Here is a 57671-nt window from a genome sequence, read left to right as displayed (position 1 = left end):
AACCGTCCATGGCCGAGGCGTCGAAGGCGGGCAGGCCCGCCAGGGCGCGCACGTCCGCGGCGAGGACCGCGCCCAGGGCGTCCGCGAGGGGGAGGTCGCGCGGGACGGGGCTCCTCCGCCCGCCCAGAAGCCCGGCGGCCTGCCGTGCCCGCGGCCACGGCAGGTGCGCGCCGTGTCCCCTCCCGCTCATACCGTCTCCCCTCGCCGCGCCGGTGTGCCCCCATTGTCCACCCGTCCGCCCCCCGGGCGCCTCGGACCGCTCCTCCCTGCGTCGATTTGCCGTATCCCGACTTTCCGCTAGAGTTCTTATCAGCAGCACGGCGGGCCCACGGGCCGCAGGCCGGGCAGCAAGCGGACGTGGCTCAGCTGGTAGAGCATCACCTTGCCAAGGTGAGGGTCGCGGGTTCGAATCCCGTCGTCCGCTCGGAGGAGACGCGAGGCGCCCAGGCGCTTCTCGTGTAACTCGGTGGAGTGGCCGAGAGGCGAGGCAGCGGCCTGCAAAGCCGTCTACACGGGTTCGAATCCCGTCTCCACCTCCATCGCTTCGCGCGGGCGGTTAGCTCAGTTGGTTAGAGCGCTACCTTGACACGGTAGAGGTCACAGGTTCGAATCCTGTATCGCCCACCACCTTTTCAGGCCAGAGCACACACTCTGGCCTGAGGCGTTTCTCGGGGCCTCCTCGCGCGGGAGGCAGCCGGGAGACCGCCTTCGAAGCGGGCTCCTCCAGGAGCCCGCTCTCGTCGTCTTCCGCCGTCGCGCTCTCGCCGGGGCGGCACCGCGGCGAAGAGCCGCCCCCGTTCCCGAACCGCACGGGCCGCCTCCGGGAGACGGGGGAGGAATCCGCGTACTCCCCATCCCGCGTTCATGTCCGCGCCCCTCGGTGTGTACCGCCCCTGGAGGGACCACCCGTCGTGGAGGATGTGCACGGCCCGAGCACCGGGCACACCGCTCGCCTCCCGGACGAGCCCTCACGCGAAGGGGTGCCCCGTGAACCTGTCCCGACCGAGGCCTTCGGGTCCTGTCCGCCCGGCGACCGTCCCCGTGGTCGCCGTACTGGTCGCGCCCCTGGCCCTGCTCGCGCCGCCGCCCCAGGTGGCGGCCGACGCCGTCCCGCCGGCGACCGGGATCACCGGGGCCGTGGAGGAGCGGATCGCCACCGGGGTGGACCTCGTGTCCGGCCCCGTCCCCGGCCCCGGGGGCGGCGGGGGACGGTTCGCCAGTCTCCTCACCGTCGACCTCACCGAGGAGATCGGGATCGAGTACGTCGACGGGGGCGGTCTCACCTCGCCCGCGACGGTCGCGGACATGGCGGCCGCCGCCGAGCCCCCGGAGGGTTCCACCCTCGTCGCCGCGGTCAACGGCGGCTACTTCGACATCGGCGCGACCCAGGCCCCCATGGGCGCCGGGATGCGCGACGGACGCGTGCTCACCTCGCCGGAGGCGGGGTTCGCCCACGCCGTGGTCATCGACGCCGACGGCACGGGCGGCGTGCGGCGGGTGGCCTTCGACGGGACCGTCTCCCTGCCCACCGGGGATCTCGACCTCGACGCCCTCAACGCCCCCACCGTCCCCGAGAACGGTGTCGGCCTGTACACGTCGGACTGGGGCGAGCACCCCCGCGAACACGTCGTGTACGAACCGGGGACCGGCCCCGGGGACACGGCCGCCGCCCCCGTCGCCGAGGCCGTCATCTCCGAGGGCACGGTCGAGCGGGTCAGCGACACCCCCGGCAGAGGCCCGATCGACGAGCACGACCAGGTCCTGGTGGCACGCGGCTCCGCGGCGGAGCGGATCGCCGCCCTGAGCGAGGGCGACCCGGTCGGCCTGGAACACACCCTCACCGCCGAAGGCACCGACCCCCGCGTCGTCCTGGGCGGGCGGCACGTGCTGGTCCGCGACGGCGAGCCCGTCCCCGTCGACGACGACTCCCGCGCGCCGCGTACCGCGATCGGCTTCTCCGAGGACGGTGGCGCCATGCACGTGGTGGCCGCGGACGGACGCAACCCCGCCACCGCCGGGTCCACGCTCGCGGAGGTCGCCGAACTGCTCGCCGCGTCCGGGGTCACCGAGGCGCTGGAGCTGGACGGCGGCGGATCCTCGACCCTGCTCGTCCGCGAACCCGGGGGTGCCCGTCCGGTGCTGCGCAACCGTGCCGGGGACCGGCTCCGGGAGGTCCCCGACGGCCTGGTGATCACGGCGCCCGAGGGGTCGGCCCAGGCCTCGGGCCTGTGGCTGCGGCCCGCGCTGGAACCCCGGCCCGAACACGGCTCTCCCACGCCGCCCCGGGAGGACCCCCGCCGTGTGTTCACCGGCATGCACCGTACCCTCGCCGCCACCGGGCACGACGAGGCCTTCGGGCCGTCCGGTCCCGGTGCGCCCGGTACCCCCGACGACCGCACCGACGAGCTCAGGCTGTCCGCACCCGCCGGGCACGGTGACGGCCCCCGGTTCGTCGCGGGAGGCCCCGGTCGGGTGACCGTCACGGGGCAGGCGGGTGCCGTCCGGGGCACCGTCGGCCTGGAGGTGCTGCCCGCCCCGGACGCGCTTCGTGCCACACCGGGACGCCTGGGGCTGGCCTCGTCCGAGGACACCGCCTCCTTCGTGCTCACCGGGGTCACCGAGGACGGGGAGCGGGCTCCCGTCGAACCGGTCGACGCCGAGGTCGGGGCCGTCCCCGACCTGGTCGAGGTCGTGGCCCACGACGACGGCCGCTTCGAGGTGCGGCCACGCGCCGCGAAAGGGACGGGCATCCTCGCGGTAACCGCCGGCGGAGTGAGCACCGAGGTCCCGTTCTCCGTCGGCGCGCGGACGGTCTCCGTGGCGGCCTTCGACGACGCGCAGGAGTGGACGGCACGGTCCGCACGCGGTGAGGCCCGGGCGCGCCCCGTGGCCGGGCGCGACGGACCCGGACTGGCGTTGGCGTACGACTTCACCCGCCACATCCGCACCCGGGCCGCCGCCGCCCACCCGCCCGGGCCGCTCGCCCTCGACCGCCAGGCCTTCGCGTTCACCGTGGGTGTGCGCGGCGACGGCAACGGTGCGCGCCTCATGCTCAGCCTCACCGACGACCACGGTGTCGGCCACTCCCTCAAGGGTCCCGCGGTCGACTGGGAGGGCTGGCGCGACGTGCGCCTCGAGGTGCCCGACGGTGTCGGACACCCGGTCACGGTCTCCCGTGTGTACCTGGTGGAGGACGACCCGGGCCGTGCCTACGCCGGCGAGGTGGTGCTCGACGGCCTCACCGCCGAGACCGCGACGGAGCCCTGCTCCGCCGGGTGAGCCCCGCCGGCGGAACGGGCGCGTTCGGGCACGGAGCCGACGGTCTCCTTCGAGGCCGCCCGCTTCCACGGCTCGGGTCCGGAACGGCGGCGGGGGCTCAGGAGGCTCCCCGCCGGCCGCCGGGGACACGGTCCGAAGGCTCGTCCCCGGCCGTTCCCCGGTCGTTTCAGGAAGGACGGTGTGTTCGGCTTCGGCACCCGACGTGCCCTGCTGAGCGTCTGCGTACGCTCCTGGCACTGGTGCGGAAGCCCCGTATGAGCAGCCCGTACGCACCGGTCAGGGTGGACGAGGGCCAGGCGTGGGGATGATCCGCGACCGCCTCGTGGGGTCGGCCACCGCGACGTCGGCCGCCAAGGGCGCACCGGAACCGACGATCAGCAGCGCCCAGGGCAGCAGACCGCCCTGACGACCGTGACGGGCATCGCTCAGCAGCGTCATGGAGGCGCCGACGATCATGCCGTCCACCGACGGCGGGAACAGGGCCGCCGCCGCTCCGGTCCGCCGTGGCGCAGGGCGGGTTCGGAGGTGTACTGACCTGAGAGGTCAGGAACGCGGGAGGCGGGAGGAGGAACACCGGCCCGGATGACCCCACCGCCGTCAGGCCGCCTGCTCTGCTTGGGCGCACCCGATCACGTGAGTACGAGGTCCCCGGGCGCGATCCCGTGTCACGGCAACGAGCGCGTGAGCCACACCACCTCGCCGCTGTCCTCCGTGGAGACGTGGTCCCGCTCGAACCCGAGCTTCTCAAGGACACGGAGGGACGGTGTGTTCCATGTGCCGACGGTCGACCAGAGCCTTCTCCGCCCGGTCGCCACAGCGGCGTCGAGCACCGCGCCGGCCGCCTCGGTGGCGTAGCCGCGCCCGTGCGCGCGCTGGAACAGCTCGTACGCGAGCTCGGGCTCCTCCACGGTGGAGCGGCCGATGACCAACCCGCAGTAGCCAATGAAGTCGCCTTCGTCGCGGCGCTGGATGGGCAGCAGGGCGATCCCCGTCGTCGCCGTCGCGGTGAGCTGCTTCGCGATGCCCGTCCGGATGTGCTCGACCGTGGGCGTGCCGCTGCCGCGTTCGGCGATGAGGGCGCGGAGCTCGGCGGCGTCCGACTCGGCCCACGGCCGCAGTACCAGCCGCTCGGTCTCAAGGTGGAACGGCATCGTCTCGTACGTAGGCATGCCCCCACTCTGCCCCACGGACCGCCACGAAGCACGGCTGGGGTAGTGGGCCCGTTCCTGAGCCGGGGTGCGGTGGAACCGTTCGGCCTCGCCGTTGGCCCGGGGCCGCCGAGGCCGGGCCCGGCGGGGGCCGGTGCCGGGTTCGCGGCGCGTGCGCCGCCGGGTGGCCTTGGCGTAGGCCCGAGCGTTGTCAGCCGGGGGATGGAGGTGTCGATGGGGCCGGGGTGGTCATGGGCGTCATGCTCCGCAGAGGTGGGGGAAGGGACCGCGGCCCCGGTGCCGTGCCCTGGGAGGTGGGGAGGCCGACGGCGAAGGCGACCGTGGTCCCGGCCGATGGTCAGGGGTGATCGTCGTGCCGCGGTCCTGGCAGGGCCGCCGTGTCGTTCAGGCGCGGTCGGACAGGGGCTCGGCGGGCGCCTCCTCCGCGGGCGGGGCGCCCGGCTCCGGCCGCGCGGCCCGCGGCAGCAGGGGCACCAGGAGCAGGGCGACCAGGAAGGCCCCCGCGTTGTACCAGAGGGTGGTCGCGGCGGCGTCGGAGAACGCCTGCCCGCGCGCCGCTCCCGTGGCGTCGCCGGTGGCGAGCCAGAAGAAGAGCATCCCCACCACGGCCACGCCCACGGCCGTGCCCAGCTGCATGACGGCGTTGGCCACGCCCGAACCCGCTCCCGCGCTGTCCTCACCGACGTCGGCCAGGACCACGCCGGCCAGGATGGGCACGCACATGCCCATGCCCAGGCCGGTGACGAGCACCGGCAGGGCGACCTGCCACCAGGTCGCCGCCGGGCCGATGGCGGACAGGACGCCGATCAGGGCGAGGACGCCGGCGAGCATGACCGCCAGGCCGATGCCGATGACCCGGCGCCCGTGGGTGGTGGCGTGGCGCTGGGCGACCCCGGACATCAGGGTGACGCCGACGGGCCAGCTGACGACGGCCACCGCGGTGAGCATGGGCGACCAGCCCTGGCCGAGCTGGAGATCGTAGGCCAGGACGAGGAAGAGCGACGCCAGGCCGGAGAAGAGCACGAACATGACGACGGACCCGGCCGTGAACGAGCGGTGGGCGAAGAGCGTCGGCGGCACCAGGGCGGAACCCGTGGTGCGGTCCCGGTGCCGCTGGTGCAGGGCGAACAGCAGCAGGAGGGGGACGGAGGCGGCGAGCGGGACGACCGTCCAGACGTCCCAGCCGCGTTCACGCCCCTGGATGAGCGGGAACATGAGTGCGAACATCGCCAGTCCGATGAGGACGATGCCGACCGGGTCGGGGCGGAGCGGGTCGGCCGCCCGGCTCTCGGGCATGAGCCACAGGGCGAGGGCGAGGGCGAGCACGCCGAGCGGGACGTTGACGTAGAAGATCGTCCGCCACCCCAGGCCGAACAGGTCCGCCTCGGTGAGGACCGCGCCCAGCAGCGGGCCGCTGACGTTGGCCAGGCTGAGCGTGATGCCGTAGAGGACGAAGGCCCTGGCCCGGTCGGCGTGGTCGAAGAGCACGACGATGATCGACATCACCTGGGGCACCATCAGGGCCGCGGTGGCGCCCTGGACGAGCCGCCCCGTGATGAGGACCTCGGCGGTCGGCGCCGCGCCGCACAGCACCGAGGCCAGGGTGAACCCGGCCATGCCGGTGACGAACATCCGCCTGCGGCCGAGGATGTCGCCCAACCGGCCGCCGGTGACGAGGGCCAGGGCGAAGGTCAGGGAGTAGCCCGCCAGGACCCACTGCGCCACCGCGTACTCGGCGCCGAGGCTGCTCTGCATCCGGGGCAGGACGATGTTGACGATCGTCGCGTCCGCGAGGTCCATGAACAGGGCGAGGAGGACCACCCCCAGGACGATCCACTTCCTGCGGGTCCGGTCCGGGGAGGGTGCGTGGACTTCCGGCATGGTGATCTCCGGTACGGGGATGTAGGGTCAGCGAAAGGACGCATGGAGAGATTCACCATAATAGTTTCTCTCTACTTCAGAGAGATTATGGGAGTGATGAGCACAGTGTCAACGCCCCAGGACGACGTCCGGGCCCTCTACGAGGAACTCCGTGTGGGAGCGTCCCTGGCGGTCCGGTTCCACTCGGCTCTCGCCGCACACGCCGGCGTCAACATCACCGACATCACCTGCCTCGGCGCCCTGGACAAGAACGGCCCGATGACCCCCGGCGAACTGGCCGAGCACACGGGACTGACCCGCGGCGGGGCCATCACCGCGGTCGTCGACCGCCTGGAGCGGGCGGGGTTCGTCCAGCGCCGCCGCGACTCGCGCGACCGCCGGAAGGTCATCGTGGAGCTGCTCCGCGACGGCGCGTACGCGCGGCTGGCCGAGGCCCTCGACTCACTGGGGCACGCCTACGCCGACGTCATCGGGGACCACACCGAGGAGGAGCGGGGCCTGCTCCTGGAGTTCAACCGGCGGGTCAACGCCAGGCTCCAGGAGCGGATCAGCGAACTCCAGGAGCGTGCGTGACCACGATGCTCCCCCGTGCGCGGACCCGCTGATCGGGCCTTGGGGAGGGCAGGGCCGGCCCTCCACGCGCGGGGCGGGACGGAACCGGGGCGAGCAGCCCGGACAGGAGGGGAGGCGCCTCCTCCACGGGCGGGGCGGTCGACGGGCCGAGGACGCCGCCGACCGCGGCAGGACGGTGGGGGACAGCGGTACCGGGGCTCCCGGGCCGGGGCTGTTCGCGAACACCCCGGAGGGCACTCGTCCCGGCCCGCCCCGGTAAGCGCGCCGGCCGGAACCCCTGAGGCGAAGCCGGTGACCACCACCCGCGGCTCCGGGGAGATCCGGGCGCAGCGCTTGCACCTGACACCGGTGCCAGTACCTACCGTGGCCCGCATGCACGGAAGACCAGTGAGCCGCAGGCCACCGCTCTGGCTGCTCGCCCTCCTCGCCACGGCGACCGACGAGTTCATCACCGCGGGGATCCTCCCCGCCGTCGCCTCGGACCTCGGGGTGTCCGTCGCCGCGGCCGGACCACTGGTCACGGTGAAGGTCGCTGAGGTACTACGAGCAGCAGGGGGCTCCTGCACTCGCGCAGGACCGGCAAGGACTGGCGCGAGTACGACGACGCCGCCGTCGCGCGGGTCCGCGCACTCCTCGACGCGGGCCTGACCCTCGCCGATCTGCGCCCCCGCCTCCTGTCTCGGGGAGGCTCTCGACCCGGAGTACCGCCACCGGGTCCTGGAGACCTACAACAGGCGCCTCACGGAGCCGGACCGCGGGATCTCCGACCTCTCCGGCCACCGCGAACGGCTCCCAGGGCGCATCGGAAACCGGTGGCCGGGCCCGTCTGCGGATCCGGTCCGGACGTCGTTTTGCCTTCCGCTGAGGTTGGTGCCACGGGGGCCGGGTAGGCGACCGGGGCCATCCGTACCAGCACAGAGACAGGAGACCGCCATGGCCGACATCAACCCCATCGAGCTGCAGAAGGCGCTCAAGGGAGCTGACTATCCCGCCGACCGCGACGACCTGGCGTCGCTGGCGAGGGACAACGGCGCGGACGGTGATCTGGTCGAGAGGATCTCGAACGCCAAGACGGAGCGGTTCGACGGTCCGGACGACGTGCAGAAGGCCGTGTTCGGCTGACGGACACCAGCGGCGTGGGCCGGGGGCGGACACCGTTCACGGGCCCGAGCCCGGAAGGGACCGCCCCGGATCGGGCTCGGGGGCACGTGCCGCCCCCGGCCCGGCCCCCTGCCCGTCCAGGTTCCGGCGGGCCGGGCCGCCGCCGTGCAGGCGCGTGTTCTCCTCCTGGAGTTCGATGATGCGGGCGACGCCGGTGAGGTTGACCCCCTGGTCGACGAGGTCGCTGATACGGCGCAGGAGCGCGATGTCGTTGTCGCTGTAGAGCCGGGTCCCCCCGTCGGTGCGGGCGGGTCTGAGCAGGCCGCGCTGCTCGTACAGCCGTAGTGACTGCGCCGAGATCCCGACGAGGTCGGCGGCCACGGAGATGGTGTAGAGAGCCCGGTCGGGGTCGGGGCGGGCGGCGCTCATCGGCGTGGTTCCTTCCCAGGACGGGGCAGCGTGCTGCCGAGGTGTTCCAGCGCGGCGCGCTGCCGGGGGGTCGGGCGCTGCGCTGGAACATCGATGGTGACGTCGAGGACCAGGGCGCCGGCGTCGCCCACGCGGGTGCGGGACGGTACACCCTGACCTGGAAGACGGATGATACTGCCCGGCGCGGTACCGGGTGCGACGGGCACGACGACCTCCCGGCCGTCCAGCGTGGTGATGGCGACCCGGGCGCCGAGGACGGCCTCCGCGTAGCTCAGCACGAGCGTGGTGCGCAGGTCCTCCCCCGACCTCCGGTAGAACGGGTGCTCCTCCACCAGCACGGTCACCACGAGGTCGCCGGGCGCGCCGCCGTGGGAGCCGGGCCGCCCGTGGCCGGGCACGCGCAGGCGGGAGCGGTGGGCGGTCCCGGCCGGGATGTCGACGTCCGTGGTGCGGCCGTCGTCGAGCGCGACGGTCACGGTGCCCCCGTAGACCGCCCGGGCCAGGTCCAGGCGGACCGGGATCGTGACGTCGGAGCCGCGGCGCGGCCGCTGTCCCCGCACCCGCACGGGGATCCGGACGCCCCCGCGGGACGGGGGGACGTGGCGGCCGGTGTCGTGTTCGACCCGTCGGCGGGGGTCCATGAGGGCCTCGTAGGCGTCGCGGACGCGGATGTAGGCGGCGTGGTCCCCGCCGGGGGAGTCCGGGTGGTGGCGCCGTGCCAGCGCGCGGAAGGCCCGGACGACCTGTTCCCTCGTGGCCCCGGCGCCCAGGCCCAGTACCGCGTGGGGGTCCTCCCGAGAGGGCATGTCTCCTCCTTCCCCCTTGGTGGTTTCCTCCTGCACTCAGAATGTTTGTTCTCCATCGGATGTGGTATAAAACTTGCGTCTGGTCGCATCAAGTTATCTCAGCGAGCAGGAGGTGTCATGATGCTGATGCGCACGGATCCGCTCCGTGAGTTCGACCGGATCGCCCAGCGCCTTCTCGACGGCTCCGTCCGCCCGGCCGCGATGCCGATGGACGCCTACCGCGACGACGGCTCCTTCGTGGTCCACTTCGATCTGCCCGGTGTGAGGGCCGACTCCATCGACCTGGAGATCGAGCGGAACGTGCTCACCGTCAGGGCCGAGCGCACCGGCGCGGCCGGGGAGGACCGGGAGACGGTCGTGGCCGAGCGGCCCTCGGGCCGCTTCTCCCGTCGGCTCTTCCTGGACGAGGCGCTGGACCTCGACAACATCACCGCGGATTACACCGACGGTGTCCTCACACTGCGCGTGCCTGTGGCCGAGCAGGCCCGGCCGCGCAAGATCAGCGTCGGCGGCGGCGAGGGCCGGGCCCGCCAGATCGACGCCTGATCCCGCCCCTTCCCGCAGGGGCCGGGGACGCGCCCCCCGGCCCCCGCCCCGCGCCGGGCCTCATCCGGACGTGCTCCCGCGGTCCTCCCCGTTCTTATCCGGACGTGCCCCCGCGGGCCTCCCCGTCCTTCTCGGCGCTCTCGTCGAACCTGGCGCGGCGCTCCCGCTCCCGCGCGCTGTAGGCGGCCTCGCGGACGGCCGCCTGGTCCTCGAAGCTGGAGCCGAGGGCCCCCGCCATGGTTCCCAGGGAGCTGGCCAGCCAGGCGATGGAGACGTAGCTGGCCAGCCCCGGGGGATGGCCGAGTGCCGCCTCCATGACGCTGCCGTCGATGACCACTAGGGCCTCCGTGAGCGTCACCCCGAGCAGCAGGGCGTACACGCACGCCACGCCGATCCCCACGGTGCAGACGGTGGAGACGTTGTACAGCACGGCCTCCTCCCGTTCCCGCCGCTCCTTGGGGCTCTCCCACAACCCGTTGTAGACGATGAGCCAGACCGTCATGGCCGACATCGCGAATACGCTGATCAGGGCCAGGCGCAAGGGGCTGAGGGCGTCGGCGATGGACCACATCGAGTTGTAGAACACGCCGAAGGAGCCCGTGGCGGCGGCCGCGGCGAACGCGCTGGAGAGGCTGGGCACGAGGCGCCACGGCCGGTTGCTGCGCACCATGCCCAGCAGCAGGCGCGCCCGTCCGCGCAGTCCGACCAGCACCAGGTGCTCGTCCATGTCGTACTCGGGTCCGACCGCGCGGACCGGGGAGACGAACTCGGTGATGCGGTGGCCCGGGCGCGCCGACTCCGGCCTCCTCGCCCGCCCGCGGCGCGGGTCCTCGGCGGTCAGCCGGTCGACGAGGTGCACGACCGCCTGCCACACGTGGGCGCGCATCCGTATCCACCCCGTGGCGGGAAGCGAGAGCATCGCCGACCTGTGCGTCTTGTTGAGGCTGAAGAGCAGCGGCTGGATCCCCACGCGCCGGGGCAGGTCCGTCAGGGCGACCACGTACTCCCAGTCCTCCTCCGCCAGCACGGTGCGGGCGATCGAGTTGAGGGGGATGTCGTCGCGCCCGTCGAGGGCGAGCGGTTCGACGCGCACGCCCACCCGCCACCGCACCGTGTCGTCGACCTGCTCGGAGAGCACGTCGGCCAGCTTGTCGGCCATCCGCTCCGCCATCTTGGCGGGCAGGCCGGGATCGGCGAGGAAGCCGACACGGATACCCCGGCCGTCCTCGGATCCGTCCTCCTCGTGCACCGCTACCACGTCCTGTTCCACCCGGTCGACCACGTCGCGGCGGGTGCGCCGGACGGCACGTCGCGTGCGGGCGCTCCCCACGCCCCCGTGTCCCTCCCGCGCCCGTCACCTCCCCGCACCGCCCGGAGCGGACCCCGGCCGCCCGAGCGCCCCGGACCGACGGCTAACGGCTACCCAGTACCGCCTTGTTGACACCGGGGGCCTCCGGCGCGTGAGAAGGGTCCCAATCCGCGCCCGGGCTTTGACCCCCAGGGGTGTAACAGTGTTTACTCACTAACGGGTGAACGAGCGTTCACCCCCTTTCTCCCCCCTTCACGCACCCAACCGACCAGCTCGAACGAGTGGGTCCGGAGTGCGCCCGCACACCTTCCGCGCCCCACTCGTGCGCGCCGTCCCTGGAGGCCGAATGCCGTCCGTCCTGCGCGTGCCCGCCTGGGCCACCACGGGAATCCTCACCCTCTGCGGTCTGATCGTCTCGCTGCAGCAGACACTCGTCATCCCCCTGATGCCGGACATGCCGCAGATCCTCGGAGTGTCCGCCGACGACGCCTCCTGGCTGGTCACCGCCACCCTCCTGGCCGGTGCCGTGTCCACGCCGATCGTCTCCCGTATGGCCGACATGTACGGCAAGCGCAGGATGCTGCTCGTCGCCCTCTCGGTCATGACCGCGGGCTCGCTCATCGCGGCGCTCGGCGGCGGCTTCCTCCCCCTGATCGCCGGCCGCGCCATGCAGGGGTTCGGCGCCTCCCTGATCCCCGTCGGGATCAGCATCATGCGCGACGAACTGCCCAGGGAGAAGCTCTCCGGAGGCATCTCCCTGATGAGCGCCACCCTCGGCATCGGTGCCGCCCTGGGGCTGCCGCTCTCCGGCGTGCTCTACGGCGCGTTCGGGTGGACCTCCCTGTTCTGGTCCACCGCGTTCGTGGGGGCGGTCCTCATCGTCGCCATCCGCCTGCTGATCAACGAGTCCCCGCAGCGCTCCCGCGGCCACTTCGACGTCGTCGGCGCGATCGTGCTCTCGGTCGTCCTCGTGGGCTTCCTGCTGGCACTGTCCAAGGGCTCCTCGTGGGGCTGGACCAGCGGCCGGGTCATCGGCCTGGCCGCGCTCTCCGCGGTCGCGCTCGCGGTCTGGGTCCCCCTCCAGCTGAGGGTCCGCGAGCCCATGGTGAACCTGCGTACGGCCTTTCGTCCCCCCATGCTGCTGACCAACGTGTCCTCGTACTTCGCCGGGTTCGCGATGTTCCTGAACGGCCTGGTCACCACCCAGGAGCTCCAGGTTCCCGAGGACACCGGGTACGGGCTGGCCCTGCCCGTGGTCACCGCCGGGCTGGCGATGGTGCCGAGCGGCCTGATGATGCTGTGCTTCTCGCCGGTCTCCGGCCGCATGCTCGACCGGTGGGGCGGAAAGCCGACCCTGATGACCGGTGCGACGGTCATGGGCCTGACCTACCTGTGGCGGGTGTTCAACTCCGACACCGTCCTGAACGTGGTGCTGGGCAACATGTTCGTCAGCATCGGCACCGCCATCGCCTTCGCCGCCATGCCCGCCCTGGTCATGGCGTCCGTGCCCCGCAGCGAGACCGCCTCGGCCAACGGGCTCAACACCCTGGTCCGCTCGCTGGGCACCTCCAGCGGCAGCGCGGTGGTCGCGCTGGTCTTCGCGTCCCTGACCGTGAGCGTGGGCGGGGCGGTGTTCCCCTCCGGCGAGGCCATGGAGCTGGTCCACTGGCTGGGTGTGGCGGTGTCCCTGGCCAGCGTGCTGGTGGGGGCGCTCATTCCGACCCGGGGGCAGCGGAGGGACGAGGAGTACGGGACCATCGTGACGGCGTCCGGGACCGGGAGCGCCAAGGAGTCCGTAGGGGTGAGGCCGTGACCAGACCCGACAGCCGCAGCACCATCATCGCCGCGGCGCGAGAGCTCTTCTCCGAGCACGGGTACAAGGGGGTGACCATCCGCGACATCGCCGCCGCCGCGGGGGTCTCCCCCGCCCTGGTGATCAAGCACTACCGCAGCAAGGCCGAGCTCTTCAACGAGATGGGGCCGCACGAGGTCCCGCTCGCCGAGCTGGACCTGCCCCGCTCCGTCATGGGCCGGGCCCTGGTGCAGAAGGTCCTCACCCGTCGGGAGCACGGTGTCCCCGACGCCTGGCTGGTCGCCGCCGCCCACGTCCGGGACTCGCCCGAGCCCGACCGCTCCCGCGAGGAGACGCGCGGAAAGCTCCTGGACGGCGTCGCCGGCCTGATCGGGGACACCACCCCCGAACGCCGCTACGCCAGTGCCATCTCCTGCCAGATGCTCGGCCTCGCCGAGGGCATCCGCGTCCTGGGCATGTTCCCCGAGGACGAGGTCTCCCGCGACGACCTGCTGGAGATGTACGCCCCGGTCGTCCAGCAGCAGGTCGACGCCTGCGCGCGGGCCTGCCCGGACCCGCGCTGAGGCGTGTCCGGCGGACACGCCCCGAGGACCTCCGCCCGGGGCCGGGGCCGGCGGCTCGGGCGCGGCCGCCCGGCCGGAGGCCGCGACCCCTCCCCCGGGTCTGGTAAGCCGGACGGTATGAACAACCGGAAGCAGCCCGAGAACCAGGACGGTGCCGAGCCGTCGAGCCCGGCGGACCCGTCCGAGGGGCTGGTCGCCCGGTGGATCTGGCCGTTCGTGACCGTGGTGGTCGTGGCCGGCGGAATGACCCTCGGCTACGCCCTCTTCACCTGAGCCGGCGCCGTCCGGCCGGGGCGGGAGCGGTGCGGCGCGCCGGCCCGCGAATCCCGGAGGCGGGCCGCGGGACGCGGTCCTCAGGCGCCGCCCAGGGAGACGCCGGGCAGACGGGTGGCGACCCACTGGTCGTCGGAGTCCTGGCGCAGCTCCAGGGGGCCGTGGTCCTCGTCGGGGTAGACCAGGGTGACCGTGATGATGGGGGTGTCGCCCTCCAGGTCGGTGCCCGCGGCCGCCTCACCGACCTCGATGCCCTCCCCGTGCCGGAGGGACTCGGCGTAGGGGGGGAAGGCCGCCGCGCAGTCGTCGGCTCCTTGCGCGTCCACCAGGGCCCTTCGGGCGGCCTCGTCCATCAGCGCGCAGCCCGCCTCGCCGTCGGCCGCCTGGAGGGAGGCCACGAACCCCTCGGCGGCACGCAGCGCCGAGGCCGAGGCGGCCCCGTCCCCCTCCGCGGCCTCCTGTCCGGCGTCCCCGTCCCGGGGCTCCTCCCCGGAGCAGGCCGTGAGGGCCAGCAGCAGGGCCAGCGGCAGTGTGAACAGCGGGGACCGTCTCATCGGAGCGCCTTTCGGGGGGTCGGGGGAAGGGGCGGCGTGTCCGCACCATTGTTACCGTATCCACCCGCTCCGTGACCAGCGGTGTCCGGGAACGCGTCCGGTGGACGGGGGAGGCCGGGGTTGTCCGCGCGGCCGGGCTCTGGTGATATGGGAACGCGGTTCCCCTCCCCCTGGGAGACCGAGCTTTCTGGCGCACAGAGCACGCGCGGGCGTGCCACGGGCGGCTCCGCCGTGCGTCCGCGCCGGAGGTGACATGACCTATCCCCTGCGGGAGAGCCCTCGGACGGACCCGTTCGCGCGCATCCCCCCGGAGCTGGGCGCCCGGCTGCGCCCGCTGGTGGCGCCGCTGGTCGAGGAGGCCCTGGAGGGAATCCGGCGCCGGGCCCGGGACCACTCCCCATCCCTGGAGCCCGCCGACGTCGAGGAGCTGCGCAGGGTGCTCGGCGTGGGAGTGCACGCGTTCCTGGACCGGGTGGAGAGCGGCGGCCGGTCCCCCGGGCACGTGGACGCGCTGGCCGCCGAGTTCCGGGCGTTCGGCGCCGGCGAGGCCCGCCACGGGCGCACCCTGGAGTGCCTGCACACGGGGCTGCGCACGGCGGCGGCCGTGGCGTGGCGGAGGCTGGCCGACGCCGACGCGCTCACCCGCGACCACATGGCGGTGCTGGGAGAGGCGGTCTTCGCGTTCCAGGAGGAGATCTCGACCGCCGCCGGAGAGGGGTACGCGCGGGTGCGCGGCGCGGGTGCGGACGCGCTGCGCCGCCGCCGGGCGCGGCTGCTGGAGGTGCTGCTGGCCGAGGCGGGCACCGAACAGGAGGCGCGGGCGGTACCGGCACTGGCCCGGGCGGCACGGTGGCGGACGCCCGAACGGGTGGCGGTGGCCCTGCTGTACCGGGAGGCGCCCGGCACGGTACCCGCGCTGCCGTCGGACGTGCTGGTGGACCCGGACCGGGCGGAGCCGTGCGCGCTGGTGCCCGATCCCGAGGGGCCGGGGCGGCTGCGGACGCTGGAGCGGTCGCTGCGCGGCGCGTGCGCGGTGCTGGGGCCGAGCGTGCCTGTGGACCGGGCACCGGAGTCGCTGGCGCGCGCCCGCGACCTGGCCGATCTGGTGCGTACCGGCGCCGTGCCTGGCGGGGGCGTGGTCCGCTGGAGCGACCACCTGCCCGCGCTGCTGCTGACGCGGGACACCGGCCTGGTCGCGGAGATGGCGCGGTCCCGGCTGGCGCCGCTGACACGGCTGCGCCCGCCGCAGCGGGAGCGGATGGCCGAGACGCTGCTGTCCTGGCTGGAGTCGGGCCTGAACGCCAACGAGGCGGCGGAGCGGCTGCGCATCCACCCGCAGACGGTGCGCTACCGGATGCGCCGGCTGGAGGAGTTGTTCGGCGCGCGGCTGCGCGACCCCGGTGAGCGCTTCGAACTGGAACTGGTGCTGCGGGCGCGCCTCCTCCTGGGGCCCCTGGAGGAGGACGGGGCGGGGTGAGGGCTCCGGCGGGGACCCGGTACGCGGATCCCCGCCGGGCCCCGCCAGGAGGGTCCCGTCAGTCCTCCGGGGCGAGGGCACGCACGACGGCGGCCGGGTCCGCGCCGGGCGGACCGATCGGCGCGATCACCGGGGTGGTCACGCCGTTGGACACGTAGGCCCGGATGCGCTCGCGGCAGTACTCGGCGGGGCCGTGCACGATCAGGTCGTCCACCACCGAGTCGGGGATCGCGGCCAGCGCGCCCTTGCGGTCGCCCTCCTCCCACGCCTTCCACATCGGGTTCAGCTCCTCGCGGCCCAGCCACTCGTGGAACGCCCGGTAGACGGGGACGTTGAGGTAGGCGGAGATGGCCCACCGGCCGATCTGGCGGGCGGTGTCCGCGTCGGCTTCGGGGATGGCGAAGATGCGCGCGACGACCTCCTTGTCCTCACCGTACCGCCGCACGTAGGGCGTCACCTGGCGCACGTCCTCCGCCGACAGCCAGTTGATGATGGCGCCGTCGCCCTCGCGTCCGGCGAGCTTGAGCATGCCCGGGCGCAGGGCCGCCACCAGCAGCGGCGGGGCCTGCTCGGGGACCGACCCGAGCGTGAAGCCCTTGACGCTGAAGGTGTCGTAGTCGGCCTTGACCTTCTCCCCGGTGAGCGCGGTCCGCAGGAAGCGCACCGTGTCGCGCACCTTCTTGTACGGCTCCTCGAAGGGGATGGAGTTCCACCGCTCCACGATCACGTTGGAGGAGGTGCCGACGCCCAGCGCGAACCGGCCCGGCGCCGCGGCGGCCATGGTGGCGGCGCTCATCGCCAGGGTGGCGGGACCGCGTGTGTAGGCGGGCACGATCGCGGTGCCCAGGCGCAGCCGGGGAGCCCACACGCTGGCCAGGGCGAGCGGGGTGAAGGCGTCGGTGCTGTTGGCCTCGGCCGACCAGGCGTCGGTGTAGCCCAGGTCGGGCATCTGCTCGATGATGGACCGCTGTTCGGGGAGCGGGACTCCCTCCAGCGGGATGGTGATGCCCCAGCGAGTGGTCATGGCGGCTCCCTGTCGGTGTTCGAAGGACCGAATCCGATTCTGTCGACAAGACCGTACCGCCCGGTCGGTCTGTCGTCTCGGAGCGCCTCCCCGTTCGTGGGCCACCAGGTGCGGAACCCGTCTTCCGACACGGCGCTCCGTCCCGAGACGCACGCTCCCGGCGGGGCGTATGTTCGTAGGGCCCGGGGCCGGGCCCCGCCTTCCGCCGGAGCCCGGCCGGGCCGCAGAAGCCCATCCAGACGAACGAAGGAGGCCCCTTCGTGGCCATGCCACCCTCCCCCTACGACTTCCTGCCCCAGGTCGCGTCGTTCACCGTCACCAGCGACGACGTGGCCGACGGGAAGACCCTGCCCAAGGCCCAGGTCAGCGGGATCATGGGCGCAGGAGGCGAGGACGTCTCGCCGAACCTGTCCTGGAGCGGCTTCCCCGAGGGGACGCGGAGCTTCGCCGTCACCTGCTTCGACCCGGACGCGCCCACCGCCAGCGGCTTCTGGCACTGGGCGGTGGCGAACATCCCCGTCGAGGTCACCGAGTTGGCGACGGGTGCCGGGGACGGTTCCGGCCTGCCGGAACCAGCCGTGACCCTGCGCAACGACGCGGGATCGCACCGCTACATCGGCGCCGCTCCGCCCCCCGGGCACGGTCCGCACCGGTACTTCTTCGTGGTGCACGCGGTGGACGTCCCCCGCCTGGAGGTGGACGAGTCGGCGAGTCCGGCCTTCCTCGGCTTCAACCTGTTCTCGCACTCCCTGGGCCGCGCGATGCTCACCCCGGTCTACGAGCAGAAGTAGGCGCACGGGAGGCGGCGGTCGCGGAACGGACCCGGGGAACGGGTCCGCCGGACCCGTCGGGGGCGGGTGGTGCGGCGCCGCAGCGCATCCGCCCCCGGCCCTCTCCTTCCGGGGCCGGTGAATACACGCGCGAAAGGCACGTACGGTTCACCCGGCAACCGGATCCGGCCAATCACGGGTCATCGGGTGGCCCGCGGTCTAGGCTCGGTGAACATCCTCCACACGTCCACCGACCGCGCTTGGAAGGACTCCGAAGGTGCCACAGCAGCCTGTGAGGAAACCGACCGTCGTGGTGACCACAGCGGGGTCGGCTCCCACCCCCGACACCATTCTCCATCTGCGTGGACACGGTTTCCGTGTGGTGGCGACCGATGTCGACCCCGCCGCTCCGGGCCTGTACCTGGCCGACCGCGGCTACCTGGTGCCCCCGGGTGACAGCGACGCGTTCCTGCCCCGGATGCGGACACTGTGCGCGGACGAGGACGCCGTCGCGGTCGTCCCCCTGGTGGACGAGGAACTGGTCCACGTGGGCGAACTGGCCAAGGACGGGGTGGCGGTCCTGCTCCCCCGGCTGGACTTCGTCACCGCCTGCCTGGACAAGTACGTGCTCATGCGGGAGCTGGAGGACGCCGGGATCGGGGTGCCGCGCACCTGGCTGGCCTCGGAGTGGCCCAGCGACGCCGCGGGCTCGGCGCCCGGGGGCCTCATCGTCAAACCCCGCACCGGGCGGGGCAGCCGCGGGGTGGTGGTCGTCGACTCGGTCCGCGACATGGTCCAGGTGGTGGCCGAGGGCGGCTACGCGGCGGACGAGCTGATCGTGCAGGAGAGGATCACCGGACCGGAGTACACGGTCTCGGTGGTGGTGTGGCGGGACGGCGACGTGCAGGCCGTGGTGCCCAAGGAGGTCGTCCTCAAGCAGGGGGTGACCAGGTACGCGGTGACCCGGCGCCAGGAGGAGGTGGTCCGCACCTGCAAGGCGGTGCAGGCCGCGCTGCGCGCCGACGGACCGTTCAACGTGCAGCTGTGCCTGGACGGGGAGGGCCGGCCGAGGGTGTTCGAGATCAACCCGCGGTTCTCCTCCACGGCGTCGCTGACCGCGGCCGCCGGGGTCGACGAGATCGCCGGCCTGCTGAAACAGGCCGTCGCCGACGGACCCCGCCTGGCCGACGACTGGCGCGAGGGGGTGGCGATGGTACGGCGGTGGACGGACGACTTCCTCAGCGAGTCCGAGTTCACCGCACAGGGCATCACCCCCGCGCCCGTGGGCGCCCCGGCGCTGCCCCGGCGGCTGTCGGCGGGCGGCCAGGCCCCCGCCGTGCCGGTGCGCGCCCGGTGACCGCCGCGCACGAGGCGGCCGGTACGCACCCGCTGTCGGAGGCGGTGGCCGCGGCGGTCGTGGAGGTCGGCGGCCTGCTCCGCGCGTGGCGGTCCGACGCCCGCGCCCGCAGCGGGGTGTGGGAGGGCGACCAGTTCAAGGCCGGGGCCGACGGCATGGCGCACCGGGCCCTGTCGGAGCGGTTGGGGAGGGTCGACGGGCGGATCCCGGTGGTCAGCGAGGAGGACCCCGCGTCGCTGCGCGGGGAGCGTCCGCCCCGCTACTGGCTGATCGACCCCGTCGACGGCACCGCCAGCTACGTCCACGGGTTCCCCGGGTACGTGACGCAGGCGGCGCTGATGGTCGGGGAGCGGCCCGAGGTCGCCGCGGTGTTCGCCCCCGAGACCGGGACCCTCTACACGGCGGTACGGGGCCGGGGCGCACGGCGCGACGGACGCCCGCTGCCCCCCTGTGAGGCGCCCGCCCCCGGGCGGGGCGTGCTCACCGACAACACCCCCGAGCCGAGGGGGATCGCCCGCCGGGTCCACGAGCACCTCGGCTACGGCGCCTACCTGGAGAGCGGCAGCATCGCGCTGAAGCTGTGCCTGGTCGCCGACGGTTCCGCGCACCTGTTCGTCAAGGACGTGCCGGTCCGCGACTGGGACGTGGCCGCGCCGGCCCTCGTCCTGGAGGAGGCGGGCGGTCTGGTCACCCGCCTGGACGGCACGCCGTTCGACTACCGGGGGGCCTACGAGCACACGGGCCTGGTCGGTGGCGCCGATCCGCGCACCTGCCGGGACGTCGCCCGTTGGCTGGCCTCCTGAGGGGCGCTCCCGGAAGTGCGTCCGGCGTGCCGCCGGTCCCTCCCCCGCCCCCTTTCCAGAGCCCTTTCCCTGGGCCTTTCCCGGAAAGGTCCCGGAACGGCCCAGGGCGGCGTCGTCGCAGCTCCCGGGCTCTGCGCGGGAGGTGCCGTCTCACTTTCCGTGTATCCCTTTTCCACGCCGGGCGCGACGCGTATCGTGTGGTCACCAACTCGCGCCTTTGGGGGTGGGAAGTGGAGGACGAACGCCTGCCGCTGAACCAGATGCGCGCCTCGGACGCCGAACGCGACCTCACGGTGGAGCACCTCACCACCGCGTTCGTCGAGGGCCGCCTGGACCACGAGGAGTACGACCACCGGGTGGGTCTGGCACTGGGCGCCGTGCTGCTCGGCGAGCTGCGCTCGCTGACCGCCGACCTTCCCGTCCCCGACCTCTCCGCGCACGGGCCTTCCTCCCCCGGACCCGCCTGGACCGACCCGCCGGACCGGCGGGACCTGAGGCACGGCCCGCCGGAGGCGGCGCGCACCGGCCCCGGGTGCGGACCCGGTCCCCGCCCGCCCTCACGCCGCGGCTCCTCCGCCGGAGGCGACCTGTCCGTCCTGCCCGCCGCCTGGCGGGGGTGGGGCGAGGAGTGGCGCTGGTGGCTGGGCGTCGCGGTGGCCCTCACCGGCGTCTGGGGCGCGGTGAGCCTGATGGACGGGGAGCTCGTGCCCTACTGGCCGCTGGTGCCGCTGGGCATATGGGCGGCCGTCCTGCTCGCCTCCGCCATCTGGCCCAGCGGGGAGGAGCCGCCCTGACGCCAGGGCGCAGGCCCGCCCCTCCCGGCGCTCAGCCCGCCGCGTGGAGCCAGCGCACCGGAGCGCCGTCGCCCGCGTAGCGGAAGGGTTCCAGCTCCTCGTCCCAGGCCCGGCCGGTGAGGCGTTCGATCTCGGCGGCCAGCTCGACGCCGTCGGCGGCGGCCCGCTCCACGGCGAGGCGCAGACGGCCCTCCGGCACGAGGACCTCCCCCGCGGCACTGGTGAGGGCGGTGAACATGCCGAGGGAGGGCGTGTAGCTGTAGCGCATGCCGTCGCAGCCGGGCGACCCCTCCTCGGTCACCTCGAAACGCAGGCGCTGCCACGTGTTCAGCGCCGAGGCCACCGCGCCCGCCGTTCCCGGCCTCCCCTGCCAGTTGAGCTCGGCCCGATGGTTGCCGGGTGCCGCGGGCTGGGCGACCCAGTCGAGTTTCACGGGTACTCCAACAACGCCCGCGACCGCCCACTCGACGTGTGGGCACAGCGCCGCGGGCGCGGAGTGGACGTACAAGACGCCACGTGCGGACACCGAACCTCCTGATACGAACGAGTGCGCTTCCCCGACGCCCTCGTACCACGAGAAGGTTGCATACCCGCCTGAATTCTTTTGCCCCATTGTGCCCCAAGGGCACACTGAGAACCAGCGCTCACACTGGTCTTTTCCAGCGTTCCCGCCGCGCCCGGAGGCCCGAGAGACTAGCGTGAGCCCCGGCGAGCGGGAGTCCGATCATAGTGGGGGCGGGTGTGCCAGACCAGTCGCACGAGGGCATCCGTGGCACCCGAACCTCTCCTCAAACCGTACTTTCGACCTTTTCTCAGGAGGAAGCACCCCCGCCTTCGCCGGACACGGCCACAACCGGCCGCGCCACGATCGGCTTCGGGACGGGCGGAACACCACGGGACGCGGGCGGACGGGGCGGTGGCCCGTCTCCGGTTCCTCCTCCCTCCCCCGCCCCTGACGCCTTTCCCGGTGACGCGGAACTCGTACGGCGGGCCTGCCGGGGCGAGCACGGGGCGTGGGAGGCCATCGTGGACCGGCACCTGCCCGTCGTGAACGCGGTCGCCCGCTCCTACCACCTGTCCCCTCCGGACCGGGAGGACGCCGTGCAGACGGTGTGGCTGACCCTGAACCAGCACCTGCCCCGCCTGCGCTCCCCCGAGATGCTCCGCTCCTGGCTGCGCCGGGTCACCCGCGACGTCTGCGGCCGCCAGCGCCGCCAGAGCGCCCGCCTGCAGCCGGTCGACCCCCGGAGCCTCCCCCGGGACGACTCCCTCCGGGCTCCGGGGCCCGAGTCCGCCTACCTGCACAAGGAGGAGCACGACGAACTGCGCCGCGCGATCCGTCGGCTGACCGACCCCGGAGAGCGGCGTGCCGCCCTGTTCTACCTCGACGGGGCCGCGGACGAGCCCTTCGACCCCGACGGCCCCCGGTCCGCCGACGGCCAGGTGAACCCGAGGACCGCCGCGAACCAGCGGCGCCGCATGCTCCGCAGACTCCGCCGCCTCCTGGAGGAACCGACGTGAGGGACCAGCCCGGGACCGACCCCCTCCCCCCGTGGGCCCTGGAGGGGCGGTCGGCCGCCCTGGCCGCCTTCGACCGCTGCGACGACGGCTCCGACGTGGCCCGGCTGACCGGGGAGGCCGAACCCGCCACCGAGGTCCTGCGCTCCGCCGAGGACGGTGCGGACGGTGTGGCGGTGGCCGTCCTGCGGTTCGAGCACGAAGACCTCACCATGGACCTCCAGGTCCACTCGGAGGGGAGGCTGCGCGCCCTGTCCGGGCTGGCCACCGGGGAGTGCGAACACGCGGTCCTGCACGTGCGCCGCCCCGGCTCCTCCGACCGCCTGCGGGTCGGTGAGGACGGCAGGTTCACCCTGTCCGGCCTGGCCCGCGGTCCGATCAGCCTGTCACTGCGCAGGATGGGCCACCCGACGGTGGTCACCGACTGGTTCACCATCTGACCGGAAGGCCCGTCCCGGCCGCCCCGGCGCCCCGTGCAGCGCCACCCCGGCCGCGGTGTTCGGGCCACGGCATCCCAGCCGTCACAGTACGGGACGCTCCGAACCCGGGTTGGGGGACAACGTGAACACACTCACGGTCATGGCCCTTCATCCGGCTTCGTCCGGGTTCGCGCACGCCGGGTCGCCCCAGATCGGCTCCGACCACTCCCGCCGCACCCTCACCGCTGCTATTCCTGGGGGCCGGACCTCCCCCCTCGGTGAAAGGCACCCGTACGTGTCCCTGCACGCCCAGCCGTCCCCCCTCCCCCCGGACTCCTCCCTCCCCCTCCCGGACGTACAGGACGAACTCGACCACACTGTGCTGCGCTCCGGCAGAACACTGCTCGCCCGGGTCACCCGCGGAGTACTGATGGCGCAGGAGGGCGGCATGTTCGAGCAGACCGCGGCACTGCTGACCGACACCCATCGGCGGCTCCGCGGCCACCCGGTCGCCGAGTCCGTGACGGTGATGCCGGGAGTCCTGCTCAACCTGGGACTGGCACAGACGCTGTGCGGACGTTTCGCCCAGGCCGAGGACCACCTGTGCGAGGCCCGCTCCCTGGCGGAGGAGCGCCGTCTGCCGCTGATGGACATGGTGGTCCGCCAGAACCTGGGGTGCCTGAGCCTCTACCGGGGCGACGCCTCAGGGGCCATCGCCACCTTCCACGGCCTGACCGACCGCCTTCCCCCCGAGCGGCGGGAGGCCCTGCACGTGGACCTGGCCGAGGCGCTGCTGGCCGAGGGCCTGGTGGAGGACGCCGCGGCGGCCCTGGTGGACGGCCCCTGGGCCGACGGGGCGCCCGCGTCGGCCCACACCATGCTGGTGGAGGCCAAGCTGCGGCTGCTGCGGGGCGACCGCCTCCGCGCCGTCGAACTCACCCGCCGGGTGCGGTACACGTTCGGTACCGGTTCGCAGTGGCACCGGCTGGCCGCGCGCCTGGAGCGGATCGCGGTGCGCGGCGACCGGTCCCGTCCCGTGTCCCGGGCGCGCAACGCCCTGGCCGCCCGGAGGCCGTTGGCGGTGCCGGAACCGCGCGGACGGGCCGCGCCGCACCGGGCGCTGGACGCGCTGGAGCGCACCTCGTCCCGCATGCCGGGGCCCTGGCTCGCGGAGGCGGGGAACGACCCGCACGTGGTCCAGGCGGGGTTGGAGAACGCGCTGGAGGCCGGGGACGCGGCGGCCGCCCTGGAGTGGGCGGAGCTGGCCCGGACCTGGGCGGTCCCCCGCGTCCCCGGCCCCGGGGTGCGTACGCCGGCGACGGTCTCGCTGGCCGAGCACTACCGGGACGCCCTGGCCGGCGGCCGCGACCCCAACACCGTCGCACGACGCATGGAGTCCGCCCGCTGGCAGGCGCACCACGAGGCCCGGTCCGCGCGGTCGTCCGGCTCCCCGTCTCCCTCCGCGCCCGCACGGGAGCACGCGGACGGACCGCGCCGGGACCCGCGGCCCGTGCCCGTGGCCGACGCGCTCTCGGAGAGGCTCGGCGACCGGGCGTTCGTCCGGTACACGAGGGCCGGCGGGGAGGCCGTGGCGCTCGTGGCCGCGGACGGCCGGGTCCACGCCCGGGTACTGGGGCCGCTGCCCCGCGTGGCACGGGCGCTCGGCCGGTTCGTGCACCCGCTGCTGCTCCCCGGGCACGCGTTCGGGGACGACGCCCGGAAGGCGGCCGGCACCGCCGCCGACGCCCTGCTCGGTCCGCTGCTGCCGCTGGTCGGGGACCGCCCGCTGGTGGTGGCGGGCGACCCCTACCTGGGCGATCCGCCGTGGGGCATGCTTCCTCCGCTACGGGGGCGTCCGACGCACCTGGTGCCCACCGCCCGGTTCTGGCTGGACCGCGCCCCCGCCGGCACCGCCGGACCCGCCGTACCCGGACGTGTACTGCTGGTGGCGGCGCCCGGCCCCGCCGGGGCCGGGCGCGAGGTGGCCGGGCTGGCCGGCCTCTACCCGAAGGCGCGTGTGCTCACCGCCGACCGGACCGGGCGCTCGGAGGTGCTGGCCGCCTTCGAGGAGGCCGACCTGGTCCACCTGGCCGGACACGGGCGCGTTCCCCACCGTGCGCCCATGCTCGCCTCGGTCACGCTGGACGACGGCCCCCTGCTCGCCTGCGACCTGACCGCGCTGCCCCGGGTGCCGGACGTGGTGGTCCTGTCCACCTGCTGGAGCGGCCGGGGCTTCGCGGGCCGTACCGGGGCGCCGCTGGGGTTCGTCGGCGCACTGCTCGCCGCCGGGGTCCGCGCGGTGGTGGCCAGCCCCGTCCCCGTCGGGGACTCCAGGACCGACACGGCGATGCGCCGCTTCCACCGGTCGTTCGCGGGGGGCGTGCCCCTGCCCGAGGCGGTGGCTGTTCACCTCGGGCCGATCGGCTTCTGCTGCTTCGGCGCCTGAGACCGCTACCAGCCGCGCTCGCGCCACTCGTCCAGGTGCGGGCGCTCGGTTCCCAGGGTGGTGTCGCGCCCGTGCCCGGGGTAGACCCAGGTGTCGTCGGCCATCGAACCGAACAGGCGCTCCTCCACGTCCCCGAGCAGGACGCGGAAGTCCTCGTCGGACCAGGTACGGCCGACACCGCCCGGGAAGAGGCTGTCACCGGTGAACAGGTGGGTCCGGCCGTCGGGGTCGTCGTAGCGCAGGGCGATCGACCCGGGGGTGTGCCCGCGCAGGTGGATGACGGTCAGGAAGCCCTCCCCCACGGGGACGCGCGACCCGTGCACGACGGGCTCGTCCACGGAGACAGGGAGCTCCCCGCTGTCGTCGGGATGGGCGACCGTGCGGGCGCCGGTCTGGCCGACGACCTCGGCCAGGGCCTGCCAGTGGTCCTGGTGGCGGTGGGTGGTGACCACCCGCGCCAGACCTTTCTCGCCGATCAGTTCCAGGATGCGGTCGGGCTCGGCCGCCGCGTCGATGAGCACGGCCTCGTCGGTGGCACGGCAACGCAGCAGGTAGGTGTTGTTGTCCATCGGCCCGACGGCCAGTTTGGCGATCGTCAGATGCGTTAGTCGTCGCAGGTCGGGGGGGCCGCCGACCCTGGTATCTCCGGAGTAACTCACCCGACCATTGTGACCTGTCGCGGGGAGCGGACGCACCCGGGTCGCGCGGGCCGGACACCCGGTGACAGAAGGTCCGGCCCCCGGGTGCCCCCTGCGTTCGGAGCGGCGTTCGGGCCCCGGCTAGCGGGCCCAGCGCGGCGGGCGCTTCTCGAAGAAGGCGGCGCGGCCCTCGGCCGCGTCCTCGCTCCCGAAGAACTCGGCGGACAGCTCACCCATCCGGGCGAAGGCCTCGGCCCGACGGTCGGCGGTGGCCAGCGCGCCCGAGCCCAGTTCACCCAGGAGTTCCTTGGTCCGCGACAGCGCGCGCGGCGCCGATCCCCGCAGCCCCTGCAGGACCGCGTCCACCGCGTGCTCCATGTCGCGGTCGGGCACGGCCTGGGTGATGAGGCCCGCCCTGGCGGCCTCGGAGGCGTCGAACAGCTCTCCGGTGAGGAAGTAGTGGCTGAGCTGGCGCGAGTGCATACGCGCGGACACCGGGACGGAGATGACGGCGGGGACCACACCGATGCGCACCTCGGTGAAGGCGAACGTGGCGCTCTTGGGCGCCAGCGCGATGTCGGCGGCGGCCACCAGCCCTATGCCCCCGGCCCGGGCGGCACCGTTGAGGACGGCGATCACCGGTTTGGGGGCGCCCATGATCTGCTCGAAGATCTCGGGGAGTTCGGGCGCGGGTTCGACCGGGGTGCCCCGGAGCGCCGCGCCGACCTCCTTGAGGTCGGCTCCCGCACAGAACACGGGGCCGGCGCCGGTGAGCACGACACCGCGCACCCCGTCGTCGGCCACCGCGTCGGCGAGGGCCTTGGACAGCTCCGAGCGCAAACGCGCGGACAGCGCGTTGCGGTTGCGGGGGGAGTCGAGGGTGATCGTGGCGATGGCCCGGTCGACGGTCAGGCGTACCAGGGGCGTGTCGTCCGGGGGTGTCGGGGAGGGGTGCTGCGTCATCGCAGACGGGCCTTTCTCCGGGGTGCGTCCTCGCGTGTTGCGGGGAAGGGGCGGGAGCGCGGCGGTTCCTCGCGGCGCGTGTACACGTCCGGCTCGTGACCGGACACGTCTGACTTGTAGCGTTGTGCACGAATCCGGTTCAACCCTAGACGGCCGGGTCGTCGAGCCACCACGCTTCCTCACACCGCGTTCGTCAATTCCCGATGACGGTTGATGGCCCCCGTGTTACGCGACACGGCGGAAGCGGCGCCTGGTCCCCCGAGCCTCCCGTGCCCCGGGCCGCCGGTCCCGGTGAAGGACCCCTCCCGGCCCCGGCGCCCTCAGCGGCGGGTGGTCGCCGCGGACAGGGCGTCGGCGAAGTGCATCATCGCCGAGACGGCCGGGGCGCCGTCCGCGGCCTCGCTCACGCGCAGGGTGAGCGGCTCGGCGGTGATCGCCCCGGTGTAGCCGTGGTCGAGCTCGCACGCCTCGTCCGCGCAGGAGGCCGGTTCGAGGTCGATGTGGGCGATCGCGCCCCAGTTCACGGAGAGGTTGACGCTCAGCACCAGCTCGCTGGGCAGGCTGCCCGGCGTGTACTGGGCGGGGTTGGGCACCACCCGGGTCAGGGCCACCGACTGGATGTTGCCCAACTGGATGCTGTCGGTCGTGGTGGAGGCATGCGAGGTGCCACCGGGCTCGGTGGGCGGGTGCTCGTCGGTGTGGCACACCACGAGCCGGGTCGCGGTCAGCAGCATCACGGTGATGTGCCGCCGCATCTCCATGGCCGGGTCGAAGGTCGCCTCGTGGTGCACGATGAACGCCTCGGCGCTCTCGTCACCCAGGACATCGGCGACGGCGTCGATCACCAGCGCGGGGTAGTACCCGCTGCGCTCGATCTCCATCCGCCAGTCCGTGGACACGGCACGTGTTTTCCTCATGCTCCTATCCTGCCTCCTTCCCGTGACACTTCGCGACCGTGACGTGAAACGGGACGCCCATCCCATGATCAGAACGTCACCCCGCGCAGTCGCCGGGGGCCGGCGTCCGGCCGCACCTCGGGAGCCTCCCTCAGCCACATGCGCGCGCCCAGCACGTGGGCGCCGGTGGCGTTGACCAGGACCGGGTCCAGGTCGACGTAGCCGATCTCCGGGAAGGCCTCGACCAGGCGCGACACCCGGATGAGGAGCTCCTCCAGCGCCTCCACGTTGGGCTGCTCGGCGAGCGAGGTCGCGCCGGCCGGCAGTCCGAACAGCAGCGGGGCGGCGCGCACGGAGTGGATGATGTCGGCGGCGTCCATGTCGGTGAGCGGCGCCAGCCGGAAGGCCCGGTCGTCGAGCAGCTCGGCGGTCACGTCCGCCAGGCCGAAGGAGACCACCGAGCCGAAGGACTGGTTGTCCCCCGCCCGGATGACCGTGGGCACGCCCGGGGCGACCATGCGCTGGACGACGAGCGAGGCCTCCTCCCCGAAGCGGTCGTGCAGGGAGGCGAAGGCGCTGCGCACGTCCTCGGGGGTGCGCAGGTCGGCGCGTACGAACGTACCGCCCGCCCGCAGGCGCAGGTCCGGGGAGTCGGCCTTGACCACCGCCGGGTAGCCCAGCTCCCCGGCGGCCACCACGGCCTCCTCCTCCGAGGAGACCGGGATGTCGGGGTAGGCGGTGATGCCGTAGCAGGACAGCAGGTCGCGGGCGTCCTCGCCGGAGATCGACGTCTCCTCGTCGTAGCGGCGCTCCCCGCCGAACCAGGCGATGTCCTCCGACCGGGGCATGGCGTTCTTGAGCGCTCGGGCGATGGTGGCGCGGGCGCGGGCCCGGTCGATGTCGGGCAGCTCGGGGTGGCGCCCGGGTTTGCGGTTGCGCCACTGGGCGTAGCGGGTGGCGTAGGCCAGGGCGCGCACCGCGTCCTCGGGGGAGGGGTAGGAGGGCACCGACCCGCGCAGGGTCTCGCCCCGCCCACCGACCTGGCGCAGCTCGTCGGGGACCCCCTGGCGGGCCAGGTAGGTGGTGACGATGGGCTTGTCCGAGTTCAGGGAGCGGGCCCGCAGCACACGGGCCACGTCGTCGGAGATGGGGTGCAGCGCGGGGACGAACACCACCACGACCGAGTGCACGTCCTCGGCGGCCAGCACCGTCTCCAGTGCGCGGTCGAAGTCCTCGGCGGTGGCCTGGGGGCCCAGGTTGACCGGGTCGTGCGGTTTGAGCCCCTGGCGCACGGCCGCGTCCTTGACCAGCAGCTCCAGGGAGTCGGAGTTGCCGATGACGCCCACGCGGGGCCCCTCGGGCAGCGGCTGGTAGGCGAACACCTGGGCGGCGTCGAACATCTGCGTGATGTCGTCCACCCGTACCACCCCGGCCTGCTGGAACAGCGAGGTGACCGCGTAGTCGGGCAGGGAGAGCCCGCCCGCGGCGTGGCCGGTGGGCGTGGTCCGCGCCGAGCCGCCGCTGCGCACCGCCACGACCGGCTTCTGCTTGGCCAGGCGGCGGGCCAGGCGGGTGAACTTGCGCGGGTTGCCCAGCGACTCCAGGTACTGCAGCACCACCTCGGTGGCCGGGTCCTCCTGCCAGTACTGCATGAGGTCGTTGCCGGACACGTCGGCGCGGTTGCCCGCCGAGACGAAGGTGGACAGGCCCATCCCGCGCTCGGCGACGCGCTGGAGGATGGCGCGGCCCAGGGCGCCGGACTGGGAGAAGAACCCGATGGTGCCGCTGGGCGGCAGGTCCGGGGACAGGGTGGCGTTGAGCGAGACCGAGGGGTCGGTGTTGGCGATGCCCAGGCAGTTGGGACCGACCACGCGCATCCCGGCCGCGCGCGCGGTGCGCACCAGTTCGTCCTGGCGGGCGCGGCCCTCGGGCCCGGTCTCGCCGAACCCGGAGCTGACCACGATGAGTCCGTGCACGCCCTTCTCGGCGCACTGCTCGACCACGTCGACCACCATGTCGGCGCGCACCGCCACGACGGCGAGGTCGACCTGGTCGGGGATGTCCAGGACCGAGGGGTAGGCGCGCACGCCCACGACCGCCTTGGCCTCGGGGTGGACGGGGTAGACGGGGCCCTGGAACTCGCCGCCGAGCAGGTTGCGCAGGGCCGTCTGGCCGATGGTGTGCGCGGTGCGGCTGGCGCCGATGACCGCGACCGAGTTCGGGAAGAGCAGGCGGGCGATGGAGCGCGACTCGGCGCGCTGTTCGCGGGCCCGCATGACCTCGGTGGAGTCGTCGGTGGGCTGGAGGTCCAGGGTGAGCCGGATGACGCCCTCGTCGAAGGTCTGCTGGGCGGTGTACCCCGCCTCGCGGAAGACGTTGATCATCCGCCGGTTCTCGGGCAGCACGTCGGCGATGAAACGCCGCATGCCGCGTTCGCGCGCGGCCGCGCCGATGTGCTCCAGCAGCACCGACGCCAGGCCGCGGCCCTGGTGGGCGTCCTCCACCACGAAGGCGACCTCGGCCTCCTCGGGGGCCACCTTGTCGTAGCGCACCACGGCGACGAGGGAGTCGGAGATGGTGGCGACCAGTGCCACGCGGTCCTCGTAGTCGACGTTGGTGAAGCGCCTGACGTCGCGGTCGGAGAGCTTGGGATAGGGCGCGAAGAACCGGTAGTAGATGGTCTCCGGGGAGAGCCTGGCGTGGAACTCTCGGAGCAGGTCGGCGTCTTCGGGGGTGATGGGGCGCAAGTGCGCGGTGCCTCCGTCGGTGAGGACGACGTCGGCTTCCCAGTGGTTCGGGTAGGACTGCACGACTGCGAGACTAGACGACAAACGGCCGAATCCGGGGAAAGTCCATGCGGGTGCCGCGAAAACCCCCGCTCGGAGGACCCTCCTGGCGCGTCCCGCGGAACCGGTCCCGCGGGTCCCGGTTTCCCGTCCTGCCGGGGTTGCGGGCCCCGGGAAGGAATCGGACCCGGTGTGGCCGGGGCGCTGTCACTTCGTTACACGCCGCTGACAGTTCACCTGTTAACGTCGTGCGAGCACGGAATCTCATAATCCTCGGCGGTGGCTGGCGAAATGACACGAGTGGTCGTGATCGGTGACCTGATGACCGACGCCGTCGCGCGCGCGTTCCACCCGTTGGCCCGCGGCAGCGACACTCCGGCGTCCGTGGTCATGTACGGCGGCGGTTCCGGGGCGAACATCGCCTCGTGGCTGGCCGTGGAGGGCACCGAGACCACCTTCGTCGGTCGCCGGGGCTCCGACATCACCGGACGCACCCGCGAGATGGAGCTCATGGGCTACGGCCTGGACTCGCGCATGGTGATGGACCCCGAGCGCCCCACCGGCACCTGCGTGGTGATGATCACGCACCGGGGCGACCGGACGATGCTGAGCGACCCGGGCGCCAACGCGCGCCTGCAGCCCGAGGACCTGCCCCGCGACGTGTTCGCCCCGGACGGGCACCTGCACGTGTCGGGGTACACGCTGATCAACCCCGACTCCCGACGCGCCGCCCGGGTGGCGCTGCGCATGGCCCGCGAGAGCGGGATGTCGATCTCGGTGGACGCCGGCTCGCACGCGCCGCTGGAGCGCGCGGGCGCGGAGAACTTCCTGGACTGGACGCAGGGCGCGCGCCTGCTGTTCGCCAACGTCGACCAGGCCCGGGTGCTCACCGGGCGGGACGAGCCCGAGGCCGCCGCGAAGGTGCTGACCGCCTGGTTCCCGAACGTGGTGCTCAAGCTGGGCGACAAGGGCGGCCTGTGGGCGTCCAAGACCCGTGAGGACTGCGTGACGGCGCCCGCCGAGCCGGTGGACCCCTCCCCCGGATCGGTGGGCGCCGGCGACGCGTTCATCGCCGGCTTCCTGCCCGAGTGGCTGGCCGGACGCCACCCCAAGGAGGCGCTGGGCCGGGCGCACCACCTGGCCGCACGCGCCCTGCACCAGCCGGGCGCCCGCCCGGACCTGGGCGAGGAACAGCCGGTCCGCCGCGGCGCCCCGCGCGGCCAGCGCATCCGCTAGGCCCGTCGGCCCCGCGCGGCGGCCGCCGGAACCCCGCCGGGTCAGCTCCCTGTGGTGGCCAGGGTGAGCGGCAGGACCTCGGGCGCCCCGGCACGGCGGAGCAGGGCGGCGCCCACGGTGAGGCTCCATCCGGTGTCGACGAAGTCGTCGACCAGCAGCACCGGCCCCGGCGTCTGCTCCTGGAGCCGGGCCATCCGCTCCGTCAGCCCGTCCCCCGCGACCAGGGCCGAGTACACCTGTTCCAGGCGCATCGCGCTGTTGTGCCTCCGGGGCCCCGGGCCGCCCTCGGTGCGGTACTCCAGCGCCCCCACGGGGACGAGCCGCCCGAGCCGGGCCAGCCGTGAGGCCAGGTCGGTGATCATCCCGGGGCGGGTGAGCGAGGGCATCACCGCCACCCCGACGGGGCGGCGCTCCCACCCCCAGGAGGCCAGGACCCGCACGACTCCCTGGACCACGCGCTCGTCCACCGGCGCGTCGGGGGCGTCGGCCGCCAGGACGCGGCGCAGCTCGTTGCCCCAGCCGATGTCGGTGAGGCGGCCCAGGGCGCGCCCCTCCCCGGCACGCAGCTCCTCCTTGATCTTTCCGGACAGGTCCACGCCCAGGGTGCCCATCCCGGTCGGCCACTGTCGGCGCGGCGCGATCGGGGTGCCGGGCCGGTCCAGGTGCTCGGCCGCGGCCTCGCGCCGGGTGGAGTCGACGTCGGTGGGCCAGTACTCCCCCGTGCACACGTCGCAGCGCCCGCAGGGTGCGGCCTCCGGGTCGTCCAGCTGGCGGCGCAGGAACTCCATCCGGCAGGTGTCGAGGTCGATGTAGTCGAGCATGGCGCGCTGCTCGCGCTCGCGCGCACGGCTGACCGCCTCGTAGCGGTCGGCGTCGTAGGTCCACGGCTGCCCCGTGGCCTCCCAGCCGCCCCGGACCCGGCGGACGGCCCCGTCCACGTCCAGTACCTTGAGCATCTGCTCCAGGCGGGTGCGGCGCAGGTCCACCCGGGTCTCCAGGTGGGCGGGCGACAGCGGCCGGTCGGCCCCGGCGAGCACCTCCAGGGTCTGGCGCACGGTCTGCTCGGGCGGGAAGGACAGCCCGGCGAAGTACTCCCAGATCTGGGTGTCCTCGCGGCCGGGCAGCAGCACCGCCTCGGCCCGCTCCACGCCGCGGCCGGCGCGGCCGACCTGCTGGTAGTAGGAGATCGGGGACTGGGGGGCGCCCAGGTGGACGACGAAGCCCAGGTCCGGCTTGTCGAAGCCCATGCCCAGCGCGCTGGTGGCGACCAGGGCCTTGACCCGGTTGGCGAGCAGGTCGTCCTCGGCCTCGCGGCGCTCGTCGGGGTCGGTCTGGCCGGTGTAGGCGCGCACGTCCATGCCCTGCTCGGTCAGGAAGCGGGCGGTCTCCTGGGCGGCGCTGACGGTGAGCGTGTAGACGATGCCCGAGCCCTGGATCTTGGGCAGGTGCTCGGCCAGCCAGCTGAGCCGGGCCGTGGGGTCGGGCAGCCGTGCGACGGCCAGGCGCAGGCTCTCGCGCTCCAGGGGGCCGCGCAGGACCAGGGTGTCCTCGCGCTCGCCGCCCGCCTGGAGCTGCTCGGCGACGTCGCGGGTGACGCGCTCGTTGGCGGTGGCGGTGGTGGCCAGCACCGGGACGCCGCCGGGCAGGTCGTGCAGCAGGGAGCGGATCCGCCGGTAGTCGGGGCGGAAGTCGTGGCCCCAGTCGGAGACGCAGTGGGCCTCGTCGATGACGACCAGGCCCGCCCCGGCGGCCAGCTCGGGCAGGACCCGGTCGCGGAACTCGGGGTTGTTGAGGCGCTCGGGGCTGACCAGCAGCACGTCGACCCTGCCCGCCGCCACGTCGGCGTAGGCCGCCTCCCAGTCGGTGGTGTTGGAGCTGTTGATGGTGCGCGCGTGGATGCCCGCGCGCTCGGCGGCGGCGATCTGGTTGCGCATCAGCGCCAGCAGCGGGGAGACGATGACGGTGGGGCCCGCCCCCTCGGCGCGCCTGAGCGCGGTGGCCACGAAGTACACCGCCGACTTGCCCCAGCCGGTGCGCTGGACGACGAGGGCCCTGCGGCGCTCGGCGGCCAGGGCGTGGATGGCGGTCCACTGGTCCTCGCGCAGCCGGGCGGAGTCCCCGGCCAGGGCCCGCAGGTGCGCCTCGGCGCGCTCGCGCAGCCCGCCGCCGGAGGCGTCGGTGGGGACGGTGTGGTCAGGGGTGGGTGTGGCCATACGTCCTTTGGTACCAGAGCCGGGGGACCGTCGAGGCGTCGTCCACAGGCCCGGTCTCCCGGAGCGGCACACGACGGACATATCGGTACCGAGTCCCATCAGAGCACACTGGCCCACCCTTGTAACAGTAAGGAAACTTTCCACTTTCCTGGCATTGCGCTTCTCCGTGTCCGGCTGAACACTCATCGCCAAGGCTCACACCTGGGAGCGCTCCCGCACCTACGGGGGCGGCCTCCCGCGAGAACGAGCGAAAGGCGCACCATGCAGCATCCATGGAGTCGGCCGGGCTCCCGCCACCCGAGATCCCGGGCCTCGTCCCGGCGGACCCCGCGGCTGGGGACACTGGCCGCAGCGGCGGCACTGGCCGTCGTCGGAGCGTCCGCCCCGGCCCTCACCCTCCACGGCGTCGACCCCGCGTCCGCCGCGACGGCACAGGTCCCGGTGGGCGCGGGAAGCTACGCCGAGGCCCTCCCCGCGGGGGCCTCCGTCCCCTCCGACCTCAACGGCGAGCCGGTATCGCCCAAGGTCACCGAGGACTACCGGGGACCCGCCCCCACCAACGAGTGGTGGTCCTCCCTCATCTTCCAGCGCTACCCCGACAACCCCTACGGCGAGAACCTCTTCGCCCACCCCGCCAGCTTCCGCCCCCACGCGGGCGGCCTGGAGATGGGCTACCCGGAGGACCACCGCCTCGTCGGCGACGGGCTCAAGTACGAGCACCCCCACACCGCCGACCTGTCCCTGGGCGCGACCGGACTGGACTCCCCCGACACCCGTGTGGCCGACAGCGACGACTGGACGGTCACCGCGCACTGGGAGGGCGGCGGCTCCTCCCTGCGCGTCACCATCGGCCAGGGCATGCCCTTCGCCTACGCCGAGACCCACGGCGGCGACGCCGAGGTGGCCTTCTCCAGCCCGCCCGACGTCTGGCACGAGGACGGAGCGGTGGTCGGCGCGAGCGTCGACGGCCGCCACTACGCCCTCTTCGCCCCCTCCGGCTCCGCCTGGGCCCGGTCCGGGAACACCTTCACCGCCGCCACCGGAGCCGACGGGCACTACTCCGTGGCGGTGCTCCCCTCCCCCGAGGACCTGGACGCCTTCGCCCCCTACGCCCACTCCTTCGTCACCGGCTCCGTCGTCGAGTACGACTACGACGAGGCCGCCGCCACCCTGACCAGCACCTACCGGCTGGAGACCGAGGCGCGCGAGGGCGGGGAGACCGGCACGCTGATGGCGCTCTACCCCCACCAGTGGGACAACGCCGTCACCGGGCTCACCGGCCTCTCCTACACCTCGCCGCGCGGTGAGATGCGGGTGGTCGAGGGGAACAGCTTCACCACCGAGCTGACCACCCAGGGCATCCTGCCCAGCCTGCCGACCGTGGACGGCGCCGACCACGACCGGATGCGCCAGCTCATCGACGAGGTCCTCGCCGACCCCGAGCCCTTCCCCGAGCCCGGCGACACCTACTGGGACGGCAAGGCCATGGGGCGCCTGGCCCAGCTCGTGCCCATCGCCGACTCCATCGGGTACACCGAGGCCCGCGACGAGCTCCTCGCCCTGGTCAGGGGGCGCCTGGAGGACTGGCTGACCGCCGGGGGCACCCGCCAGTTCCACCACAACGCCGAGTGGGGCACCATGCTCGGCTACCCGGACAGCTTCGGCGCCGCCCAGGAGGTCAACGACCACGACTTCCACTACGGCTACTTCGTCTCGGCGGCGGCCGTCGTCGCCCGCTACGACAGCGCGTGGGCCGACGAGGACGCCTGGGGCGGCATGGTCCGCCTGCTGATCCGGGACGTGGCCGAGACCGACCGCGACGGGAGCATGTTCCCGCGCCTGCGCTCCTTCTCCCCCTACGCGGGACACGGCTGGGCCTCCGGGCACGCCGGGTTCGCCGCGGGCAACAACCAGGAGTCCTCCTCCGAGGGCATGCACTTCGCCGCCGCCACCGCCCTGTTCGGTTCGCTGACCGGCGACGAGGAGCTGCGCGACCTGGGCGTGTACCTGCACACCACCCAGGCCTCCGCCATCGCCCGCTACTGGCAGGACCACGGCGGCGACACGTTCCCCGAGGACTTCGAGCACGACGTCGTGGGCATGGTCTGGGGCGACGGCGGCGACTACCGCATCTGGTGGGACGGCGGTGAGGAGGAGCACTACGGCATCAACTACCTGCCCATCACCGCGGGCTCGCTGTACCTGGGGTACGACCCCGCGCATGCCGGCGCCATGTACGAGTCCCTGGTGGACCGCCTCGGCCGCGAACCGCAGATCTGGCGCGACATCCACTGGGCGCACCGCGCCCTCTCCGACGGCGACGACGCCCTGCGCATGTTCGAGGAGCAGTGGGACACCTACGAACCGGAGGCGGGCAGCTCCAAGCCGCACACCTACCAGTGGGTCTCCACGCTCGCCGAGGTGGGCACCGTCGACACCTCCGTCACCGCCGACACCGCGCACTACGCGGTCTTCGACGACGGCGGCACCCGCACCCACACCGCGTTCAACCCGGGACCGGAGCCGGTCACCGTCTCCTTCTCGGACGGCACCGAACTGCGCGTGGAGCCGCGCTCCCTGGCCTCCACCACGGGCGAGGGCGGCGGGGGCGACCCCGGAGACCCCGGAGACCCCGGTGATCCCGGGGACGGCAACGTCGGCGACGGCCGCCTCCACCTGACCCCCACCGCGCTCTCCGGCACCCCGCACGGATCCGCCGGCGAGATCACCGTGCCCTCCGCCGGAGGGGGCAACCAGGACGGCCTGCCGCCGGAGGACCGGGTGGTCCTGCGCGCCGACGGCCTGACCGGGTCCCACACCGGCGGCTCCACGGCGTTCTCCCTCCCGGTGGACTCCGGGAGCGCGGTCGCCAACGCGGTCCAGGTCCGCGTGGTCTACGACCTGGACGGCGACGGCGCCGACGACCGGACGGAGACCTACCGCTACTTCCCCACCGACGACCTGGACGGCTGGGAGGAGTACACGCAGGGCCAGGGCCCGGCGAGCAGTGAGGGAGCCCTCGGCGACCTGACCGGCGGCTCCGTCCGCGTCGAGCTGTGGAGCGCCCTGGGCGGCCAGCCCTCGAAGGTCCTGCTCGGCCCCGACGGCGGCGCCTCGGTCACGATTCCCTTCACCGACTGACGACGAGGTCCGCGAAAGCACCGCGGGGACGCCGGCCCTTCGGCGTCCCCGCGGGTTCCCGCGGTGCCCGGGGACCGGCCGTGACCAGTGGCGGGCCCCTCCCTCCCAGCCTTCCGGCGACGGTTCCCGCCCCGGCCCGCCCACGGGGCGAAAACCGTCCCACGCATGGGCGAAAACCACGCGTCGCGCGGTTCACACTCCCCCGGCCACGCGCCCATGTACGTTTCAGTCTCTGGCACAGGCCAGAATTACGGACATGGCCCGTACTACTACCCGTCCCCCCGAGGATCTCGCCGAGAAGATCATCGACATCGACGTCTCCGAGGAGATGCGCGGCAGCTTCCTGGAGTACGCCTACTCGGTCATCTACCAACGCGCGCTACCGGACGCGCGCGACGGTATGAAACCGGTGCAGCGGCGCATCCTCTACCAGATGAACGAGATGGGGCTCCGGCACGACCGCGGCCACGTCAAGTGCGCCCGCGTCGTCGGGGAGGTGATGGGGCGGCTGCACCCCCACGGTGACAGCGCCATCTACGACGCCCTCGTGCGTCTGAGCCAGTCCTTCGCCATGCGCGTGCCGCTGGTCGACGGCCACGGCAACTTCGGCTCCCTGGGCGGCGACGACGCTCCCGCCGCCATGCGCTACACCGAGGCCCGGCTGGACCGTGCCGCCGAACTGCTGGTCTCCTCCATCGACGAGAACGTCGTCGACTTCAGGCCCAACTACGACGGCCAGGAGACCGAGCCCGAGGTCCTGCCCGCGGCCTTCCCGAACCTGCTGGTCAACGGCACCTCCGGGATCGCGGTGGGCATGGCCACCAACATGGCCCCGCACAACCTGGGCGAGGTCGTCGCGGCCGCCCGCCACCTGATCTCCCACCCCGACGCCACCCTGGAGGAGCTCACCGAGTTCGTGCCGGGGCCGGACCTGCCCACCGGCGGCACCATCGTCGGGCTGGACGGCATCCGCGACGCCTACCGGACCGGCCGCGGCACCTTCAAGACGCGCGCCACGGTCTCCATCGAGAAGGTCTCCGCGCGCCGCACCGGCCTGGTGGTCACCGAGCTGCCCTACAGCGTGGGCCCGGAGAAGGTCGTCAGCCGGATCAAGGAGCTGGTCCAGTCCAAGAAGCTCCAGGGCATCTCGGACCTGAAGGACCTCACCGACCGCTCCCAGGGCCTGCGCCTGGTCATCGAGCTCAAGAACGGATTCAACCCCGAGGCCGTCCTGGAGGAGCTGTACCGCCTGACGCCGATGGAGGAGTCCTTCGGCATCAACAACGTCGCCCTCGTGGACGGCCAGCCCCAGACCCTGGGCCTGCGCGAGCTCCTCGAGGTCTACGTCAACCACCGCCTCGACGTGGTGCGCCGCCGCAGCGAGTTCCGCCGCACCAAGCGCCAGGAGCGCCTGCACCTGGTGGACGGCCTGATCGTGGCCCTGCTGGACATCGACCGGGTCATCTCCCTGATCCGCGAGGCCGACGACACCGCCGCCGCCCGCGAGGCACTCATGGGCGCCTACGACATGTCCGAGGTCCAGGCCCGCTACATCCTGGACACCCCCCTGCGCCGCCTGACCCGCTTCGACCGGATGGAGCTGGAGGCCGAGCGGGACAAGCTCAACAAGGAGGTCGAGGCCCTCACCGAGATCCTGGAGTCGGACAAGAAGCTGCGCCGCCTGGTCTCCAAGGAGCTGGGCGAGGTCTCCAAGCAGTTCGCCACCCCGCGCCGCACCCAGCTGCGCGAGAGCGACGGCGCCTCGCGCAGCGCGGTGATCCCGCTGGAGATGGCCGACCAGCCCTGCCACGTGCTGATGGACGTGCACGGCACGATCGGCCGGAGCAAGGGCGCCACCGTGCCGCGCGTGTACGAGGGCCTGCGCACCCGGCACGACGCGGTACACGTGTCCGTCCCCACCACCTCGCGTTCGGACGTCGGCCTGGTCACCGACCTGGGCCGGATGATCCGCGTTCCGGTGGTGGAGCTGCCCGAACTGCCCGACGAGGGCGGGGACGGGCCGCCGATGGCCTCGGGGCTGGACGTGGGAGAGTTCGTCCAGCTCGACGGCGACGAACGGGTGGTGTCGGTGGTGTCGATGGACGCCTCCGGGCCCGGCTTCGTCGTGGGCACGCGCGGCGGCGTGGTCAAGCGGGTCTCCCCCGACTACCCGCCCAACAAGGACGACTTCGAGGTCATCACGCTCAAGGACGACGACCGCGTCGCGGGCGTCACCCAGCTGTCCACGGGCGAGGAGGACCTGGCCTTCATCACCTCCGAGGCGCAGCTGCTGCGCTTCTCCGCGACCACCGTGCGGCCCCAGGGCCGCCCCGCGGGCGGCGTGACGGGCATCCGCCTGTCGGAGGAGGCCCGGGTGCTGTGGTTCGGCGCCGTGCCCTGCCCGGAGGACTCGGTGGTGGTCACCGTGTCCGGCTCCTCCAGCGCCCTGGAGGGCACCCAGGCCGGCTCGGCCAAGGTCACGCCCTTCGAGGCCTACCCGTCCAAGGGCCGCGCCACCGGCGGTGTGCGCTGCCACCGCTACCTCAAGGGCGAGGACACGCTGCTGTTCGGCTGGGTCGGCCGGTCCCCCGCCCGCGCCGCGCGCGCCGACGGCAAGCCGGTGCGCCTGCCCGACACGACCGGCCGCAGGGACGGGTCGGGTGAGGCCCTGCCCCGCGCGATCGTTACCGTAGGTAGTGGTCAGACCGACTCCGGGATCACCCCTCCCGGGGCCGGGACCTGAGTCCTTCGCCCGAGCGTCGCGCGCACCGGACCGTTCCGGTGCGCGCGACGTGTGCGCGACCACGGAACAAGGGAGCGAACCCACGTGACTGACAACAGCGGTGCCACCCCCTCCGCGGGGGCCTTCGACGACCTCTTCGCCGCGAACGAGGCCTACACCGAATCCTTCTCTCTGGGCGGCCTCAAGCCGGTCGCCGCACGCGGTCTGGCCCTGGTGACCTGCATGGACTCCAGGATCGAACCCCTGGACACGCTGGGGCTGAAGCCGGGGGACGCCAAGATCCTCCGCAACGCTGGCGCCAGGGTGACCGACGACACCCTGCGCACCCTGGTCCTGGCGGTGTACCTGCTCGGCGTCGACCGGGTGCTGGTCCTGCCGCACACCCGCTGCAAGATGGCCTCCGTGGAGGGCGACGACGCCGTCCACGACCTCATCCAGGAGGAGTACGGGGTGGACACCCGCAGCCTGGAGTTCCACACCGACAACGACCAGCTGGGGGCGCTCCGGCACGACCTGGAGCGCATCCGCCACCACCCGCTGCTGCCCCAGGGCCTGCCGGTGACGGGCGCGATCTACGACGTGGACACCGGACGGGTCACCCCCGTCGACCTCTGAGGCGCGCCACCCCACACGGGACCGCGCCGGCCGGTGGTGTCGCGGCGCACGTGTCCGGGGATCTCTTCAGTGGGTGCGAAGGCCGGGTGCGGTCACTCGGACCGCCCCGGCACCTTTCGTCCCACACGTCCCACAAGGGAATGCGGTCGCCACCCCGGCCGTTGTGATCCGGGACGGCCCCGCGTCGTCGGAAGGAGCACCGTGGAAGAGAACACCTACGACACCTTCAACCGCGCCCGCATGTTCATGGAGCTGGGCGACCCCATCTACGCCGCCCGGACCCTCGAACCGGTCGTCGAGCAGGAGCCCGAGAGCCGCTCCCTGCTGGAGCTGCTGGGCCGCGCCTACTTCCACTCCGCGCAGCTCAACAAGGCCGAGCGGACCTTCCGCAGGATCATCGAGCTGGACCCGGTGGACAACTGGGCGCACATCGCGCTCGCACGCACGCTGGAGCGCCAGAGCCGCCACGAGGAGGCGGCCACCTACCGCCGCATGTACTCGGTGATGTCCGGCGGTTCGCTGGACTAGCGCGCCGACCCCGTCGGCGCCCTCCGCCGTCCTCGACGGCACGGGCCGAGGAGGCCGGGATCCCCGGGTCCCGGCTTCTCCCGTGTACGGGGCACGCCCTCCCCGCCCCGGCGCTCCCACCTGCGCGTGCGGGCTACCCTGCTGGACATGGCACCCTCACCAAGCGAGCCGGGCGACACCCCCTGGGTGGACCGGTGCGACGACAGCGTCCGCTCCTGGGCGGACGAGGCGGTGCGCCGGGTCGTGGCCGACGCCAACCGCTCGGCCGACACCCACCTGCACGTGTTCCCGCTGCCCCCGGAGTGGGGCATCGACCTCTATCTCAAGGACGAGTCGGTGCATCCCACCGGCAGCCTCAAGCACCGGCTGGCGCGCTCGCTGTTCCTGTACGGACTGGCCAACGGGTGGATCCGTGAGGGCACCACGATCGTGGAGGCCAGTTCGGGCTCCACGGCGGTCTCGGAGGCCTACTTCGCCCAGCTGGTCGGCCTGGACTTCGTCACCGTCATCCCCCGCAGGACCAGCCCGGAGAAGATCGCCCTCATCGAGCGCTACGGCGGGAAGTGCCACTTCGTGGACGCCCCGCCCGAGATGTACGCCGAGGCCGAGCGGCTGGCCGCCGAGACGGGCGGCCACTACATGGACCAGTTCACCTACGCCGAGCGGGCCACCGACTGGCGCGGCAACAACAACATCGCCGAGTCGATCTTCGAGCAGCTCAGCCTGGAGCGCCACCCCTGCCCCGACTGGATCGTGGTGGGCGCGGGCACCGGCGGCACCTCCGCCACCATCGGCCGCTACCTGCGCTACCGGCGCCTGGGCACCCGCCTGGCGGTGGTGGACCCGGAGAACTCGGCGTTCTTCCCCGGCTGGGTGACCGGTGCGCCCGACTACGCCACGGGCATGCCCTCGCGGATCGAGGGGATCGGCCGCCCCCGCATGGAGCCGAGCTTCGTGCCCTCGGTGATCGACCTGATGATGCCGGTGCCCGACGCCGCGAGCATCGCCGCGATGCGGCACCTGCACGACGTCACCGGGCTGAGCGCCGGAGGCTCCACGGGCACGAACCTGTGGGGGGTGTGGAACCTGGTCGCCAGGATGCTCCGTGAGGGCCGCAGGGGCAGTGTGGTCACCCTGATCTGCGACGGCGGCGAACGCTACCAGCACAGCTACTACAACGACGCCTGGGTGGCGGAGAGGGGCCTGGACCCCGGCCCCTACCGCGCCAGCGTCGACCGGTTCCTCGCGGAGGGGGTCTGGGCGCCGCCGCAGACCCCCTGACACCACCATGCCGCACCAGTTGCTCTTGTACTTACAGCGAGGTTCGACGCCTTGGGGTGGTCAAGTGGTTGTGGCAACGAGGAACCTGTTGAGGGCCTCGGCCGGGGTGGCCCGGCCCAGGGTCTGACGGGGACGGCCGTTGAGCTCGGCGGCCACCCCGTCCAACCCCTCCTGCGACCAGTCCCGGAAATCCGTGCTGGACCGAGGAAAGTACTGGCGCAACGGTTCCGGCCGGTCCGCTAGGCGTCGATGCGGGCCACGTCCAGCTCCTGGGCGCCCTGTTGGATGAAGCGGCGGCGCGGGGCGACCTCGTTGCCCATCAGCAGGTTGAACACCGAGGCGGCCTCCTCGGCCTGCTCCACGCGGATCCGGCGCAGCGTGCGGTGGCGCGGGTCCATGGTGGTCTCGGCCAGCTGGTCGGCGTCCATCTCACCCAGGCCCTTGTACCGCTGCACCGGCTCCTTCCAGGAGATCTTGCGCTTCTCCAGGTCCAGCAGCGTGCGGGAGAGCTCGGCGTCGGAGTAGGTGTAGATGTAGCGGTCCTCGGGCTTGGCCCCCCGCTTGCGCCGGGTGTTGGTCAGCTCGATGCGGTGCAGCGGCGGAACGGCCGCGTAGACCCGCCCGGACTCCAGCATCGGACGCATGTACCGGTAGATGAGCGTGAGCAGCAGGCAGCGGATGTGCGCACCGTCCACGTCGGCGTCGGCCATGAGGATGATCCGGCCGTAGCGGGCGGCGTCGATGTCGAAGGTGCGCCCCGAGCCGGCGCCGACCACCTGCAGGATGGCCGCGCACTCGGCGTTCTTGAGCATGTCGGCGACCGAGGACTTCTGCACGTTGAGGATCTTGCCCCGGATCGGCAGCAGCGCCTGGAACTCGGAGTCGCGGGCCAGCTTGGCCGTGCCCAGGGCCGAGTCGCCCTCGACGATGAACAGCTCGCTGCGCTCCAGGCCCTCGCTGCGGCAGTCCACCAGCTTGGCGGGCAGCGCCGAGCTCTCCAGGGCGTTCTTGCGCCGCTGGGTCTCACGCTGCTGGCGCGCGGCCAGGCGAGCCTTGGCGGCGCCGACGACCTTCTCCAGGACCATGCGGGCCTTGGCCTTGTCCGCCTTCCTGGTGGTGGTCAGGAACTCGCGCAGCTCCTTGCCGACCACCTGGGAGACGATCCTGGTCGCCGCGGAGGTGCCGAGGATCTCCTTGGTCTGGCCCTCGAACTGCGGCTCGGGCAGGCGGACCGTGACGACCGCGGTGAGGCCCTCCTGTGTGTCGTCCTTGGTGACGGGGTCGTCGCTGTTCTTGAGCAGCTTGGTGGCGCGCAGCTGGTCGTTGACCACCCGCACCAGGGCGCGTTCGAAGCCGTTGACGTGGGTGCCGCCCTTGGGCGTGGCGATGACGTTGACGAAGCTTCGCACGGTGGTGTCGTAGCCGGTGCCCCAGCGCAGGGCCACGTCCACGTCCAGGCGGCGCTCGACGTCGGCGGGCACCATGTGGCCCGCGTCGTCCAGGACCGGGACGGTCTCGGTGAAGTTGCCGCTGCCCTGGATGCGCAGCACGTCGCTGACCGGGTCGTCGGGGGACAGGAAGGTGCAGAACTCGCTGATGCCGCCGTCGAAGCGGAACTCCTCCTCGTGGGCGGGCTCCCCCTCCGCGCGCTCGTCGCGCACGGCGATGGTCAGCCCCGGCACGAGGAAGGCGGTCTGGCGGGCCCGGTCCAGGAGCGACTCACGGGCGATCTCGGCTTCCTTGAGGAAGATCTGCAGGTCCGGCCAGAACCGGATGCGGGTCCCGGTGGTCTTCTGGGCCACCTTGCGGACCTGCTCCAGGCCCGAGGCGGCGGTGAACTCGGCGTCGGGCCCGGGGCCGGCGAAGCGGCCCGGGATGCCCCGGCGGAAGCTGATCGCGTGGGTGCGGCCCTGGCGGTCGACCTCCACGTCCACCCGGGCCGACAGGGCGTTGACCACCGAGGCGCCGACGCCGTGCAGACCGCCGGAGGCGGTGTAGGAGCCCGAGCCGAACTTGCCGCCCGCGTGCAGCTTGGTCATGACCAGCTCCACGCCGGACAGGCCGGACTTGGGTTCCTTGTCGACGGGGATGCCGCGGCCGTCATCGCTCACCGACACCGATCCGTCGGCGTGCAGGGTGACGTCGATGCGTCCGCAGAAGCCGCCCAGGGCCTCGTCCACGGAGTTGTCGATGATCTCCCACATGCAGTGGGTGAGGCCGCGGCTGTCGGTGGACCCGATGTACATGCCCGGCCGTTTGCGCACCGCCTCAAGACCTTCGAGGACCGACAGGTGCCGGGCGGAGTAATCCTCGGGGTCGTGGACGGCTGCGGTCAAGGCGGTCACTCGGACATCTCCTGCGTATTGAGGGCCATCAGGGGCGCTGATGCGGTGCGTGCCCTTTGTACCGCGCCGCACTGACGATAGGGGGCGGCGTGCCGGTCGCTTGCTACCGCCGGACCCGGCGGGAGGACGGGAGCCTGCCCCGCGCGAGACTACCACCTCTGGTGGATGCGGCCTGGATGCTCCTTCTTTCCGGGGATGCACCCCCTCCATACGGGTACAACAAGCACTAGAGACGACGTCGAGGCCGAAAGCCCCACATCAGGGCACCAACCAGGCAGATTCCGCTGTCGGCGTACACGGGCCCGGGTTGGGAACGTCTTGGTCGGGTTAGATGTTGTCAGAGGTGACTAACGCCGAGTATTGAGGATGGCGAAGTGACTGGAACCCTTGCCCCCACCCAGCCGCTGACGGCTGCTGACCGTTGCGACCGCTGTGGTGCACAGGCTTATGTCCGGGTGCTGCTGAACTCCGGCGGTGAACTGCTGTTCTGCGCGCACCACATGCGCAAGCACGATGACTCTCTCCGCAAGATCGCCTCGGACATCCAGGACGAGACCGACAAGCTTCACGAGAGCAAGACGGACGAGCGTTAGCCACACGAACGGGACGAGGGCGGCGGTTCACCGAACCGCCGCCCTCGCGCTCGTCCGGGCCGGACCCGTCAGCCCAGGACCCGGCTGTGGTAGCCGGAGACCCTGGTGAACCCCGCCCGCTCGTACAGGCGCAGGGCCGGGGCGTTGTCCGCGACCACGCACAGATAGGCCCTGCGCGCGCCCTTGTCGTGGGACCAGCGCAGCAGGTCGGCCAGGATCCCGGTGGCCACGCCCCTGCCCCGCGCCCCGGGCTCGGTGAACATGGCGCAGACGCCCACCGACTCCCCGTCCAGCACCGCGGCGCCCCTGCCGCCTTCGGCGGTGGCGTAGGCGGCGTCGACCCGGCCGAGGATGCGCGTGACGTCCAGTCCCGACCAGGCCGCTCCGGGCACGGTCGAGACCGAGGACGTCCCGGGGGACTCGGGGGGCTCATCGAGATCGCGGGCCAGGACCAGTGTGGGCTCCACCACCGCGTACCCGTGCCCGGCCAGGCGCCGGTCGACCTCCTCCTCCCCCGGCCACACCTGCACGCAGGGCCGCACCCCGCGCCCGGTGTAGTAGGCGGTGACCTCGGCCACGTCCGCGCCGGGGTCCGTCACCAGCGCGCAGTTGGCCCGCTTGGTGATCCCCTCGGCGAACCCGAAGCGCCATCCGCCGCGCTCCTCCACCTCGAAGGGCGGCCAGTCCCGCGTCACCCGCCGCGCCCACTCGTGCATCCCCGCTCCCTTCGTCGGAAGCAGCGATGCTATCCGCAGGCCCGCGCGGGGAGAGGGCCGCCCCGGCCCGCGCACGAGCCGCCCTACCATGGGCGGGCACACAGAACCCGCGTCCACCTGGGAGTCCGCACCATGATCGTCCTGCTGCCGCCGTCCGAGGGCAAGGCCACCTCAGGTGAGGGGCCGAGCCTGGACCCGGGGGCACTGACCCTCCCGGAGCTGGCCGGGGCCCGCGAGAGGGTCGTGGCCGCGCTGACGGAGCTGTGCGCGGGACCCGCGGACACCGCCATGGACGTCCTGGGGATCGGCCCCACCCAGGCCGACGCCCTCAAGCGCAACCTGGACCTGGCCACCGCGCCGACGCTGCGCGCCGCCGACCTGTACACGGGTGTGCTCTACGACCGGCTCGGACTGCCCGACCTCCCGGACGCGGCCGGGCGGGTCCTCGTCTTCTCCGGCCTGTGGGGCGTGGTCGGCCCCACCGACCGGATTCCCCCGTACCGCCTGTCCATGGGCGTGAAGCTGCCGCCCCTGGGCGGTCTGGGCGCCTACTGGCGCCGCGAGCTGTCCGCGCCCCTGGGCGAGCTGGTCGGGGACCGTCTCCTGGTCGACTGCCGCTCGGCGGCCTACGCCGCCGCGTTCGCCCCCCGCAACGGCGTCGCCGTCAAGGTGCTGCGCGAGCGCGTCGTGGACGGGGCCGTCAAACGCTCGGTGGTCAGCCACATGGCCAAGGCCACCCGGGGCGACATCGCCCGCTCCCTGCTCGTGGAGGGTGTGGACGCCTCCACTCCCGAGGAGCTGGCGGCCGCCCTGCGCGACCTGGGGCACACCGTGGAGCTGCCCGACCCGCGCGTGCTGAACGTCATCGTCCGCGGCTGAAGGTCCGGGGCCGGGGTCCTCTCCGAGGGGAGGACCCGGCGCAGGCCGCGAGGCACAGGCGTCCGGGCACGCCGACGGGGAGCGGCCACCTGCCACTCCCCGTAATATAACGACTCGATATCGCGACTTTATCCCGCACCTACAGTGCGTGCGGCAGCATGGTCACCGTCGGATGGATGACACGGCGTTCCGGCTACGGGCGCAGCGGCGCCCCGGAACACGGGGGACGCCCCGGAGCACCACGGGGGATGCTCCGGCACACGCGGGAGTCGCCACACCCGCGCGGACCATGGGGGCACCGGAACCCGGTGTGCCGTCCCGCCCACAGGGCGAGGCGGCACACCGGGAACGGGTCGGTCCTCGTGGGTCCCCGGCCACTCTCGGCTCGGCACCCTCAGGGCGCGGAGCGGGCCGGCCGCCACCTGGAAGGACTAGTCCAGGTAGTCGCGGAGTACCTGCGAACGCGACGGGTGACGGAGCTTCGACATCGTCTTGCTCTCGATCTGCCGGATGCGTTCCCGGGTGACTCCGTAGACCTTGCCGATCTCGTCTAAAGTCTTCGGCTGGCCGTCGGTGAGCCCGAAGCGCATGGACACCACGCCCGCCTCACGCTCGGACAGCGTGTCCAGCACCGAGTGCAGCTGCTCCTGCAGCAGCGTGAAGCTGACCGCCTCGCCCGGCTGGATGGCCTCGGAGTCCTCGATCAGGTCACCGAACTCGCTGTCGCCGTCCTCGCCCAGCGGGGTGTGCAGGGAGATCGGCTCGCGCCCGTACTTTTGGACCTCGACGACCTTCTCGGGGGTCATGTCGAGTTCCTTGGCCAGCTCCTCCGGGGTGGGCTCGCGGCCCAGGTCCTGGAGCATCTGGCGCTGCACGCGGGCCAGCTTGTTGATGACCTCGACCATGTGCACCGGGATGCGGATGGTGCGCGCCTGGTCGGCCATGGCGCGGGTGATCGCCTGGCGGATCCACCACGTCGCGTAGGTCGAGAACTTGAAGCCCTTGGTGTAGTCGAACTTCTCCACCGCGCGGATCAGACCGAGGTTGCCCTCCTGGATCAGGTCCAGGAACAGCATGCCGCGGCCGGTGTAGCGCTTGGCCAGCGACACCACCAGGCGGAGGTTGGCCTCCAGCAGGTGCTTCTTGGCGCGGCCGCCGTCCTCGGCGATCCACTCCAGCTCGTCGCGCAGCTCGAAGGTGAGGAGCTCGCCCTCCTCGGACAGCTTCTCCTCGGCGAAGAGGCCGGCCTCGATGCGCTTGGCCAGCTCGACCTCCTGCTCGGCGTTGAGCAGCGGGACCTTGCCGATCTGCTTGAGGTAGTCCTTGACCGGGTCCGCCGTCGCGCCCGCCGCGACGACCTGCGCCGCCGGGGCGTCGTCGTCATCGTCGTAGAGGACGAACGACTCGTCCTCGTTGGCGGGCTTGACGGGAGCACCCACGGCCTCGGGCTTGGCGGGCTTGGCATCCTTGTCCGCCGGGTCCGGGGTGTCCTCGACCAGCTCCAGCTCGGCGCCGGTGTGCTCGAGGTCGTCCAGGCCGTCCTCGTCCTCGGTGTACTCGCCGTCCGCCGCGAGTTCGAGGTCCTTCTTGGCCGTCGCCTTCTTGGTTCCGGCGGCCTTGGCCGGGCCCTTGGCGGCGGTCTTCTTGGCCGCGGCCTTCTTCGGCGCGGCCTTCCTGGCGGTGGTGGTCTTCTTGGCGGGGGCCTTCCTGGCCGGCTTCCGGGCGGGGCCCTCGGCCTCCTCGACGGCCTCGGCGACGGAGTCGACCACCGCGGTGACCGTCTCGGGCTGCTCCTTGGCCGCCGCGGCGCGCGCGGGCTTGGCCGCACCGCCGGCCGTCGCGGCCTTGGTGGACCTGGTCGAGGTGGACCGCGTGGCCGCCGGCTTGCGCCGCGGCGCCTTGCGCCGGGAGGAGGCCGACTCGGGGACGAGTACGGTCACGCCTTCCTTCGCGAGGCTGCGGAGCACGGACTGCGCCTGCGACATCGGGATTTCGGCCTCTTCGAAGGCACGGCGCACGTCCTCGGGCTCAAGAAAGCCCTGGGACCGCCCACGCTCGATCAGCTGCTGAATGACGGGCTCTTGCAGTGACTCGGACTGCTTCGAGCGAGTCGAACTGGCAGATGACACAAACACCTCTCGAACGGACGTGTGGCGAGATTGTCGGACCCGGTGGTCCGCCTGGCCGGGACCGGGCACCGCGCCCTCTCCCACCTGCGGCCTGGGATCGTCCCCACTGGGGCGGGGAAGCCGTTGGTCTTTCAAGCGTATGCGCTCCCCGGGGGGTCGGCCCCCTCAAGCGTATGCGCTCCGGGAGGTCATCCCCGCAGAGGATCACCCCCGCATCGCGGGGCGGAACGGCTTCTTCACTGTAGGCAAGGCAATGGACTTGTTCGTACGGTCGCTGTCGGTCTACCGCCGGTCCGCCGCTCCGCCGCGAACCGGTGCTACCGCTCCGACACGGAATCGATCACCGGAAGCTGAACGGCGAGCAGAGTGACGTCATCGTCCTGCTCATACCCATCGAGCATGCTCTCAACAAGGTACTCCAGCATCTGCTGTGAATCGCCCACCACCTCCGGAGGAGCCGACGACGCCACGTCGACGAGCTCGTCGAGTCCGGAGTCGACGGACCGCTTGCGGTTCTCAACCAGTCCATCGGAATACAGGACGACGGTGTTACCGGGTTGCACGAAGAATTTGTGGTGGCCTCGCGCGGAGCTGACCCCGAGCGGCGTGTCGGGGTCGGTGTCGAGCAGGGACGGACCGGCGCTTCCCGCCACCACCAGCGGCGGAAGGTGCCCTGCGTTGCTGAGGTCGAGCTGGCCGGTGACCGGGTCCAGCACGAAGTAGACCAGGGTGGTCACCTGGTCCATACCCTCCGTGGCCGAGAACATGCGATCCAGCCCGGTGAGGACGTCGGCGGGCTCGGGCATGGAGAACGCCAGGGCGCGCAGCGCGTTGCGGATGCGGCTCATCCCGGCCGCGGCCTGGATGCCCTTGCCCATGACGTCGCCCAGCACCCCGGCGACGCGGCCGTCGGGCAGCGGGAAGGCGTCGTACCAGTCGCCGCCGACCTGCACGTTCTGCGATCCGGACCGGTAGTAGGCGGCCAGGCGCACCCCGCGCACCTCCGGCAGCTCCTCGGGCAGCAGGCTGCGCTGGAGCTCCACGGCGGTGCTGTGCTCCTGCTCATAGAGGACGGCGCGGCCGATGGCCAGCGCGCACTGTCCGGCCAGGGCCTCCAGGAACACGCGCTCCTCGTCGGTGACCCTCCTGGGGGACGAGAAGGCGAAGCGCAGCGCGCCGATGGGGTGGCCCGCGGCCATCATCGGCAGCGCGACCCAGGCCCTCTCCGGCGTGGACCGGACGAGTTCGTCGACCTCGGGGGCGCCGTCGAGCAGCTCGGAGAGCTCGGCCGGGTCGGCGGCCAGGCGGGGCAGCCTGTCGGCGATCGCCCTGGCCGCGATGTCGGGGTGGTCGGTCGGGAAGGCGGACCTGGGCAGCTGGTGGGCGTGCTCGGCGGCGATGGTGCGCAGCCGAAGGCGTGCGCGGTCCATCAGGACCACGCACGTGTGGTCGGCGCCCACGCCGGAGCGGCCGATCTCGGACATGGCGTTGACCACCTCGTCGGCGGTGAGCGCCTCGGCCAGGTCGGAGGTGGCCTTCTGCAGGCGTGCGGTGCGCATGGCCGCCTCGCTGAGCTGCTGGTTCAGGCGCTGGCGGAGCTCGTCGGCCTCGCGCTCGTTGGTGATGTCGACGAGGGTCCCGACCCACTCGGTGGTCCGGGAGCCGTCCATGATCGGGTGGGCGCGGGCCCGGTAGTGGCCGTAGCCGCCCGAGCAGGTGCGCACGCGGAACATGGCGTCGAAGGGGGTGACGTCGAGGACGGCGTCGTCCCAGGCGCGCTCGACGCGGGCGCGGTCGTCGGGGTGGAGGGCCTCCAGCCACCCCCGGCCCAGGTAGCGGTCCAGGTCCTGGCCGGTGATGGCCCGCCACTGGGGGCAGTCCTCGAGGACGTCGCCGCCGGGCCCGGCGGTCCAGACGATCTGGTTGCCGGCGTGCAGCAGGGCGCGCAGCCGCTGCTCGTCGCGGTGGGCGGCGGCGCCGACGCGGGCGCCGTCGTGCCCGGCCCCCCGGCCGGCGTCGTGGACGGCGATGAGGGCGACGCAGGAGTCGCCGGTGTCCGGTTCGGTGACGGGGAACCAGGTGAGGTCCCACAGCTGCCCGGAGCGGGTGCGGTGGCGGTCGCGCACGGCGTGCCCGTCCTCGCGCACACTGGCCAGGCAGGCGCGGTGGTCGGCGGCCGCGGCCCGCTCACCGCTCTCCTCCAGCAGGTCGCCGGGGGTCCTGCCGAGGCACTCGGCGGGGGTGCGGTCCAGGACCGCGGCCAGCCGCTGGTTGACCGTGCTGAAGGCGTCGTCTGAGTCGAGCAGGGCGAATCCGACCGGGGAGTCGGTGAGAAGGGACTGCACCGCGTCGGGGAGTTGCGCCCCGCTGATCCGGGGCGGCGGAATGGACGTCTCGGCGCTCAACTGCTCGACACCTCCGGAACCGTCGATTCCCCATCCGTGTTTCGTTGGGGGTGCTGCCTGGACCGCGCGGCCCCTGTCGACCACGCGGACCGTCCACGGCGTGGAAACCGAAAGACAAGCGGCGCCGAAGGTGATCGGGGGGCTCCGCGGCTCTCGGGAGTCACGCTCGATGACTCCTCTCGGCCGCTGTCACGGCTCAAGCATAAGACACACCCGTCCGCACGCAACGGCCGTCGTGCCGGGTCACCGTCCGCGACGGAAGGGACGCCGCCCATGGGCACGGAAGGTAAACAATAGGCCACCGTTCGCCTGTCCCAAGGTGGACCTCGGCTTTCTCCGGCGTGTTTTCGGCTAATTCCGGGCTATGGGTGTTCATGATGGCTTGCGCACCACCCTCCGCGACAGGAAAGTTATATGCCCGGAATGCCCTTTTCGCCTTGTTGACCTGGGGTGATGGTGGTGTTCAAGTAAACGATACTTCCCAGAGGTTTTATCAACAGCGTGCCGGGAGAGGGGTTGACACTCCGTCCAGAACAAGTGGAATGGGTGGAGGTCACCGTCCGGCCATACTTCAGCTAGGGGTGTGAGCAAGAATGCTCCAGACCTTCCCGGTCCAGGATCTCAGGCAGATATCGGCGCGGCTCCACGACGAGTTCAGCGCGCTGTCCCGCCGCTGCGTCGATCGCTGCGTCAGCGACACCTGGCACTGCGTCGAACACCTGGGCATCGCGGTCACACCGCACCTGGTCGAGCGGGTCGCCCGCGAGCACCTGGAGGCGATGGTGAACTCCGTACCGCCCTCGCAGGCCGTCAGGAAGGCGTCGAGAAGGCCGGGAACGTCCCTGTTCACCGGCCACCGCGCCGTTCCCGGACCGCGCTGAGCCACCGGACGCCGGGAGGGCCCGACCGCCCGCCACCGAAGCCGCGCCCCGTGTGTGCCGGCCGACACGGAGCCGTCCGGGAGCCCTCCGGACGCCAATCCCATACCCGGGGCTGGCATACGCTCGGGTGGTGCCCTCCCCGACACCTCCACCCACAGGTCCCGAACCGGTGCCCGACGCCGTCTTCGACGAGATGCTGCGCGCCGCCAGAGCACTGCTGGCCATGCGCCACCCCCTCGACGCCGAACTGGCCTTCAGCGAGATGCTCGGCACCTGGTGGGGTGAGCGGGTCCCCGGTGTGGACGTCGAGCGGCTGCTCGGCGAGGGACTGATCGCACACGCCACCGCCTCCGGCAAGCCCGCCGGGCTCGGCGTGCTCGCGGCGATCACCGCGCTGGGCACCTCGTCCACGCAGCGGAGCCTGGCCGAGCAGGGGATGATCGCACTCCGGGATCGCGGCCTGCAGGTGCCCGAGTGGGCCTCCCAGCTCGGCGCGGTCACCCCGGTGGCCGCCTACGTCAGCAGCGACCAGTTCGGCGACACCGACGACGTGGTGTGCGTGTTCAGCCGCGACCGCCCCGGCGCCCCGGGGTCGCTGCCGCCCGAGCACGCGCTGATCCTGGTCCTGGACCACAACGGCGGCGGCGTGCTGCGCGACGCCTGGGTGACCACCAAGGTCGACCAGCTGCTGGAGCAGTGCCGGGAGAGGGCCGAGGCGGACGAGTTCGCCCGGTTCGCACGGATCGAGCTGACCGAGGCGCGCGCCCTGCTGTCCCGGGCGCTGGAGCGCACCGAGCAGGCGGTGGACGCCTCGGGCGATCCGGCCTCGGGCCCGACCGTGGAGCTGGTGGGGCTGAAGGTCTCGGACCTGACCGGGGGCTCCCTGGCCGCGCACTTCGCGCTGGCCAACGCACGGATACGGATGCTGCCCACCCCTCCCGAGGGAGTGGAGGTCTGCCCCGTTCCGGTGTGGCGGCGCGACCGCCGGGCGGTGCTGGCCGCCCGCTTCCTGTCCTCGGACGAGGCCGCCGAACTCTCCGACTCCTACGCGGCCAGCCGCTGCGCCGACCACATCATCGCGCACGGCTGCGACGTGGACAGCGGTCGGCCGATGCGCGTCAGTCCGCGCAAGGTGGAGTCGTTCCTGCTGCACTGGCTGCCCGGCCGGGTGGTGCTGCTTCCCGAGGAGCAGGAGGCCATGCCGCACGTGCTGGCGGCGTGGGTGCGCTGGGCGGGCGCGCGCGGCGGCCTGCCGGAGGTGGCGGTGGGGGCGACGCTGGACGCCGTGTGGGAGTCCACCGCCGAGTTCACCCGCACCTACCGCGACCCGGCGCGTCCGCTGGGCCTGCGCCAGGAGGCGGTGCGGCGGCTGCTGCCGGACGGCGACTTCGCCTCGCTGGCGCGGCGGATGTTCGCGTTCCCGCTGCTGGCGAGCGAACTGGTGACGTGGGCGCCGGAGGAGTTCGACCCGGACACGCCCCGGGGCCGGCGGGCGCTGCTGCGGCTGGACCACTACGGCGAGTACGAGGCGGCCACCCCGCACAGCGGACGCCACTCCACCGGCCAGGACCACTGGTACCGGCCGGTGACCGGCGACGACCCGGAGCGGGAGCGGGAACTGGACCGGCACGAGCGGCTGGCCAGACGGCTGTGGCACGGGCGGCCCGCCAACCTGTGGGCGGCGGCGCGCCGGATGCTGGACCGGGGCGCGGACCGGCCCACGGTACTGGCCGCACTGGGCGAGGTGCTCGACTCCGCCACCAGCGAGAGCGACCTGCGCCGCCGCCTGGACGCGCTGTAGGGGCCGGGCCCCGCGGAGTCCGCTCCGGGCCCCGCGGGTGCGTCAGTCCAGCATGCGCTCACGCAGCCGCTCCACGACGGCGTCGGAGAGCTTGAGCCCGTCCGCGAGGTAGTCGCCGAAGGAGCCGTAGACCTCGTCGATGTGGTCGAAGGAGGTCTGCAGGTACTCGGCGCGCACCCGCGTCATCGGGGCGACCTCCTTCCAGGCCAGGCCGCTGTTCCTGGCCAGCGCGCGCATCCACTTGTCGGTGTTGGCCTGGCGCTCGTTGCTGGCCAGGTAGTCGGCGACGACGGTCTCGCGGTCCACGCCCAGCAGGCCGAGGAGCAGGGCCGCGCCCCAGCCGGTGCGGTCCTTGCCCGCGCTGCAGTGGAAGACCAGGGCCGTCGGGCCCTTGGCGACGCGCTCGACCAGGTCCCGGTAGCCGGTGAGCGCCTCGGCGTCGGTGACCAGTTCGCGGTAGACCCCGTGCATGAAGCGCTCGGCGGTGCCGTCGGCGAACATGCTCCGGGCCTTCTCCGGATCGGCGAGGGAGAGGGAGAAGTTGGCCCCGGCCGCCTCGGGGTCCTGGACGGCCACGGCCGCGTACTCGGCGCCCTCGGGCGTGATGTCGGGCAGGGTCTCGCGCTCGTGCGGGGTACGCAGGTCGACGAGCTGCCGGATGCCCAGGCCGTTGTAGACGGGCAGCTCGTCCGCCGCGATGCTGTGCAGGGCGTCGGAGCGGTACACGAGGCCGTGGCGGACGGTGCGGCCCGAGGTCGTGCGGTGACCGCCGAGGTCGCGGAAGTTGGGGGCGCTGGAGAGGATGAAGCCGTCGTTCGTCACATCCGCGACGATACCCATCCCTTCCAGGCCCCGTCAGCCGACGTCCGATTCCGGGGGACGGCGGGTGGGCACCCGCCCCGCCACCGCGGCGGTCAGTCGCCCCTCCGCATGGCGGTGATCTGCTCCCCCGCCTCCTTGACGTCCTTGGCCGTGTCCACGCCGCGCCAGAACCCGTCGATGCGGTAGGCGGTCAGCCTCCCCTCCTTGGCCAGGTCGGGGAAGGTGGAGGACTCGTGGTCGCCCTTGGCGGGCAGCAGCGGGGTGAGGCCCGGCTCGAACAGGTACACCCCGGCGTTGATCCACACCGGGAGCAGCGGACTCTGGGTGAAGCCCTCGATCCGGTCCTGGTCGTCCACGTCCACGATGCCCCAGGTCGTACGGAACTGGGACAGGGCCAGGGTCGCCAGGCCGCCCCGCTCCCGGTGGTGGGCGGCCATCTCGTCCAGGGGGAACCAGGTGAGCACGTCGCCGTTGAGCGCGAAGTAGGGCGCCTCCTGGTCGCGCAGGCCGGTGGAGGCGTAGCGCAGGGCGCCGCCGCGCCCGAGCGGCTCGTCCTCGACCAGCAGCGTGATCTCCGGCCCGTCCCCGCGGGCCTCCAGGTACTCGCGCAGCACCTCGGCCTTGTAGCCGCAGGAGACGACGACCTGTTCGACGCCGTGGTCGGCGAGCCACTCCAGCTGGTAGTCGATGATGGGCCGACCGGCCACCTCCACCATCGCCTTGGGGCGGGTGTCGGTGTAGGGCCGCAGCCGGGTCGCCTGGCCGCCGGCGAGGATGAGCGCCTGGGTGACGGGGGACGCGGAGGAGGAAGTGGGAGAAGCGGTCATGCGACGGACCCTAGCAGCACCCCCGCGGGTGGGTTCTAGGCCTGCTGGGTGGCCTCTGCGTAGGCCCTGCGCACGTCCGCGCTGGTCACCACGGTGAGCTCGGCCGCGGTCGCGGCCTCCCCCACCTCCTGGGACACCCGCAGGTCGCGGTGGGAGCACGCCTTCTCGAACAGGGAGCGGGCGAAGCGGCCGTTGCCGAGCTCGTCGATCCACCCGGCCTCGCACACGTGCGCGAAGATGCTGCGCAGGTCCTCCCGCGCGGTGTCGTCGAAGGCGTCCCCCGTGCGCGCGGCCACGGCCTCGGCGATCTCGGTGAGTTCGCCGGGGGTGTAGGAGGGAAAGCGCACGCGCACGTTGAACCGCGAGGACAGTCCGGCGTTGGAGGCCAGGAAGCGCTCCATCTCGGCCGGGTAGCCGGCGAGCACGACCACGAGCCGGGACCGGTCGTCCTCGGCCCGCTTGAGCAGGGTCTGGATCGCCTCGGCCCCGAACGCGTCCCCTCCGCTGTAGCCGGGGTTGACCAGCGAGTAGGCCTCGTCGACGAACAGCACGCCGCCCAGGGCGCGGTCCACGAGCCGGTTGGTCTTGACCGCGGTGGCCCCCAGGTGCTCGCCGACCAGGTCGGCGCGCTGGGCCTCGACCACGTCGGCACGGCCGAGCAGGCCCAGGGCGGCGAAGACCCGGCCGAGCACACGCGCCACGGTGGTCTTGCCGGTGCCGGGCGGGCCGGAGAACACGAAGTGCCGCATGGGCGCCTGGTTGAGCAGGCCCTGCTCCTCGCGGAGCTTGGCCACACGCAGCTGGGCGACGATGGAGCGGACCTGCTCCTTGACCGGCTCCAGGCCGATCATGGCGTCCAGCTCGGCCAGCGCCTCCTCGATACCCGGGGCCTCGCCGAATCCGGGCAGGCGGGAGGTCAGCTCCCGGTGGGCGGCCTCGACGTCGGCGGCCCGGACGGTGATCAGGTCCTCGGCCTCGGGGCGGGGCGCGGGCTCGCCGCCGTCCACCCCCGCGGTGACCACGCGCACGTCGCGGGCCTGGGCGGCCTTCTCGACCACCGAGCGGGCGAAGCGGCCGTTGCCGAGCTCGTCGACCACCTCGCGCTGGACCACCTGGTCGAATCTTCGCCGGAGCGCCCGGGCGGCCCCGGCCTCCAGGGTGTCACCGCGCTGGTGGACGAGGGACTCGGCGATGCGGAACAGCTCGTCGGCCGAGTAACTGGGGAAGCTGATGCGGGTGGCGAAGCGGGAGGCCAGGCCGGGGTTGGAGGCCAGGAAGGCGTCCATCTCCTTCTCGTACCCGGCCAGGACGATGACGAGCTGGTCGCGGTCGTCCTCGGCGCGTTTGAGGAGGGTCTGCACGGCCTCGTTGCCGAACCGGTCCGACTGCCCGTCGCCCTCGTTGACCAGTGAGTAGGCCTCGTCGACGAACAGCACGCCGCCCAGGGCGCGGTCCACGAGCTCGTTGGTCTTGATGGCGGTGGCGCCCAGATACTCCCCCACGAGGTCGGCGCGCTGGGCCTCGACCACGCGGGAGGTCGGCAGCAGGCCGAAGGAGTGGAAGATCGTGGCCAGCGTGCGCGCGACACTGGTCTTGCCGGTGCCGGGCGGGCCGGAGAAGACCAGGTGGCGCAGGGGGCGTTCGACGGGGAAGCCCGCGTCGGCGCGCAGCCGGGCGGCCTCGATGGAGGCGGCGATCCCGCGCACCTGCTGCTTGACCGGGTCCAGCCCGATCATGTCCTCCAGTTCGGCCAGTGCCTGGTCCACGGGGACGGGTTCCTCGTCGCGGGCCCCTCCCCCGGCGGACCGGGCTGGACGGGGGCCGGTGTCGGAGCGGCCGCGCAGCGGCTGGGCACGGCCCTCGGCGCCCGTCTCCCCCGCGGACCCGGGGAGGTCGCCGCGCCCGGTGCGTCGGGAGACGGGCATGGTCCTGGCGGCCTCGCGCCGGTTGGCCTCGCTGTCCCTGACGATCTGCCGGGAGGCGGACAGACGCCACAGCAGGCAGGCGCCCGCGGCGGCGTAGAGCAGGGCGATCCCCCAGGAGGCGGGGAAGGACTCGACGACCAGCCCGACCAGGGCCAGGGAGAACCCGGCGATGAGCCCGGCGGTGAGGGAGAGCGCGGCGGTGTGCCAGACGGGGAACTCGCGTGCCCGGCCGGCGGCCAGGACCACGAGCGGGGGCAGCGGCAGGATCAGCAGTGTGACGGGTTCGCCGGTGAGGGGGATCTGGAACAGGGGGACGGCCACGGCCAGCCAGAGCACGCACACCATCACCGTGACGAAGGCGTCGGTCGAGCGCATGAGGGCGGCCAGGACCATCAGCAGGACGA

Annotated in this window: 47 protein-coding genes and 3 tRNA genes (2 of these 50 only partly in view); 28 read left to right on the top strand and 22 right to left on the bottom strand. The window is 72.9% G+C overall.

The window, feature by feature from the left end:
* A protein-coding gene (locus A6A08_RS17725; protein ID WP_073703726.1) for a molybdopterin molybdotransferase MoeA crosses the window boundary here: on the bottom strand, positions 1-190 show its start. 980 nt of this gene lie to the left of the window's left edge; 190 of the gene's 1170 nt are visible here — the first part of the coding sequence; its start codon is at positions 188-190; its stop codon lies beyond the left edge, outside the window.
* Between the two features lie 161 nt (positions 191-351).
* Between A6A08_RS17725 and A6A08_RS17720 the strand changes: the two genes are divergently transcribed.
* From A6A08_RS17720 to A6A08_RS17705, 4 genes are all read left to right on the top strand, one after another.
* Positions 352-424 (top strand) — tRNA-Gly (locus tag A6A08_RS17720).
* A gap of 41 nt (positions 425-465) precedes the next feature.
* Positions 466-539, top strand: a tRNA-Cys gene (locus tag A6A08_RS17715).
* 11 nt (positions 540-550) lie between these two features.
* Positions 551-627: transfer RNA gene (locus A6A08_RS17710), tRNA-Val, on the top strand.
* Between the two features lie 414 nt (positions 628-1041).
* Entirely contained in the window at positions 1042-3279 is a 2238-nt protein-coding gene (locus A6A08_RS17705; RefSeq protein WP_073703725.1) for a phosphodiester glycosidase family protein, read from the top strand.
* A gap of 276 nt (positions 3280-3555) precedes the next feature.
* Here the strand turns inward: A6A08_RS17705 and A6A08_RS29160 are convergent, their stop codons facing one another.
* From A6A08_RS29160 to A6A08_RS17690, 3 genes are all read right to left on the bottom strand, one after another.
* Positions 3556-3735, bottom strand: coding sequence for a hypothetical protein (locus tag A6A08_RS29160; RefSeq protein ID WP_274534050.1), 180 nt, complete (start codon positions 3733-3735; stop codon positions 3556-3558).
* A 209-nt stretch (positions 3736-3944) separates the two neighbouring features.
* Positions 3945-4448, bottom strand: coding sequence for a GNAT family N-acetyltransferase (locus tag A6A08_RS17695; RefSeq protein WP_073703989.1), 504 nt, complete (start codon positions 4446-4448; stop codon positions 3945-3947).
* 384 nt (positions 4449-4832) lie between these two features.
* Positions 4833-6329, bottom strand: a complete 1497-nt coding sequence (locus A6A08_RS17690) for an MFS transporter (RefSeq protein ID WP_073703724.1) — start codon at positions 6327-6329, stop codon at positions 4833-4835.
* Positions 6330-6425: 96 nt separating this feature from the next.
* Between A6A08_RS17690 and A6A08_RS17685 the strand changes: the two genes are divergently transcribed.
* Together A6A08_RS17685 and A6A08_RS17675 are read left to right on the top strand one after the other, a co-directional pair.
* A complete protein-coding gene (locus A6A08_RS17685; RefSeq protein WP_073703723.1) occupies positions 6426-6902 on the top strand; it encodes a MarR family winged helix-turn-helix transcriptional regulator in 477 nt (158 codons plus the stop codon).
* Between the two features lie 933 nt (positions 6903-7835).
* Complete coding sequence (locus A6A08_RS17675) at positions 7836-8024, top strand: DUF2795 domain-containing protein (RefSeq protein WP_073703722.1); 189 nt, start codon at positions 7836-7838, stop codon at positions 8022-8024.
* Between the two features lie 36 nt (positions 8025-8060).
* On the opposite strand, the gene A6A08_RS17670 is transcribed toward A6A08_RS17675, so the two are convergent.
* Together A6A08_RS17670 and A6A08_RS17665 are read right to left on the bottom strand one after the other, a co-directional pair.
* Complete coding sequence (locus tag A6A08_RS17670; protein ID WP_073703721.1) at positions 8061-8432, bottom strand: MerR family transcriptional regulator; 372 nt, start codon at positions 8430-8432, stop codon at positions 8061-8063.
* Entirely contained in the window at positions 8429-9238 is an 810-nt protein-coding gene (locus A6A08_RS17665) for a DnaJ C-terminal domain-containing protein (RefSeq protein WP_073703720.1), read from the bottom strand. Before A6A08_RS17665 ends, A6A08_RS17670 begins: the two co-directional genes overlap by 4 nt.
* A gap of 117 nt (positions 9239-9355) precedes the next feature.
* Here A6A08_RS17665 and A6A08_RS17660 point away from each other — a divergent pair, with 117 nt between their 5' ends.
* The gene (locus A6A08_RS17660; protein ID WP_073703719.1) at positions 9356-9784 is read left to right on the top strand and encodes an Hsp20/alpha crystallin family protein; all 429 of its coding nucleotides are present in this window, start codon (positions 9356-9358) and stop codon (positions 9782-9784) included.
* 94 nt (positions 9785-9878) lie between these two features.
* On the opposite strand, the gene A6A08_RS17655 is transcribed toward A6A08_RS17660, so the two are convergent.
* Positions 9879-11114, bottom strand: a complete 1236-nt coding sequence (locus A6A08_RS17655; protein WP_083609168.1) for a hypothetical protein — start codon at positions 11112-11114, stop codon at positions 9879-9881.
* A gap of 325 nt (positions 11115-11439) precedes the next feature.
* Here A6A08_RS17655 and A6A08_RS17650 point away from each other — a divergent pair, with 325 nt between their 5' ends.
* From A6A08_RS17650 to A6A08_RS28030, 3 genes are all read left to right on the top strand, one after another.
* Entirely contained in the window at positions 11440-12906 is a 1467-nt protein-coding gene (locus tag A6A08_RS17650; protein WP_073703718.1) for an MFS transporter, read from the top strand.
* Positions 12903-13469 (top strand): TetR/AcrR family transcriptional regulator, encoded by a 567-nt coding sequence (locus A6A08_RS17645; RefSeq protein WP_073703717.1) that lies wholly within the window; start codon positions 12903-12905, stop codon positions 13467-13469. Before A6A08_RS17650 ends, A6A08_RS17645 begins: the two co-directional genes overlap by 4 nt.
* 117 nt (positions 13470-13586) lie before the next feature.
* Positions 13587-13742, top strand: coding sequence for a hypothetical protein (locus A6A08_RS28030; RefSeq protein ID WP_158069292.1), 156 nt, complete (start codon positions 13587-13589; stop codon positions 13740-13742).
* 80 nt (positions 13743-13822) lie between these two features.
* Here the strand turns inward: A6A08_RS28030 and A6A08_RS17640 are convergent, their stop codons facing one another.
* Positions 13823-14296, bottom strand: a complete 474-nt coding sequence (locus A6A08_RS17640) for a hypothetical protein (protein WP_073703716.1) — start codon at positions 14294-14296, stop codon at positions 13823-13825.
* A 253-nt stretch (positions 14297-14549) separates the two neighbouring features.
* Between A6A08_RS17640 and A6A08_RS17635 the strand changes: the two genes are divergently transcribed.
* The gene (locus A6A08_RS17635; RefSeq protein WP_073703715.1) at positions 14550-15773 is read left to right on the top strand and encodes a CdaR family transcriptional regulator; all 1224 of its coding nucleotides are present in this window, start codon (positions 14550-14552) and stop codon (positions 15771-15773) included.
* A gap of 58 nt (positions 15774-15831) precedes the next feature.
* On the opposite strand, the gene A6A08_RS17630 is transcribed toward A6A08_RS17635, so the two are convergent.
* Positions 15832-16797: an LLM class F420-dependent oxidoreductase gene (locus A6A08_RS17630; RefSeq protein WP_073703714.1), complete on the bottom strand. Its 966-nt coding sequence runs from the start codon at positions 16795-16797 to the stop codon at positions 15832-15834.
* A 260-nt stretch (positions 16798-17057) separates the two neighbouring features.
* Here A6A08_RS17630 and A6A08_RS17625 point away from each other — a divergent pair, with 260 nt between their 5' ends.
* From A6A08_RS17625 to A6A08_RS17610, 4 genes are all read left to right on the top strand, one after another.
* On the top strand, positions 17058-17588 hold the full coding sequence (locus A6A08_RS17625; protein WP_073703713.1) for a YbhB/YbcL family Raf kinase inhibitor-like protein: 531 nt from the start codon (positions 17058-17060) through the stop codon (positions 17586-17588).
* A gap of 289 nt (positions 17589-17877) precedes the next feature.
* The gene (locus A6A08_RS17620; protein ID WP_073703712.1) at positions 17878-18924 is read left to right on the top strand and encodes an ATP-grasp domain-containing protein; all 1047 of its coding nucleotides are present in this window, start codon (positions 17878-17880) and stop codon (positions 18922-18924) included.
* A complete protein-coding gene (locus A6A08_RS17615) occupies positions 18921-19727 on the top strand; it encodes a 3'(2'),5'-bisphosphate nucleotidase CysQ (RefSeq protein ID WP_073703711.1) in 807 nt (268 codons plus the stop codon). Before A6A08_RS17620 ends, A6A08_RS17615 begins: the two co-directional genes overlap by 4 nt.
* Positions 19728-19957: 230 nt before the next feature.
* Positions 19958-20521: a DUF1707 domain-containing protein gene (locus A6A08_RS17610; RefSeq protein ID WP_073703710.1), complete on the top strand. Its 564-nt coding sequence runs from the start codon at positions 19958-19960 to the stop codon at positions 20519-20521.
* 31 nt (positions 20522-20552) lie between these two features.
* Here A6A08_RS17610 and A6A08_RS17605 read toward each other — a convergent pair whose 3' ends face one another.
* Positions 20553-21047 carry a DUF3145 domain-containing protein gene (locus A6A08_RS17605; RefSeq protein ID WP_073703709.1) on the bottom strand — a complete coding sequence of 165 codons (495 nt, stop codon included), beginning with the start codon at positions 21045-21047 and terminating at the stop codon, positions 20553-20555.
* 497 nt (positions 21048-21544) lie between these two features.
* Here A6A08_RS17605 and A6A08_RS28880 point away from each other — a divergent pair, with 497 nt between their 5' ends.
* The 3 genes from A6A08_RS28880 (at position 21545) to A6A08_RS17590 (ending at position 24904) form a co-directional block, all read left to right on the top strand.
* Positions 21545-22042 (top strand): RNA polymerase sigma factor, encoded by a 498-nt coding sequence (locus A6A08_RS28880; RefSeq protein ID WP_274534051.1) that lies wholly within the window; start codon positions 21545-21547, stop codon positions 22040-22042.
* Complete coding sequence (locus A6A08_RS17595; protein ID WP_073703707.1) at positions 22039-22479, top strand: hypothetical protein; 441 nt, start codon at positions 22039-22041, stop codon at positions 22477-22479. The genes A6A08_RS28880 and A6A08_RS17595 overlap by 4 nt, the downstream gene beginning before the upstream one ends.
* Before the next feature lie 274 nt (positions 22480-22753).
* Positions 22754-24904 carry a CHAT domain-containing protein gene (locus A6A08_RS17590; protein ID WP_073703706.1) on the top strand — a complete coding sequence of 717 codons (2151 nt, stop codon included), beginning with the start codon at positions 22754-22756 and terminating at the stop codon, positions 24902-24904.
* 5 nt (positions 24905-24909) lie between these two features.
* On the opposite strand, the gene A6A08_RS17585 is transcribed toward A6A08_RS17590, so the two are convergent.
* The 4 genes from A6A08_RS17585 to A6A08_RS17570 all read right to left on the bottom strand — a co-directional run bounded on the left by A6A08_RS17585 (position 24910) and on the right by A6A08_RS17570 (position 30211).
* Positions 24910-25563, bottom strand: a complete 654-nt coding sequence (locus A6A08_RS17585) for an MBL fold metallo-hydrolase (RefSeq protein WP_073703705.1) — start codon at positions 25561-25563, stop codon at positions 24910-24912.
* Positions 25564-25683: 120 nt separating this feature from the next.
* Positions 25684-26505 (bottom strand): enoyl-CoA hydratase-related protein, encoded by an 822-nt coding sequence (locus A6A08_RS17580; RefSeq protein ID WP_073703704.1) that lies wholly within the window; start codon positions 26503-26505, stop codon positions 25684-25686.
* 320 nt (positions 26506-26825) lie between these two features.
* Positions 26826-27404 (bottom strand): DUF5998 family protein, encoded by a 579-nt coding sequence (locus A6A08_RS17575; protein WP_143181807.1) that lies wholly within the window; start codon positions 27402-27404, stop codon positions 26826-26828.
* An 86-nt stretch (positions 27405-27490) separates the two neighbouring features.
* On the bottom strand, positions 27491-30211 hold the full coding sequence (locus A6A08_RS17570) for a bifunctional GNAT family N-acetyltransferase/acetate--CoA ligase family protein (protein ID WP_073703702.1): 2721 nt from the start codon (positions 30209-30211) through the stop codon (positions 27491-27493).
* Positions 30212-30487: 276 nt separating this feature from the next.
* Between A6A08_RS17570 and A6A08_RS17565 the strand changes: the two genes are divergently transcribed.
* Positions 30488-31423 carry a carbohydrate kinase family protein gene (locus A6A08_RS17565; RefSeq protein WP_073703701.1) on the top strand — a complete coding sequence of 312 codons (936 nt, stop codon included), beginning with the start codon at positions 30488-30490 and terminating at the stop codon, positions 31421-31423.
* A 41-nt stretch (positions 31424-31464) separates the two neighbouring features.
* Here the strand turns inward: A6A08_RS17565 and A6A08_RS17560 are convergent, their stop codons facing one another.
* Positions 31465-33636, bottom strand: a complete 2172-nt coding sequence (locus tag A6A08_RS17560; RefSeq protein WP_073703700.1) for a RecQ family ATP-dependent DNA helicase — start codon at positions 33634-33636, stop codon at positions 31465-31467.
* A gap of 261 nt (positions 33637-33897) precedes the next feature.
* On the opposite strand from A6A08_RS17560, the gene A6A08_RS17555 reads away from it, so the two are divergent.
* The 5 genes from A6A08_RS17555 to A6A08_RS17535 all read left to right on the top strand — a co-directional run bounded on the left by A6A08_RS17555 (position 33898) and on the right by A6A08_RS17535 (position 41944).
* Positions 33898-36777, top strand: coding sequence for a glycosyl hydrolase (locus tag A6A08_RS17555; protein ID WP_073703699.1), 2880 nt, complete (start codon positions 33898-33900; stop codon positions 36775-36777).
* Positions 36778-37033: 256 nt separating this feature from the next.
* Positions 37034-39520: a DNA topoisomerase (ATP-hydrolyzing) subunit A gene (locus A6A08_RS17550; RefSeq protein ID WP_073703698.1), complete on the top strand. Its 2487-nt coding sequence runs from the start codon at positions 37034-37036 to the stop codon at positions 39518-39520.
* Positions 39521-39604: 84 nt separating this feature from the next.
* Entirely contained in the window at positions 39605-40135 is a 531-nt protein-coding gene (locus A6A08_RS17545) for a carbonic anhydrase (protein WP_073703697.1), read from the top strand.
* A 201-nt stretch (positions 40136-40336) separates the two neighbouring features.
* Complete coding sequence (locus A6A08_RS17540) at positions 40337-40663, top strand: tetratricopeptide repeat protein (protein ID WP_073703696.1); 327 nt, start codon at positions 40337-40339, stop codon at positions 40661-40663.
* A gap of 147 nt (positions 40664-40810) precedes the next feature.
* Positions 40811-41944, top strand: coding sequence for a PLP-dependent cysteine synthase family protein (locus tag A6A08_RS17535; protein ID WP_073703695.1), 1134 nt, complete (start codon positions 40811-40813; stop codon positions 41942-41944).
* A gap of 239 nt (positions 41945-42183) precedes the next feature.
* Here the strand turns inward: A6A08_RS17535 and A6A08_RS17530 are convergent, their stop codons facing one another.
* A complete protein-coding gene (locus tag A6A08_RS17530) occupies positions 42184-44289 on the bottom strand; it encodes a type IIA DNA topoisomerase subunit B (protein WP_073703694.1) in 2106 nt (701 codons plus the stop codon).
* A gap of 374 nt (positions 44290-44663) precedes the next feature.
* Between A6A08_RS17530 and A6A08_RS17525 the strand changes: the two genes are divergently transcribed.
* Positions 44664-44882: a hypothetical protein gene (locus tag A6A08_RS17525; RefSeq protein ID WP_073703693.1), complete on the top strand. Its 219-nt coding sequence runs from the start codon at positions 44664-44666 to the stop codon at positions 44880-44882.
* Between the two features lie 68 nt (positions 44883-44950).
* Here the strand turns inward: A6A08_RS17525 and A6A08_RS17520 are convergent, their stop codons facing one another.
* A complete protein-coding gene (locus A6A08_RS17520; protein ID WP_073703692.1) occupies positions 44951-45598 on the bottom strand; it encodes a GNAT family N-acetyltransferase in 648 nt (215 codons plus the stop codon).
* 132 nt (positions 45599-45730) lie between these two features.
* Between A6A08_RS17520 and yaaA the strand changes: the two genes are divergently transcribed.
* Positions 45731-46477: a peroxide stress protein YaaA gene (gene yaaA, locus A6A08_RS17515; protein WP_073703691.1), complete on the top strand. Its 747-nt coding sequence runs from the start codon at positions 45731-45733 to the stop codon at positions 46475-46477.
* A gap of 431 nt (positions 46478-46908) precedes the next feature.
* Here yaaA and A6A08_RS17510 read toward each other — a convergent pair whose 3' ends face one another.
* Both A6A08_RS17510 and A6A08_RS17505 read right to left on the bottom strand, forming a co-directional pair.
* The gene (locus A6A08_RS17510) at positions 46909-48606 is read right to left on the bottom strand and encodes an RNA polymerase sigma factor (protein WP_083609167.1); all 1698 of its coding nucleotides are present in this window, start codon (positions 48604-48606) and stop codon (positions 46909-46911) included.
* A 317-nt stretch (positions 48607-48923) separates the two neighbouring features.
* Positions 48924-51011 (bottom strand): SpoIIE family protein phosphatase, encoded by a 2088-nt coding sequence (locus tag A6A08_RS17505; protein WP_083609166.1) that lies wholly within the window; start codon positions 51009-51011, stop codon positions 48924-48926.
* Between the two features lie 593 nt (positions 51012-51604).
* On the opposite strand from A6A08_RS17505, the gene A6A08_RS17500 reads away from it, so the two are divergent.
* Positions 51605-51892 (top strand): hypothetical protein, encoded by a 288-nt coding sequence (locus tag A6A08_RS17500; RefSeq protein WP_073703690.1) that lies wholly within the window; start codon positions 51605-51607, stop codon positions 51890-51892.
* 193 nt (positions 51893-52085) lie between these two features.
* The gene (locus A6A08_RS17495) at positions 52086-53693 is read left to right on the top strand and encodes a hypothetical protein (RefSeq protein WP_073703985.1); all 1608 of its coding nucleotides are present in this window, start codon (positions 52086-52088) and stop codon (positions 53691-53693) included.
* Positions 53694-53735: 42 nt separating this feature from the next.
* Here the strand turns inward: A6A08_RS17495 and A6A08_RS17490 are convergent, their stop codons facing one another.
* The 3 genes from A6A08_RS17490 to A6A08_RS17480 all read right to left on the bottom strand — a co-directional run.
* The gene (locus A6A08_RS17490) at positions 53736-54533 is read right to left on the bottom strand and encodes a tyrosine-protein phosphatase (RefSeq protein ID WP_073703689.1); all 798 of its coding nucleotides are present in this window, start codon (positions 54531-54533) and stop codon (positions 53736-53738) included.
* Positions 54534-54607: 74 nt separating this feature from the next.
* Positions 54608-55342 carry a nucleotidyltransferase family protein gene (locus tag A6A08_RS17485; protein WP_073703688.1) on the bottom strand — a complete coding sequence of 245 codons (735 nt, stop codon included), beginning with the start codon at positions 55340-55342 and terminating at the stop codon, positions 54608-54610.
* A gap of 35 nt (positions 55343-55377) precedes the next feature.
* A protein-coding gene (locus A6A08_RS17480) for an AAA family ATPase (RefSeq protein ID WP_073703687.1) crosses the window boundary here: on the bottom strand, positions 55378-57671 show its 3' portion. It continues 190 nt past the right edge of the window; only the last 2294 of its 2484 coding nucleotides appear in the window; its start codon lies off the right edge, out of view — the gene reads right to left on this strand; the stop codon is at positions 55378-55380.

Source organism: Nocardiopsis sp. TSRI0078, assembly GCF_001905145.1.
Lineage (GTDB): Bacteria > Actinomycetota > Actinomycetes > Streptosporangiales > Streptosporangiaceae > Nocardiopsis.
Note: the sequence above shows the minus strand (reverse complement) of the source record. Positions and strands in the feature narration are given on the sequence as shown.

Coding starts and splice junctions, on each gene's coding strand:
- A6A08_RS29160 (WP_274534050.1), bottom strand. CDS start 3,735: ATGATCGTCGGCGCCTCCATGACGCTGCTGAGCGATGCCCGTCACGGT.
- A6A08_RS17695 (WP_073703989.1), bottom strand. CDS start 4,448: ATGCCTACGTACGAGACGATGCCGTTCCACCTTGAGACCGAGCGGCTG.
- A6A08_RS17690 (WP_073703724.1), bottom strand. CDS start 6,329: ATGCCGGAAGTCCACGCACCCTCCCCGGACCGGACCCGCAGGAAGTGG.
- A6A08_RS17685 (WP_073703723.1), top strand. CDS start 6,426: ATGAGCACAGTGTCAACGCCCCAGGACGACGTCCGGGCCCTCTACGAG.
- A6A08_RS17675 (WP_073703722.1), top strand. CDS start 7,836: ATGGCCGACATCAACCCCATCGAGCTGCAGAAGGCGCTCAAGGGAGCT.
- A6A08_RS17670 (WP_073703721.1), bottom strand. CDS start 8,432: ATGAGCGCCGCCCGCCCCGACCCCGACCGGGCTCTCTACACCATCTCC.
- A6A08_RS17665 (WP_073703720.1), bottom strand. CDS start 9,238: ATGCCCTCTCGGGAGGACCCCCACGCGGTACTGGGCCTGGGCGCCGGG.
- A6A08_RS17660 (WP_073703719.1), top strand. CDS start 9,356: ATGATGCTGATGCGCACGGATCCGCTCCGTGAGTTCGACCGGATCGCC.
- A6A08_RS17650 (WP_073703718.1), top strand. CDS start 11,440: ATGCCGTCCGTCCTGCGCGTGCCCGCCTGGGCCACCACGGGAATCCTC.
- A6A08_RS28030 (WP_158069292.1), top strand. CDS start 13,587: ATGAACAACCGGAAGCAGCCCGAGAACCAGGACGGTGCCGAGCCGTCG.
- A6A08_RS17640 (WP_073703716.1), bottom strand. CDS start 14,296: ATGAGACGGTCCCCGCTGTTCACACTGCCGCTGGCCCTGCTGCTGGCC.
- A6A08_RS17635 (WP_073703715.1), top strand. CDS start 14,550: ATGACCTATCCCCTGCGGGAGAGCCCTCGGACGGACCCGTTCGCGCGC.
- A6A08_RS17630 (WP_073703714.1), bottom strand. CDS start 16,797: ATGACCACTCGCTGGGGCATCACCATCCCGCTGGAGGGAGTCCCGCTC.
- A6A08_RS17580 (WP_073703704.1), bottom strand. CDS start 26,505: ATGACGCAGCACCCCTCCCCGACACCCCCGGACGACACGCCCCTGGTA.
- A6A08_RS17560 (WP_073703700.1), bottom strand. CDS start 33,636: ATGGCCACACCCACCCCTGACCACACCGTCCCCACCGACGCCTCCGGC.
- A6A08_RS17555 (WP_073703699.1), top strand. CDS start 33,898: ATGCAGCATCCATGGAGTCGGCCGGGCTCCCGCCACCCGAGATCCCGG.
- A6A08_RS17550 (WP_073703698.1), top strand. CDS start 37,034: ATGGCCCGTACTACTACCCGTCCCCCCGAGGATCTCGCCGAGAAGATC.
- A6A08_RS17535 (WP_073703695.1), top strand. CDS start 40,811: ATGGCACCCTCACCAAGCGAGCCGGGCGACACCCCCTGGGTGGACCGG.
- A6A08_RS17520 (WP_073703692.1), bottom strand. CDS start 45,598: ATGCACGAGTGGGCGCGGCGGGTGACGCGGGACTGGCCGCCCTTCGAG.
- yaaA (WP_073703691.1), top strand. CDS start 45,731: ATGATCGTCCTGCTGCCGCCGTCCGAGGGCAAGGCCACCTCAGGTGAG.
- A6A08_RS17500 (WP_073703690.1), top strand. CDS start 51,605: ATGCTCCAGACCTTCCCGGTCCAGGATCTCAGGCAGATATCGGCGCGG.
- A6A08_RS17495 (WP_073703985.1), top strand. CDS start 52,086: ATGCTGCGCGCCGCCAGAGCACTGCTGGCCATGCGCCACCCCCTCGAC.
- A6A08_RS17490 (WP_073703689.1), bottom strand. CDS start 54,533: ATGGGTATCGTCGCGGATGTGACGAACGACGGCTTCATCCTCTCCAGC.
- A6A08_RS17485 (WP_073703688.1), bottom strand. CDS start 55,342: ATGACCGCTTCTCCCACTTCCTCCTCCGCGTCCCCCGTCACCCAGGCG.